The following is a 52,039-nucleotide window of genomic DNA, read 5'->3' as shown; positions in this document are numbered from 1 at the left end:
AAAAGAAACCCATCCCACCCACCCGATGCCTCGCGCATCACGGAGCACGCAAAGGAGGCGCGGCCATGGCAGCGGGCGCCCCCCGGATCTTCGTCTCGCACCTGTCCGGCGTCGCCGCCTTCGACCCCAACGGCGACCAAGTGGGGCGCGTGCGCGATCTGGTCGTCATGCTGCGCGTCGGGCGCCGGCCGCCGCGGCTGCTCGGGCTGGTCGTCGAACTGCCCACCCGCCGCCGCATCTTCCTGCCCATGACCCGGGTGACCAGCATCGAGTCCGGCCAGGTCCTCACCACCGGCGTGCTCAACGTCCGGCGCTTCGAGCAGCGGCCCACCGAACGGCTGGTCTTCGGCGAACTGCTGGACCGGCGGGTGAAGCTGGTGGAGACCGGCGAGGAGGTGACGGTGCTGGACCTGTCGGTGCAGCAGCTGCCCGCCCGCCGGGACTGGGAGGTCGACCGGGTCTTCGTCCGCAAGGGCCGCAAGGGCGGCGCCTTCCGGCGCGGCAGGGGGGAGACGCTGACGGTGGAGTGGTCCGCGGTCACCGGGTTCTCCCTGGAGGAGCACGGGCAGGGCGCGGAGACCCTGCTCGCCACCTTCGAGCAGCTGCGCCCCGCCGACCTGGCCAACGTGCTGCACCATCTGTCCGCCAAGCGGCGCGCGGAGGTCGCCGCCGCCCTGGACGACGACCGGCTCGCCGACGTCCTCGAAGAGCTTCCGGAGGACGACCAGATCGAGATCCTCGGCAAGCTCCAGGAGGAACGCGCCGCCGACGTGCTGGAGGCGATGGACCCCGACGACGCGGCCGACCTGCTGGGCGAGCTGCCCGTGGAGGAACGGGAGCGGCTGCTGGGCCTGATGCAGCCCGGCGACGCGGCCGACATGCGCCGGCTGATGTCGTACGAGGAGCACACCGCGGGCGGTCTGATGACGACCGAACCGATCGTGCTGCGCCCGGACGCCACCGTCGCCGACGCGCTCGCCCGGGTCCGCAACCCCGACCTGTCCCCCGCGCTGGCCGCCCAGGTCTACGTCTGCCGCCCGCCCGACGAGACCCCCACCGGCAAGTACCTCGGCACGGTCCACTTCCAGCGGCTGCTGCGCGACCCGCCCTACAGCCTGGTCAGCGCCCTCGTCGACGACGACCTGCAACCGCTCGCGCCCGACGCGGCGCTGCCGGTCGTCGCCGGGTTCTTCGCCACCTACGACATGGTGGCCGCACCCGTCGTGGACGAGGCCGGCTCGCTGCTGGGCGTCATCACCGTGGACGACGTCCTGGACCACATGCTGCCGGAGGACTGGCGGGAGACCGAGTACCACCTGGACGAGGGGGCGGCTTCCCATGGCGGCTGAACGCGACGCCGCCCGCGAGCGGCACCCGGCGGGCGCCACCGCCACCGGCCGGCCCCGGGGCAGCCGGCTGGACCAGCCGCGCCCGCCCCGGCGCCGGCTGCTGCCCGAGTGGGACCCGGACGCCTTCGGCCGGATGTCGGAGCGCATCGCCCGCTTCATCGGCACCGGGCGGTTCCTGGTCTGGATGACGGTGGTGATCCTGGTGTGGGTGGTGTGGAACGTCGCCGCCCCCCGCCACCTGCGCTTCGACGAGTACCCGTTCATCTTCCTGACGCTGGCGCTGTCCCTGCAGGCGTCCTACGCCGCCCCGCTGATCCTGCTGGCGCAGAACCGGCAGGACGACCGGGACCGGGTCAACCTCGAACAGGACCGCAAGCAGAACGAGCGGTCCATCGCCGACACCGAGTACCTCACCCGGGAGATCGCCGCGCTGCGCATGGGCCTGGGCGAGGTGGCCACCCGCGACTGGATCCGCTCCGAGCTGCAGGACCTCGTCAAGGAACTGGAGGAACTCCGGGCCGACGGCGACGGGCAGCACCGGCAGCACCAGGAGAGCCGGCAGGGCGTATTCCCGGCCATCCCGGCAGAACACCCCGGCGGACGTGACGTGGACGACCGCTGACAGGGGTCCCGGGGCCGCCGCCGCGCGCCGTACCATCGTCGGTATGGCTACGGAAGACGCGGTGCGCGAAGCACTGGCGACGGTGAACGACCCCGAGATCAACCGACCCATCACCGACCTCGGGATGGTCAAATCGGTTCAGATCGGCGCCGACGGCGCCGTCGCGGTCACCGTGTACCTGACGGTCTCCGGCTGCCCGATGCGCGAGACGATCACCCAGCGCGTCACCGAGGCGGTCTCGCGCGTCGAGGGCGTCACCCGGGTGGACGTCACACTGGACGTGATGAGCGACGAGCAGCGCCGGGAGCTGGCGGCGGCTCTGCGCGGCGGCCAGGCCGAGCGCGAGGTGCCCTTCGCCAAGCCCGGCAACCTCACCCGGGTCTACGCGGTCGCCTCCGGCAAGGGCGGCGTCGGCAAGTCCTCGGTGACGGTGAACCTGGCGGCGGCGATGGCCGCCGACGGCCTGAAGGTCGGTGTCGTGGACGCCGACATCTACGGCCACTCGGTGCCGCGCATGCTGGGCGCCGACGGCCGTCCCACCCAGGTCGAGAACATGATCATGCCGCCGTCGGCGAACGGCGTGAAGGTCATCTCCATCGGCATGTTCACCCCGGGCAACGCGCCGGTGGTCTGGCGCGGCCCGATGCTGCACCGCGCGCTGCAGCAGTTCCTGGCGGACGTGTACTGGGGCGACCTGGACGTGCTGCTCCTCGACCTGCCGCCCGGCACCGGCGACATCGCCATCTCCGTGGCCCAGCTGATCCCGAACGCCGAGATCCTGGTCGTGACGACCCCTCAGCAGGCCGCCGCCGAGGTGGCCGAGCGGGCCGGGTCCATCGCCGTGCAGACCCACCAGAAGATCGTCGGCGTGGTCGAGAACATGTCCGGCCTGCCCTGCCCGCACTGCGGCGAGATGGTCGACGTCTTCGGCACGGGCGGCGGCCAGCTGGTCGCGGACGGCCTGACCCGTACGACGGGCACATCGGTACCGGTCCTCGGGTCCATCCCGATCGACGTGCGGCTGCGCGAGGGCGGCGACGAGGGCAAGCCGGTCGTGCTGAGCGACCCCGACTCCCCCGCGGGCGCCGCGCTGCGCGCCATCGCGGGCAAGCTCGGCGGCCGTCAGCGGGGCCTGGCGGGCCTGTCGCTGGGCATCACCCCGAAGAACAAGTTCTAGCGGCCCTGCGGCCCGCACAGGGCCGCCTGCGACGAGGTGACGAGCAAGGGCGCCGTCCCGCCGGGGCGGCGCCCTTCGCCGTCGGCCCGGGGGCGGCTCACGCGTAGGCGGTGATGTCCTTCACCACGGAGAATCCCAGGCCGTACGCGCTCATTCCCCTGCCGTACGCCCCCAGGTGCACGCCCTGCGAGGTCGTGCCGGCGAGCACCCAGCCGAACTCGGACTCGCGGTAGTGGAAGGGGGACGGGACGCCGTCCACGGGCAGCGAGAGCGTCGTCCAGTCCGGCCCGTCCAGGTCGTCGGCGAGCACCCACGCCGTCTCGGTCTGCTGTTCCAGCCAGTCGTCGCGCAGGGCGTGGTCCATCTGCAGCGGCCAGGTGAACGACAGCAGCCCCACCCCGGCCAGCCAGGCCGCCGAGGAGACGGAGGTCGCCTCCAGCTGGCCGGTGCCGTCGGACAGCCGGCGCTCGGGATGGGCGGCGACGGTGACGACGACCGCGAACTTCTCCCTGGGCTCCTCCGGGGAGCCGGAGACGAACTCGTTGCGCACCGACGGCGCGTCGCCGTGCCCGAGTGAACCGTGTTCCACGGAGTCGTCGGCCGAGGTGCCGACCTGCATCAGCCAGCGCGGACCCGTGAACGCCTCGTCGAGGCCGTACCACGGGAAGGGCGCCAGCAGGTAGTCGTCGACCGTGCGCCGCCCGGAGGGGAGTTGTGGTCCGTCCTCCGCGGCCGGTGCCTGCGCGACCGCCCTACTCGTCGTCTCCATCTGCCCGGACGCCTCCTCGCTCTCGTCGGACCGCGGCGGCCCGCCCCCCTTCGGGCGTACTCCTGCGGTCCGCACAACAACTCGGCAGCATATCGAGCCCGCCTCGGGCAGCCGGGAAAGCGCCCGGCGCGTGGGTCGCCGGGAGGGGGTACGCGGGGCCTTCAGGGCCCGGCGTCCGCCTTCCGGCGGGCGGGCGCCGGGGTGCCGCCGTACGGGTCAGGTGGCGTCGGCGTCGAAGGGCGGGCGGTCGTCGCGGCCCGGGGAGGCGGGCTTCTTGGTCATGTCCACCCGGCCGCCCGGCGCGGCGGACGACGAGCCGGAGGCGGAGGGCAGGGCCGACGGCGCGGGGTCGGTGTCGTAGCTGTGCACGGCGTCCGCGACCTCGGCCATCTCCTTCTTCAGGTCGAAGCCGTTGCGGATCTCCTTCAGCCCCAGGTCGTCGTTCTCCAGCTGCTTGCGCAGGAACGTCTTGGGGTTGAGGTCCTCGAACTCGAAGTCCTTGAACTCCGGGCCCAGCTCCTTGCGGATGTCCTGCTTGGCGCTCTCCGAGAACTCACGGATCTTCCGGATCGTGCGCATCACGTCCTGGATGACCTTCGGGAGCTTGTCCGGACCGAACACGAGCATGCCGAGGACGATGATCGCCGCCAGCTCGGGCAGTCCTATGTCGTTGAACACCTGAAGCTCCTTGCGATGTCCGTGGTCCTCGGGCCTCCGGTGGTCCGGTGTGTGCGGGTCTTTCCGTGGTCCGGGCCGGATCCACGGTACCCGGCCCAGGTGTCCCACGGGTACCGTCCCGCAGTGTCGGAGTGCGTGTACACGACCAGTTTTCCCGGTTGTTCGCCTTGCGGACGACGTGCGTTGTCCCGTGTCGCGGTGCGCGCCGGGCGTGCCTGTGATGTTGGCTGCAGTCGCCGGAGGGGCCGGCCCCCGCGCGGGCGGGCGGCCGGCGCCGGTCAGTGGGTCGCGGGCGAGCCGGGGGACGGGGTGGCCGAAGAGGCCGTGGACGTCGGGCCCGGGGCGGGCGCCGTCAGGAGCCCGTCCGCGGTGAGATGCGGGTCGGCGGACCAGGCGGTCAGGGAGATCGGCGGCCGGGCGAGCAGCGGGCGCATCAGCGGGGACATCACCGCGGCGCCGGCGAGCACCGGCGGCGGGGGGGGCAGGGGCCGTATCGCCCCCTGGGGGCGCCCGGCGGCCTGCGCGGGAATGCCGGGGAGCAGCGGCGCGGACAGCGAGGTGGGCGCCGCGGCCTGCGCACCGGAGGAGGTCGGCCGGCCCTGCGCCGGCGGCGGCCCCGCCGGCCGGCGCGACCGCGTCGCCTCCTGGCCCGTCGCCGCCGCCGCGCCGGCCGGGCGCGCCGGGGTCACATTGCTGCCGGCCCCCGAACCGCCGCGTGCCTCGGCGGCGGTGCCGGCCATCGTGCCCGTGGTCACTCCGCCCAGCGCGAGCGCGGCCAGCGACACCGCCCCGGCGGCGACGAAGGCGAACCTCAGACCGCGCAGGGCCGAACGCTCGCCCTCGGGCCGGCCGACGGGGTGGACGCGAAAGCCGCCGGAGCGCTGCGGTGCGGGCTCGGACAGATGCGGGCGGGCGGGGACGTAGCCGAACTCGAACGGCTCGCCGCGCTTGACGCCGAACACGCCCAAGGCCCCGGACCGTCCCGGTCCGGGGAGCGCGCCCGGCGGTCCTCCCCCGCCCGGCGGCGGGCCGCCGCCCTCGGGGTCGCCTCCCCAGGGCAGCCCCTGCAGGCGGGCCAGGAAGCTCTCGGAAGGAGGCGGGGGGGCCGCCTCGGCGAAGACGTTCTTCAGCCGGCGCTGTGCGTCGACCTCCGCCTTGCACTTCGGGCAGGTGGCGACGTGCGCCAGCACGCGCTCGCGCGCGTCCGGACCGAGTTCTCCGTCCACCAGGGCGGAGAGCCGGTCTCCCAGGTGCTGCTCGGCGAGCCCGCTCGCGGCGGGGTTGGGTCGTGATCCACTCACGCGGTCGCGCCCCCTCCCCCCAGTGCGGGAACACGGGGCACGAAGCGGCGGCGCTCGGCGCGGGCCTCGGGCGAGCGGTGCGCGAGGGCCTTGCGCAGCTGGGAGCGGCCGCGGTGGATGCGGGAGCGCACGGTGCCGAGCTTGACGCCCAGGGTCGCGGCGATCTCCTCGTAGGACAGGCCCTCGATGTCGCACAGGACGACCGCGGCGCGGAACTCCGGCGCCAGGGTGTCCAGGGCCTGCTGGATGTCCGCGTCGAAGTGGGCGTCGTTGAACAGCTGCTGGGGGGTGGGTTCCTTGCTGGCCAGCCGCTCGGCCGCGTCCTCGCCGAGCGCGTCGAAGCGGATGCGCTGCTTGCGGCGGACCATGTCGAGGAAGAGGTTGGTGGTGATGCGGTGCAGCCAGCCCTCGAAGGTGCCCGGGGTGTAGGTCGACAGCGAGCGGAAGACGCGGACGAAGACCTCCTGGGTGAGGTCCTCGGCGTCGTGCTGGTTGCCGGTGAGGCGGTAGGCGAGGCGGTACACGCGGCCGCTGTGGGTGCTGACGATCTCCTCCCAGGTGGGCGGAGTCCACGCCTGCCCGTCCGCGTCGCTGGAGAAGGTCGCGGTCTGGGCGCAGCGCTCGGCGTGGCTCGCGTCAGCAGCGGTGTCGTTCACGGATTTCGGCCTGCCCGCCGATCCGAGAAAGCGCCGCAGCACTCCTCCCCGATCCACAGGCACGGCCGCACCTCCCCTGTCGGCTCTGGTGGTGTCCAGTGGAGCCCCTACCATAGCCACCTCGTCCGTTAGCTCCGGATAAGCGGTTTTACGAGAATTTGACACGGGCTGCCACGGCTCGTGCTGCTGCGTCGGCACTTGCTCACCGTCCCGTTCCATCCCCTGCCCCCCGTCGGGCCCCGGACGTCTTCCGCGGCCGCCTTCCCACCCCTTCGAACGACCGGTCCCATCTGCGGGTTCCCGGCCCAGCGGATACAGTCACGCCCAGGCACACACGGGGACAGGAGAGGGTCATTACCGGCAACCGGCAGGCGAGCTGGGCGTTCGCCGACGCCTATGTCGCCGAGGACGACGCACTGCGCTGGGCCCGCGACCGGGCCCGCGAGGCGGGCCTGCGCTCGGTGTCGCCCAGCGCGGGCGCGGCGCTGCGCCTGCTCGCCGCCACCGTGGACGCCAAGGCGGTCGCGGAGATCGGCACCGGTACCGGGGTCTCCGGCATCCACCTGCTGCACGGCATGCGCCCGGACGGCGTGCTGACCACCGTGGACACCGAGCCGGAGCACCAGCAGTCCGCCCGGCAGGCGTTCCGCGCCGCCGGCTTCGCCGGCAACCGCGCCCGCTTCATCCCCGGCCGCGCCCTGGAGGTGCTGCCGCGGCTCGCGGACGCCGGTTACGACCTGGTGTTCTGCGACGGCGACCGGCTGGAGTTCCCGGAGTACCTGACCGAATCGATGCGGCTGCTGCGGCCGGGCGGCCTGGTGGTCTTCGAGGGGGTCTTCGCGCACGGGCGCACGGTGGACTCCGGGCCCCAGCCCACGGAAGTGCTGCGGCTGCGGGAGCTGCTGCGCACGGTGCGCGAGAGCGACGAGCTGATGCCGTCGCTGCTGCCGGTGGGCGACGGCCTGCTGTGCGCGGTCAAACGCTGACCGCCGCGCGGGGCGCACGCCGTGGGCACCCGGCGGAAGCGGAGCCGTTCGGGACACCCGCAGCGCAGCCGTTCGCGCGGGTCCGGGAAAAGGCTCGCGGGGCCAGGGTAAAGGGTCGTGGGCTCCGCGGAGACGTTTCCGGGCCCCGGGAAAAACAGCCGCCCCGGCACCGCGTACGATGCCGGGGCGACTGAAAACGGTATGGTCGCTTGCGCGTCAGCCGACGACCTTCTTCAGGGCGTCGCCGAGCGCGTCGGCCTCGTCAGGGGTCAGCTCGACGACGAGCCGACCGCCGCCTTCGAGCGGAACGCGCATGACGATGCCCCGCCCCTCCTTGGTCACCTCGAGCGGGCCATCGCCCGTCCGCGGCTTCATGGCCGCCATGCTCGTTCCCCTTCCTGAAACCCAGCTCATCGTCTAAGCCGACAGCCCATCGAAGGGCACGCGCGCGGTCCTCGCCCGCAACGGCCCCGGACACGCGACACCGGCATCGAACACATTGCTTCCCAGCCATTATCCCGCATCCCAGGACCCGATGACCAACATCAGTCCGCATCGCTTGGGCAACGCACGCGAGCAAAACCACTCAATTCGGGGATGTGGCTGCGATACTTCGCGCCGGCCCGCACACCCCGCGTCCGCCCGCGTGCCGGATTTCTTTGACGCAGGTCACACGAGCGCGCCGCGCCGGGACCGGTGATCTCCGTCATGCTGTCCTTCGAACCCAGGACGTACCGAGCGGTACGTCCCAGCCGTGACACCGGAGGGGATGCCCCATGGCCGACACCGTGCTCTACGAGGTCAGCGACGGACTGGCGACGATCACGCTGAACCGCCCGGAGGCGATGAACGCGCTGAACATCGCGACGAAGGCCGCCCTGCGGGACGCGGCCGAGGCCGCCGCGGCCGACGGCGCGGTGCGCGCGATCCTGCTGACCGCCGCCGGGGACCGGGCGTTCTGCGTCGGCCAGGACCTCAAGGAGCACATCGGACTGCTGCACAGCGACCGGCAGACCGGGTCGGGGCAGACGATGAGCACGGTGAAGGAGCACTACAACCCGATCGTGCGGGCGCTGGCCGGGGCGCCCAAGCCGGTCGTCGCCGCGGTCAACGGCGTGGCCGCCGGGGCGGGCTTCGGCTTCGCGCTCGCCGCCGACCACCGGATCGTCGCGGACACGGCGTCCTTCACCACCTCCTTCGCGGGCGTGGCGCTCACCGCCGACTCCGGCGTCTCCTGGACGCTGCCGCGGGTGGTCGGCCCGAGCCGCGCCACCGACCTGCTGCTCTTCCCGCGCAGCATCACCGCCCAGGAGGCGTACGAGCTGGGCATCGCCAACCGGGTCGTACCGGCGGCCGAGCTGCGCGCCGAGGCCGAGAGGACGGCGCGTGCCCTGGCCCAGGGTCCGACGCTGGCGTACGCGGCGCTGAAGGAGTCGGTGGCCTACGGGCTGACGCACTCCCTGACCGAGACGCTGGAGAAGGAGGACGAACTGCAGACGCGGGCCGGGCAGTCCGAGGACCACGCGATCGCCGTGCAGGCGTTCGTGAACAAGGAGAAGCCGACGTACCTGGGCCGCTGAGGCCGGGACGGGCCGCGCCGCCGCCGCCCCGGACCGCCGGTCAGGGGCGGCGGGCCACGCAGTCGGCGAGGTGGTCGTCGACCAGTCCGCAGGCCTGCATCAGCGCGTACGCCGTCGTCGGGCCGACGAAGCGCAGGCCGCGCTTCTTCAGCGCCTTGGACAGGGCCGTGGACTCGGGGGTGACCGCGGGGACGTCCGCGAGGGTCCGCGGCGCCGGGCGGCCGGTCGGGTCGGGGGCGTGGGACCAGATGAGGGCGTCCAGCTCGCCGGGGGACCACTCGGCGAGCACCCGGGCGTTGGCGAGGGTGGCGTCGATCTTCGCGCGGTTGCGGATGATGCCGGTGTCGGCGAGCAGCCGCTCCCGGTCGGCGTCCGTGAACCGCGCCACCGCGGCGATCTCGAACCCGGCGAAGGCGGCGCGGAAGCCCGGCCGGCGGCGCAGGATCGTGATCCACGACAGGCCGGACTGGAACGCCTCCAGGCTGAGCCGCTCGTAGAGGGCGTCGTCGCCGTGGACGGGCCGGCCCCACTCCTCGTCGTGGTACGCCACGTACTCGGGCGCGGACAGCGCCCAGGGGCAGCGCGGGGCGCCGTCCGGACCGGCGACCGGCCCGGCCCCGCCCGGCACGGGGGCCTCCGCCGCCGGTCCCCGCGCCTCGTCGGCCGCCTCGGTCGCGTCCGTCACCGCTCCTCCTGCGCTCACTGCTGCTCCTGTGCATCGGGCTTGTCCGCGCGGGCCTGCGACACGGCGGCCCGGGCGCCCGCCAGCGCGGACTCCAGGTCGGCGATCCGGGCCTCGCGTTCGGCGAGTTCGGCGCCCAGCCGGCTCAGCGCGTCGTCGACGTCCGCCATGCGGTAGCCGCGGACGGCGAGCGGGAAGCGGAGGTTCTCCACGTCCGCGCGGCCCACCGGGCGATCCGGGGGCAGCGGGTCGTGCAGCCGCTCGGGCGCCGCCTCGGGCAGCGGGCCGCTTCCCTCGCCCCCGCCGACCACGGCGAGCGTGACCGCGGCGACCACGACGGCGAGCGCGACGACCAGGAACAAGAACATAACCATCGCTTCGGTCCCCACGGAGTCTGTCGAACGGGTCGGGTGTGCCAGGGTCCGATCGTGCCATGCGAGGCTGACGGTTAGGGTCGCAGGCGGCCGAAGAGGCGGCCCGCACGGGCGGGCCACAGGTATCGCGGGAGAAGAGGTCACAGGGGATGCTCAGGCTGGGCAGGCGTGAATTCGGCGCGCACGAGCCGGTGATCATGGCGATCGTCAACCGGACCCCGGACTCCTTCTACGACCAGGGTGCGACGTTCCGCGACGAGCCGGCCCTGGCCCGCGTGGAGCAGGCGGTCGCCCAGGGCGCGGCGATCATCGACATCGGCGGGGGGGAGGCGGGCCCCGGCGAGGAGGTCACGGCCGAGGAGGAGGCCCGGCGCACGGTGGGCTTCGTGGCCGAGGTGCGGCGGCGGTTCCCCGACGTGGTGATCAGCGTGGACACCTGGCGCGCGGAGGTCGGCGAGGCGGTCTGCGAGGCGGGGGCGGACCTGCTCAACGACGCGTGGGGCGGCGTGGACCCGCGGCTGGCCGAGGTCGCGGCGCGGTACAAGGTGGGGCTGGTGTGCACCCACGCGGGCGGCGCCCAGCCGCGCACCCGGCCGCACCGGGTGACGTACGACGACGTCATGGCCGACATCCTGAAGGTCACCCTGGGCCTGGCCGAGCGGGCGGTGGCCCTCGGCGTGCCCCGGGAGTCGGTGCTGATCGACCCCGGGCACGACTTCGGCAAGAACACGCGGCACAGCCTGGAGGCCACGCGCCGGCTGGACGAGATGGTGGCCACCGGCTGGCCGGTGCTGGTGTCCCTGTCCAACAAGGACTTCGTGGGCGAGACGCTGGACAAGCCGGTCAAGGAGCGGGTGCTGGGCACGCTGGCGACGACGGCCGTCTCGGCGTGGCTGGGGGCGCAGGTCTACCGGGTGCACGAGGTCGCCGAGACCCGGCAGGTGCTGGACATGGTGGCGTCGATCGCGGGCCACCGCCCGCCCGCCGTGGCCCGGCGGGGGCTGGCGTAGGACGTTCGGCCCCCGCCGCCTCGGACACGGGTTCCGCCGCCGGCCGGGCGTTCCGCCCCCCCCGTCCCGGGCGGGGGGTCTCCGCCTGCGCCGTCCCGGACGCAGGGTTCCACCTCGCCGTCCCGGGCGGAGGGTTCCACCTCGCCGTCCCGGACGGAGGGTTCCCCCTCGCCGTCCCGGGCGGAGGGTTCCACCTCGCCGTCCCGGGCGGAGGGTTCCGCCTCGCCGTCCCGGGCGGAGGGTTCCGCCTGCGCCGTCCCGGACGGGCTTTCCGGTCGCCGCCGTCTCGGACAGGGGTCCCCCCGCCGTCCCGGGCCGGCTCCCTACCGGCCGGCCTCCTTGGACACCAGCGCCACCGCCTCGTCCACCTCGTCCGTCACGTGGAACAGGGTCAGGTCCGCCTTGGACGCCTTGCCCTCGGCGATGAGGGTGTGGGTGAGCCAGTCCACCAGGCCGCCCCAGTACGCGCTGCCGAACAGCACGATCGGGAAGCGGGTGACCTTCTGCGTCTGGACGAGGGTGAGCGCCTCGAAGAGTTCGTCGAGCGTGCCCAGGCCGCCGGGCAGGACCACGAAGCCCTGGGCGTACTTGACGAACATCATCTTGCGGACGAAGAAGTAGCGGAAGTTCAGCCCGATGTCGACATAGGGGTTCAGGCCCTGCTCGAAGGGCAGCTCGATGCCCAGGCCCACCGAGATGCCGCCGGCCTCGCACGCGCCCTTGTTCGCGGCCTCCATGGCGCCCGGTCCGCCGCCGGTGATCACCGCGAAGCCCGCCTCGACCAGGCCGCGGCCCAGCCGCACGCCCGCCTCGTACTCCGCGGAGTCCACCGGCGTGCGGGCGGAGCCGAAGACGCTGATCGCGGGCGGGAGTTCGGCCAGCGTGCCGAAGCCCTCGATGAACTCCGACTGGATGCGCAGCACCCGCCAGGGGTCGGTGTGCACCCAGTCGGTCGGGGCGCGCTCGTCCAGCAGCCGCTGGTCGGTGGTGCTCGCCTGGACCTGTCCGCGCCGCCGGAGGACCGGTCCCAGGCGCTGCTCCTCCGGTGGCCGCTTCTTGCCCTCGGGGTTGCCTGTAGCCATGTGCGCTCCCTCCGTGTGCGGTCTTTCCACCTCAGCGTAGATCTACGCGGGTTACGGGAGGGGGACCTCGGCATGTCCGGCGCGCAGCGCCCCGGGGTGCCCCGGCGCGGCCCGGTCCGCAGCGCTCCGTGGTGCCCCGCGGTGCCCCGGGGCGCCTGTCACCGCCACCCGGCCGTCGCCGCCGTCAGTCGGTCAGCCAGGCCCGCAGCCGCTCCTCGCCCGCGAGGATCTTGGCGGTGTCCACGCGCTCGTCCCGCTTGTGCGCCAAGTGCGGGTTGCCGGGGCCGTAGTTGACGGCCGGGATGCCGAGCGCGGAGAAGCGGGAGACGTCCGTCCAGCCGTACTTGGGCTGCGGGGTGCCGCCGACGGCCTCGACGAAGGCCGCCGCGGCCGGGTGGTTCAGGCCCGGCAGGGCACCGGGGCTGTGGTCGTCGACGACGAACTCCTCCACGCCGCAGTCCGCGAACACCTCGCGGACGTGGGCGATCGCCTCCTCCTCGGTGCGGTCCGGCGCGTAGCGGAAGTTGACGGTGACCACGCACTCGTCGGGGATCACGTTGCCCGCCACGCCGCCGGAGATGCCCACGGCGTTCAGGCCCTCGCGGTACTCCAGGCCGTCGATGACCGGATACCGCGGCTGGTACTGCGCGAGCCGGGCCAGGATCGGCGCGGCGGCGTGGATGGCGTTGGAGCCCATCCAGCCGCGCGCGGAGTGCGCCCGCTCGCCCTTGGTCTTCAGCAGCACCCGCAGCGTGCCCTGGCAGCCGCCCTCGACCTGGCCGTCGGAGGGTTCCAGCAGCACCGCGAAGTCGCCCGCCAGCCACTCCGGGTGCGCCTCGGCGACGTGCCTGAGGCCGTTCAGCTCCGCGGCGACCTCCTCGTTGTCGTAGAAGACGAAGGTCAGGTCGCGGTTGGGGGCGGGGACGGTGGCCGCGATCCGCAGCTGCACGGCGACGCCGGACTTCATGTCGCAGGTGCCGCAGCCCCACAGCACCCCGTCCTCGTCCAGCCGGGAGGGCACGTTGCCGGCGATGGGAACGGTGTCGATGTGACCGGCCAGGATCACCCGCTCGGAACGGCCCAGCCGCGTGCGGGCGACGACGTTGTTGCCCAGGCGGTCGACCGTCAGGTGCGGCAGGGTGCGCAGCGCGGCCTCGATCGCGTCGGCCAGCGGCTTCTCGGTGCCGCTCTCCGAGGGGAAGTCGACGAGCTGCGCGGTCAGCCGCGCGGCGTCCAGCGTCAGGTCAAGCGGGGTATCGGCCATGGCCTCGACCCTAACCCGCCGGGCGGTCCGTGCTCGACAGGCGAAGGGTTCGTCGACGTCCGGTGAACGGCCGCCGGCCCCCGGGTGACGAAGCGCCCCGGGGCAGAAGCGCGTTGACGCCCGGACACCCCCCGCCACCTGGCTCAACACCCCCTGCGTCTCCAGTACCTTGTAGGCGTGCCAGAGCCGTCCCCCACTTCGAAGCGTCGTGGCCGCCTCCTCAGGATCGGGGCGGCCGTTGCCGTCCTGCTCGCGCTCGCGGGTTACCTCACGGTGCAGTACCTGACGGGTGGCGCGGCCCCGGGCTGCAAGGTCGTCTCCGCGGGCGGCGGCGGCACGTCGTACGAGTTCACGCCGGAGCAGGCGGTGAACGCGGCGACGATCGCCGCCGTCGGCACCGGGCGGGGCATGCCCGAGCGGGCCGTGACCATCGCGCTGGCGACCGCCCTGCAGGAGTCGGGCCTGCGCAACCTCCGGCACGGCGACCGGGACTCCCTCGGCCTGTTCCAGCAGCGGCCGTCGCAGGGCTGGGGCACCCCGAAGGAGATCATGGACCCGACGTACGCGGCGGGCGTCTTCTACGAGCACCTCGCCGAGGTCCCCGACTACACCCGGCTGCCGCTGACCGTGGCCGCGCAGCGGGTGCAGCGCAGCGGCTTCCCGGAGGCGTACGCCAAGCACGAGCCGGACGCCACGCTGCTCGCGGCCGCCCTGACCGGGCAGGCCGCGGCCACGCTGACCTGCCAGGGCCGCCCCGCAGCCACCACCGCCACCGGCCCGAACGCGGTGCGGGCCGCGCTGGTGCGCGACTTCGGGCGGGACGTGCTGCAGGAGACCGGCGCGGTGGTGGCCGACCGCGGAGCCACGCCGACGCCCGCGCCGCGGCACGCCTCGGTCACCGACGGCCGGACCGTGACGCTGCCGGTGCGCGGCGGCGCCGAGGACGGGCGCAGCGCGCGGCAGCGCGGCTGGCAGCTGGCGCACTGGGCGGTGGCGAACGCCTCCGCGCTGCACATCGAGCGGGTCGCGTACGCCGGCCGGGAGTGGACCGCCGGTCTCACCGACGGCCAGTGGCACACGACGGACGCGAAGAACGGCGACCGGTCGGACACGGCGGACGCGGGCGCGGTACGCATCACGACCGGCGGCTAGGAACCACCGGCGGCCGGAAACGGCCGGCGGCCAGGAACCACCGGCGGCCACGGCAGATCTCCGGCTCCCCGCTCGGAACAGACCCTCCGGCCCCCGCCCGGACCCGGCCAGTGGCTCCCCGCTCGAACCGGACCTCCGACCCGCCGGGAACAGACCTCCGGCTCGTCACCCTCCCGGGTGGTGCGCGCCCGCCCGGGAGGGCCGTGGGCGCAGGCGTGCGCGCCGTCACTCCTCCCCCGGCCGGAACACCTGGAAACAGCGAGGCGGAAGGATTCAGCAGACGTCCCGGCGTTCTGCCTTTCGTCCGTTTTTGTGCGCAGCCGATAATGCGACGCATTGCCAACTCTTTACGTCGGCCCGCCGCAACCTTCGTCGGCTTCGAGCGGTAGTCACTGCGTCTTCACCGTTCTCTCCGTCGAAGGAGCAACATGTCCCTCCCCCTGACCCGCCGGATCGCCCGTGCCGCGCTGCTCGTCGCTGCGGGAGCGGCTGCCGGGGTCGGTGCGGCCGGCTCCGCCAGCGCTGCCCCCGAGCTGCCGGCCACCCCGAACATCGGCGGCCTGACCGCCCTGGACGGGGCGCACGTCGGCAACACCGTGGACGGCGCGGCGCAGCACCTCACCGGGGTCGCGGGTGACACCGGCAGCAAGGCGCTCAAGCAGACGGTGCCGGCCGCGGGCAAGACGGGGGGCAAGCTCGTGAAGCAGGCCACCCCGGTGGCGCAGAAGGCGGCCGGCGACGCCGCCGGGTCCGCGGCCGGAGTGGTCGCCGACACCGCCAGGACGGCGACGAAGGGCGGCCTGCCGACGCAGTCCCTGCCCTCGACCGGCCTGCCCCTGGGCGGCTGAGCGACGCGCGCACCGGCCGTAGGACTTCTCGGCACGGACACGGCGGCGCCGTAGGCACGCGACGGGGCCCGGGGACGTCTCCCCGGGCCCCGTCGCCTTCGTGTGCGCGGGCCGGCGCTCGAACCGGGCGCCTACCGCGCCAGGCGCGCCGCCGCCGCCTCGATCCGCTCGTCCGTGGCCGTCAGGGCCACGCGCACGAACCTCTCACCGGCCGGCCCGTAGAAGTCGCCCGGGGCGACCAGGATGCCGCGCTCGGCCAGGTGGGCGACCGTGTCCCAGCAGGACTCCTCCCGCGTGGCCCACAGGTAGAGGCTGGCCTCGCTGTGCTCGATGCGGAAGCCGTGCTCCAGCAGCGCCCGGCGCAGGACGGTGCGGCGGGCGGCGTAGCGCTCGCGCTGTTCGCGGACGTGGGCGTCGTCGCCGAGGGCCGCCACGACCGCGGCCTGGGTGGGCGCCGGCGTCATCATGCCGCCGTGCTTGCGGATCTCCAGCAGCGGGCCGAGGACCGCCGGGTCGCCGGCCAGGAAGGCGGCCCGGTACCCGGCGAGGTTGGACCGCTTGGACAGGGAGTGCACGGCGACGATGCCGTCGAAGGAGCCGCCGTTGACGTCCGGGTGCAGGACCGAGACGGGGTCGGCCTCCCAGCCCAGTTCCAGGTAGCACTCGTCGGAGAAGACCAGCACGCCGTGCTCCCGGGCCCAGGCGACGATCCGCGTCAGCTCCTCCTTGCCCAGCACCCGGCCGGTGGGGTTGGACGGCGAGTTGAGCCACAGCAGCTTCAGGTGCGCCGGGTCCAGGGCGGTGGGGTCGTCGTAGGCCTCGTGGTCCGCGCGGGCCAGGCGGGCACCGACCTCGTAGGTGGGGTAGGCCAGGCGCGGGTAGGCGACCTTGTCGCCGGGGCCGAGGCCCAGCTGCGTGGGCAGCCAGGCGACCAGTTCCTTGGAGCCGACGACCGGCAGGACGTGGCGGTGGGTGACCCCGCGCGCGCCCAGGCGGCGCTCCACCCAGCCGGTGATCGCGTCGCGCAGCTCGGGCGTGCCCCACACGGTGGGATAGCCCGGGGAGTCGGCCGCCGCGACCAGCGCCTTCTGGATCAGCTCGGGGACCGGGTCGACCGGGGTGCCGACCGACAGGTCGACGATGCCGCCGGGGTGGGCCGCGGCCGTCTTCTTGTACGGCTCCAGCTTGTCCCAGGGGAAGGTGGGAAGCCGGTCGGAGACTGCGGACACGGGGATCAGGCTCACTTTCTCGTCCGGCGCGGGCGGCGCCTGCGCCTGCGTACGCCCGGCACGGTGAGACGCCTCGGTCCCGTACGGCGACCGACCGCCGGGGGCGATCAGGCCGTACGGGACCGGGGCGGCACGGTGTGCGGGCCGCTCGGGGTTACTCGCCCTGCGGCGGCAGTGCGGCCACGAAGGGGTGGTCGCGCTCGATCAGCCCCAGCTTGCTGGCGCCGCCGGGAGAGCCCAGCTCGTCGAAGAACTCGACGTTGGCCTTGTAGTAGTCCTTCCACTCCTCCGGCACGTCGTCCTCGTAGAAGATCGCCTCGACCGGGCAGACCGGCTCACAGGCTCCGCAGTCGACGCATTCGTCCGGGTGGATGTACAAGGACCGCTGGCCCTCGTAGATGCAGTCGACCGGGCACTCCTCGATGCACGCCTTGTCCTTGACGTCGACACAAGGCTGCGCGATGACGTAGGTCACGCTGTCGTTCCTCCTCGATAGGGCGCTGGCGGGCCTCCTCAGGCTCCGCCGCCTGGCGCGCGGGAGCGCGGCGTCGTCGATGCCCGCCCCTAGTATCTCCGTTCCGGGGCATGATCCGAACAGGAGGGGTGAACTGACCTGTGGAAATTCCGGCGACAGGACGCTTCGAGGTCCGTATCACCGCTGCTGACGTGGGCAAACGGGTCTCCGTCCGGCGTTTGAGCGTACCCGGGGGGACGGGCGAGAAGTTCACCGACACGGTGGGCGTTCTCACATCATGGGACGACGGTGTGCTGCTGATCACACGGAAGGGCGGGGAGAGCGTCCGGATCGCGGAGAACGACCTGGTCGCCGGAAAGGTCGTTCCCGCGGCCCCCGCGCGCCGGCGCGGACCGGCCGCGTCGTACGAGGAACTCGCCCGGGTCACCGCGCGCGCCTGGCAGCCGGTGGAGAGCGAGCGGCTCGGCGGGTGGGAGCTGCGGGCCGCCGGCGGGTTCACCCGGCGGGCGAACTCCGTGCTGCCGCTCGGCGACCCCGGCCTTCCGCTCGACGCGGCGCTGGCCGCCGTACGACGCTGGTATGGCGAGCGCGGCCTGCCCGCGTACATCCAGACCGCCACCGGCGCCGAGGGCACCCAGGAGGTGCTCGCCGCCGGGCTGGAGCGGCGCGGCTGGGTGCGCGAGGTGACCGCCGAGCTGTGGATCGGGGCGCTCGCACCGGTCGCGGACCGGGCCGAGGGCTCCGGGGTCGTGCTGTCCCGCACGGCCGACGAGGCGTGGCGTGCGCGCTACCGGCGCAAGGGGCTGAGCGAGGTGGCGGTGAAGGTCCTGGAGGCGGGGCCGTCGGTGTGGTTCGCGGCGGTGCCCGGTGCGGCGGCGGGCGACCCGCCGGCCGCGATCGGCCGCTGCGTCGTGGACGGGCGGTGGGCCACCTTCAGCGCCGTCGAGGTGGACCCGGACCAGCGGCGGCGCGGCCTGGCCACGACCGTGATGGCCGCGCTCGCCCGGCGGGCCCTCGACGAGGGCGCCTCGGCGGCCTGCCTGCAGGTCGAGACGGACAACACCGGCGCGCAGGCGCTGTACGCCGGTCTCGGCTTCGCCCCGCACCACGCCTACCACCACCACCGCGCGCCGGAGCCGACGGCGGGGGACACCGCCGGTTCGGGCGGGTCGTGAAAGGGGCACGAACCAGCCATGCCTCCGCCCCCGTCTCTTCTACCCACCGGTCACGGCGGCCGGGCAGGGCCCGGCTACAACCAGCCCTTCTCCCGTGCGATGCGCACCGCCTCCGTGCGGTTGCGGACCGCGAGTTTCTGGATGGCCGTGGACAGGTAGTTGCGGACAGTGCCCTGGGACAGGTGCAGGGCCTTGGCCAGTTCGGCGTTGGTGGAGCCGTCGGCGGCGGCGCGCAGCACCTCGCGTTCGCGGTCGGTGAGCGGGTTGGCGCCCTCGGCGAGCGCGGCGGCGGCCAGCGTGGGGTCGATGACCCGCTCGCCGGCCAGCACCTTGCGCACCGCCTCGGCCAGTTGCGCGGCGGGCGCGTCCTTGACCAGGAACGCGTCGGCGCCCGCCTCCATGGCGCTGCGCAGATAGCCGGGGCGGCCGAAGGTGGTCAGGACGACCAGTTTGACGGCGGGCAGCTCGCGGTGGAGCCGGGCGGCGGCCTCGATGCCGGTGCAGCCGGGCATCTCGATGTCGAGCAGGGCCACGTCGACGGCGTGGGCGCGGGCGGCGGCCAGGACCTCGTCGCCGCGCGCCACCTGGGCGACGACCTCGATGTCCGCCTCCAGCCCGAGCAGGGCGGCCAGCGCCTCGCGGACCATCGACTGGTCCTCGGCGAGGAGGACCTTGATCGTGCTGCTCATGCCGGGGATCCTACGGTGCCGCCGGCGGCCAGCGGCACCCGGGCGACCAGCCGGAAGCCGCGCTTGACGCGGCCCGCCTCCAGCGTGCCGCGGGCCTTGTGCAGGCGCTCGGCCGGGCCGGTCAGGCCGTTGCCCGGGTCCTTGCCGGGGCCGCCCGAGCCGTTGTCCTCCACGGTGAGTTCGAGGAAGGCGCCGTCCAGGGTCTGGCGGCGCAGCACCTCCACCGTGCAGCGGCCGGCGCCGCTGTGCCGGACGACGTTGGTGACCGCCTCGCGCAACGCCCAGGCGAGCGCGGACTCGCTCTCCTCGGGCACGCCGTCCAGCGGGGGCTCGGCGGGCAGTTCGGCGCTGACTCCGGCGGCGGTCAGGGCGACCCGGGCGCCGGCGAGTTCGGCGGCCAGGCGGGGGCGCCGGTAGCCGGTGACGGCCTCGCGGACGTCGACCAGGGCCTGCCGGCTGACCTGTTCGATGTCGGCGACCTGCTGGGCCGCCTTGTCCGGGTGGGCGGGGAGCATGCGGCCGGCCAGCTCGCTCTTGAGCGTGATCAGGGACAGCGAGTGGCCGAGCAGGTCGTGCAGGTCGCGGGCCAGGCGCAGGCGTTCTTCGTTGGCGGCGAGCTGGGCGACGGTGGCGCGGGCCTGGCGCAGCTCGATCGTGGTGCGCACCAGCTGCCGTACGCCGGTCATGGCGAAGCCGATGAGCAGCACCAGCAGCAGGAAGGTCGCCATGTCGTTCTCGCCGTTGGACAGGCCGGTGAGCAGCATCGCCAGGGTGGTCAGCGGGACGGTCCAGTACGCGGTCTTCGGGGGGAAGGTCGCGCCGCAGGCGACGGAGACGTACACGAACAGGCCGACCCACTGCCCGCCCAGGGTGACGTTCAGCACGACGGCGAGCGTGCCGAGCGCGGCGACGAAACAGGCGACCACCGGGCCCGGGAACGGCCGGCCCATGTTCCGGAAGACCAGCGTGAGATAGGTGGCGGTGAAGGCCATCAGACCCACCCAGCCGGCCGCCGTCGCGGCGGTCGTGTGGGGTCCGGAGACCAGATCCTTCACCGGCGAGCCGAGGAAGATGAGCCAGGGCAGGATCCACACCAACTTGCGCACCACGTCGGCCCGGTCGCGCGGTGGCAGGCCGAGGGGCACCTGCCGCAGCGTGCTCGCCTCGTCGGGCCGCTGGTCGTGCGTCGTCATGGCGCTCACGCCTTCAGCGTGTCCTTCCGGTACAGCCAGGCGGCACCGCCCGCGAACAGGGCGAAGAAGACGACGAGGAGCGTGACGTCCTTCAGGTGCGGGGCCTGGCTTCGTTCGATGGCCTGTCCGAGAGCAGCGTACGCGTGCGTCGGCAGCCAGTCGGCGATGTTCTGCAACCACCGCGGGAAGGTGGTCGCCGGCATCCACAGGCCGCCGAGCAGCGACAGGCCGAAGTAGACGATCATCGTGATCGGCCGGACGGCGTCGCCGGTGGCGAGGTAGCCGATGGCCACGCCGAGCGCGGCGAAGACGAGGCTGCCGGCCCAGATCGCGCCGGTCAGGGCGCACCACTGCCAGGCGTCGAGCCGGACCTGCTTGACGGCGGCGGCCACCACGAACACGACGACGATGGACGGCAGGCTCACCACGGCGGCGCTCGCGGTCTTGGCGAGGACGTACCCGTGGCCGGGCAGCGGGGTCAGCCGCAGCTGGCGCACCCAGCCGCTCTCGCGCTCCTTGGCGATGCGCTCGCTGTTGCCCATCAGCACGGCGGTCAGGGCACCGAAGGAGGCCATGGAGACCATCATGTAGGTCGGCAGGGTCAGCCCGGTGCCGTCGATGCGCGCCGTGCCGTCGGACTGCCCGGCGATGATCAGGAACAGGATCGACGGGTAGAGCACCGAGAAGAACAGGAACTTCCGGTTGCGCAGGGCGCGGGCGAGTTCCAGCTTGATCAGGCTGCGTGAGGCGAAGGTGTTCACGACTGCTTGGCCTCCTCGGCCTCGGTGATGGCGACGAACGCCTGCTCGAGCCCGAGCCCGGCGACTTCGAGGTTGCGGGGGTAGAGGCCGAGCCCGTACAGGGCGTGGACGGTGGCGTCGGCGTCGGACGACTGGATCCGGACGGTGTGGCCGCTGACGTCGAGGGCGGTGAGGAACGGCAGTCGGCGCAGGGCCGCCTCGTCGATCGGCCCGTGCAGGTCGAAGCGGACGCGGCGGGCACCGGCCTTCGCCTTGATCTCGGCGGCCGTGCCGTCGGCCAGCAGCCTGCCCCGGTGCAGCACCAGCACCCGGTCGGCTACGGCGTCGGCCTCCTCCAGGTAGTGGGTGGCGAACAGCACCGTACGGCCCTGGTCGGCCTGCTCGCGCAGGGTGGCCCAGAAGGCCTGGCGGGCGGAGACGTCCATGCCGGTGGTCGGCTCGTCCAGCACGATCAGGTCGCTGTCGCCGGCGGTGGCCAGCGCGAACCGCACCCGCTGGGCCTGGCCGCCGGAGAGTTTGTTGACCTTGCGGTCGGCGATCTCGGAGATCCCGGCCCGGGCCAGCACGTCGTGCACCCGGTACCGCCTGGGGTGCAGGTCGCAGGCGAGCCGGACCAGTTCGGCGACGGTGACGTCCTCCATCAGGCCGCCGCTCTGCAGCATCGCGCCGACCCGGCCGGCCACGATCGCCTCGCGCGGGCCGGTGCCGAAAAGGGTGACCGAGCCGCTGTCGGCGTTCTTCAGGCCGAGCAGCAGGTCCAGGGTGGTGGACTTGCCGGCGCCGTTCGGGCCGAGCAGGGCCACGGTCTCCCCCGGGCGCAGGGCGAGGCTCAGCCCGTCCACGGCCCGTACGTCGCCGTAGCTCTTGGTCACCCGGTCGAACACCACGACCGCGGTCGCGGCGGCGGCGTCCGCGGCCGTCCCTGTCGTCGTACCTGTCGTCGTCATGCCCCCATGCTGTCCGCCGGGCCGGGGCGGGCGGCAGTGTCGGGGGTCCTGACTGCCGCATGACAGATGTCATGCGGCACGGGTGACGGCGGACAGGCCCTAGCTGGGGTCGGTGTCGATGACGCCGACCCGGTTGGTCTTGCTCATCAGGGCCGGGCGCATGGCGCTGATCACGTCCTGCACGGTGACGGGCGTCTTCTGACCCGTGCCGCGGGTGATCAGCACGCCGTCGAAGGCGCCGCCGTAGAGCTGCTTGAGCGCCGTCTCGTCGTAGGAGTCCACCAGCTTGCCGCCCACGGCCTTGACGCGCAGGAACTTCCACAGCGACTTCTGCGGGCTGAACACCACCGAGTGCGCCGGGTCCGTCATGACGGTCACCCTGCCGGACATCGCCGGCTCGGCGAACTGCTTCATCATCCGGTCGACCTCGGCGTTCGAGACCGTCGGGCGACGCGTGGTGGTGGGCACCCGCACGGGGGTGGTGGTCCCGGTCTCCACCTGGGTGCGGTACGCCTGCTCGACCGCCTGGACGGAGCGGGCCGCGTCGATGCTCTTGCCGGTCCTGCCGTACACGGCCACGGCCTTGCCCGGCTCGAACGTGATGGTGCCGTCGGCCGCCGACCCGGCGCCGCCCGCGGCCGTGCGCAGCGCGGCCTGCAACTTCTCCTCGTCGATGGGCATCTGCGGCTGGACCACGCGGTGGTTGCCGAACAGGGAGCCGATCACGGAGACCGGGTTGTAGTCGCTCTTCGCCGCCGCGCTGGCGGTGGCCTGGGTGTCGAACTGGAGCCCGGCCTGATCCGGTTTCAGCGACACGGTCTTTCCCTCCACCGACAGCTTCAGCGGCGCGTTCACCCGCTTGCCGAAGGCGTCGTCGAGCTTCTTGACCGCGTCGTCGCGGGTGCCGCCGCCGATGTCGACGCCGAGCACGGTGGTGCCCTTGGGCACGTCGGAGTGGTTCATCAGCAGCCCGGCGCCGTAGGCGACACCGGCCACGACGACCACGCCGCCGCCGAGCAGCGCCAGCTTGCTGCGGCCCTTCTTCTTGGCCTGCTTGCCGGACTTGGCGGAGGTGCCCTGCGGGGCCGGCGCGGACGGCTGCGCAGCGGACCGGGCCGCGGGCCCGGTGCCGCCGGCGCCACCCCGCAGCGGCGAGGCGCCGGGCTGGACGACGGGCATGCCGCTGGTGACGGTGTCCCCGGAGACGTTGTCCGGCCGGGGGGCGAAACCCGGGGCGGCGCCGGAGCCGGGGACCGGCCGCTGCGGGGTGAGGATCGCGGTGTCGTCGCTCAGCCCGCCGCCGGGACGCGCGGTGTGCGCGCCGGCCGCGCTCGCGCCCGCGTCGAGCCTGGCGTCACCGGTGACCGGACCGCCGGTGGGGCCGGCGGGGCCCCGCCGGCCCCCCCCCCGCCCCCCGCGGCCGCCGCGGGCGGCCGCCCCCCCCCGGGCGCGGCGGGCGCGTGGGGCCGGGCGGCACGGGGGGCGGGCCCGGCGGGGGGGCCGGGGGGTCCCTGCGGGCCGCCCCCCGGCCGGCCGGGGCCGCCGGGGACGCCCGCCCCACCCGGGCCGCTGGAGCCGCTGGAGGTGGGGGAGCCGGTGGACGCGCCGTCGTGGCCGCGCGCGCCGCCCGGGTCGCCGGCACCGCCGCCGCTGTGCCCGTTCTCGGCGAAGAACGGCAGGTCGTCGCGGCGCGGCTCGCCGGGGCCGCCGGGGCGGGAGCCGCCGAGCGGGCCGGCCGCCAGCGCCTCGGTCACGTCGAAGGAGCCGGTGCCGCCGCCGTGGCCCGGGGCGACGGGGCCGCCGGTGGCCCCGGGCAGCCCGGTGCCCTTGCCGTTGCGGGACGGCGCGCCGCCGCGGGCACCGCCGGGTACGTTCATGGAGCCGACGACGCCGCCGGGGCGCCCACCGCCTGCGGGACGCCCGCCGGCGCCCGGACGCGCGCCGCCCGGCGCGGTCGTGTCGGCGGAACCAGGACCGCCGGACGCCGCGGCCCCGTCGGCGGTGGTGGCCGCCCCGCCGCCGAACGCACCGGCACCGCCCTGACCGCTCTTGCCGCCCTGACCGCCCTTGTTCACCGGGGGCTTGCGGGGCGCGAACCAGTCGCTGGTCGCCTTCTCCTCGGCCGGGGCCGCCTGTTCGGCGCGTGCGGCCTCGGCCGTGCCCGAGGACGCCGCGGTGCCGTCCGGGATGCCCGCGTCACGGCCGTTGTCCGCGCCACCGCCGCCGAGAGCGCCGGAACCGAAGGGCTCCTGCTTGCCCCTGCCGGGCGCGCCGGGGGACTTCGCCCCGTCGGCGGCCCCGTCCGCCTCGGCGCCGGCCCCGGCGACGGGCTTGCGCACGACCACGGGCGGGATCGGCCGCGACCCAGGAATGTTGATCTTGATGCGGGTCGTCAGCGTGGTCTCGGTCTTGCGTTCCTCCGGCTGCGCGGCACCGCGGTCCGCGCCCGCGCCGTCGCCGGACGCCGCCGGGATGCCGTACGGCGGGGTCCCCGAGGGGTAGGCGGCTCCCCCGCGCCCGTGGGGCCCGGAGGACGGAGTGTCAGTTTCACGACTCAAGGCAGGTTCTCCCGGTTGGCTCCGCCGCCCGTTACGACCTGAGAGTGGGGGCGGCTCGGCGGCGCGCACCACCATACTGGCCACGTCGGGCCCGCATCCCTGGGCCATTGGGGAAACCCACACCGGACCCGCACGGGGGCCGGGGGAAGAAGCGGTACGTCATTTCCCAAGTCGGACGTCACGGCCATCCGGTTGCCGCGCCCGGCCGAGGGTGGCGCAGATCACAGCGACGGCCATGCCGCCGAGCAGGAAGAGATAGGAGCCGATGCCCGCCGCGAAGAGGAAGTCGCCCTCGGGGCGGCTGGCGGTGAGCAGCATGACGACGATCAGCCAGCCGGCCGCGCCCGCGCCCGCCCCGCCACGGCTGCGCAGGGCCTGCGCCCCGCCCAGGAAGAGCCCGGCGGCGCCCGCGAGGGCGAGCAGCAGCCCGCCGGGGAACCAGGCGGCCTGGAGCAGTGCCCCGGCGACGCCGACCACCGCGCCGAGCACGAACAGCCCCAGGTAGGCGGCGGCCCGCCCCGGGGAGGGCGGCTTGAGGGGCTGCGCCAGCAGGGAACCCGGCGCGGGCTCCCGGGCGGGCCCCCGCCCTGCCGGGCTCATGCGACCCCCTCGATTCCGGCGAACAGATCGGTCAGGTCCGCCTCGGCGCCCGGTCCGCGCACCACCTCGTAGTACTCGGTGGTGAACAGCGGCTGGGCGAGTTCGTTGGAGAGCGCGAAGCAGGGCTCGGCCACCTCGATCTGGGTGGCGTGCGCGCGCATCGCGGCGGCCTTGGCGGCGGCGGTGCGGCGATCGCCCTCGATCCGGACCGTGATCCGCTCGTCGGCGACGACGCCGGGGACGTCGTCCACGGTGGCGGACTTGGCGAAGGGCAGGCCGGGCAGGTCCTCGCGCAGCCGCGCGAAGGCGGCCTCGGCGACGGAGCGCGGCACCCGGTTCCAGCAGACCCGGGGGACGTCCCAGGGCGCGCCGAGGTCGGGGCGCACGGCGGGGTCGGCGGCGAGGTCCACGGCGCGCATGGCGATGCGGTGGGCCTTGATGTGGTCGGGGTGCCCGTAGCCGCCGTTGTCGTCGTAGGTCACGAGGACCTGGGGCCGCACCTCGCGGATGACGGCGACGAGGTGCCCGGCGGCCTCGTCGAGGTCGGCCTGCCACAGGCAGTCCGGGTCGTCGTTGTCGGCCAGCCCCATCATCCCGGAGTCCTGGTACCGTCCGGCGCCGCCGAGCAGCCGGGCGTCCTCGACTCCCAGCTCGCGCATCGCCGCAGCGAGTTCCTGCCGGCGGTGGGCGCCCAGCGCGGCCCCGCCCACATGCCGCAACTCGGGCGGAATCACCTCGCCCCGCTCCCCGAGTGTGCAGGTCACCAGGGTCACCAGGGCGCCTTCGGCCGCGTACCGGGCCATGGTCACGCCGTTGTTGATGGACTCGTCGTCGGGGTGCGCGTGCACCAGCAGCAGACGTCGAGCAGGCAGTTCCGTCATGGGTACCAGCCTACGAGGCCCGGCCCCGACGCCCGCGCGCCCCGGTCATCCGGTCGGGGCGCGGCGGACCGGGCGGGTCCGGGTCGGGACGCGGCGGGCCGGGCGGGGCCGCGCTCAGAACTTGATGCTGCCGATCATCCCCGCGATGTTCGTGGTGAGTTCGCTGATCGTGGGGGCGACCGTCGAGGAGGCGAGGTAGAAGCCCAGCAGCATGCACACGATCGCGTGACCGGCTTTCAGACCGGACTTCTTGATCAGCAGGAAGACGATGATCGCCAGCAGCACCACCGCCGAAATCGAGAGTGCCACGGCGGCTCACCTCCAAAGATCCCAGGACGCGGGGGGTGTCGGGGGTCGGGGTCTTGGTCGGACGGACTGGAAGACGGACGGGCAGCAGATAAATCCACACAACGGGCAGTGCGTTCATACCCACTATGCGCTAGTGATCATAACTATCCGCACCTGCGCGCAGGCCCGCGCACAGCCGCACAAGGGGGCGCATGGCCAATATGGTCGGGGCATGACGACCGAGCCTGTCTCCTTCCCCCGACGGCACGCGCGCACCCAGCGGTTCACGCTCGGCGCGCCCCGCGCGTTCACCGTGGCTCCCGACGCCTCGCGCGTCGTGTTCCTGCGCTCCGGCTCCGGCACGGACCGCGCGCACGCGCTGTGGACCCTGGACCTGGACGACCGCACCGAGCGCCTGGCCGCGGACCCGCGCGCCCTCCTCGGCGGCGCCGCGGAGGACCTCTCGCCCGAGGAGCGCGCACGCCGTGAGCGCAGCCGCGAGGGCGGCGCCGGGATCGTCGGCTACGCCACCGACGCAGCCGTCGAGTTGGCCTCCTTCGCGCTCTCCGGGCGGCTCTTCACGGCCGAACTGCGGGCCGGCACCACGCGTGAACTGCGCGTGCCCGGGCCGGTGATCGACCCGCGCCCGTCCCCGGACGGGCGGCACATCGCCTACGTCACCGGCGGCGCCCTGCGCGTGGTGGGCGCCGAGGGCGACGGCGACCGGGCGCTCGCCGAGCCGGAGGAGCAGTCCGTGACGTACGGACTCGCCGAGTTCGTCGCGGCGGAGGAGATGGGCCGCGCACGGGGCTTCTGGTGGGCGCCGGAGTCGGACCGGCTGCTGGTGGCGCGGGCGGACGACGCGCCGGTGGGGCAGTGGTGGATCTCCGATCCCGCGCAGCCCGGACGTGAGCCGGCTCACGTCCGCTACCCGGCCGCCGGCACCGCCAACGCGGACGTGCGGCTGTTCGTGATCGGCCTCGACGGGGCGCGCACGGAGGTCGTCTGGGACCGGGAGCGCTACCCGTATCTCGCCCGTGTGCACTGGTCACAGGCGGGGGCGCCGCTGCTGCTCGTGCAGGCGCGGGACCAGCGCAGCCAGCTGTACCTGGCCGTGGACCCGGACGCGGGGACGACCCGCATGGTGCACGCCGACGAAGATCCAACTTGGCTTGATCTTTTCCCCGGTGTGCCGTGCTGGAGCCCGTCCGGTCAGCTGGTGCGGATCGCGGACGAAGGCGGCGCGCGGGTGCTGGCGGTCGGTGAACGGCCGCTGACCGGGCCGCAGTTGCACGTCCGCGCGGTGCTGGACGTGTCGGACGACGACGTGCTGGTCTCCGCCTCGGCGGGCGCGGAGGCGGCCGAGGCGGAGATCGGCGAGGTGCACGTCTACCGCGTCAACGAGCTGGGCGTGGAGCGGGTGAGCCAGGAGGCGGGCGTGCACTCCGCGGTGCGCGCCGGGGGCGTGACCGTCCTGGTGTCCGCCACCCCGGACCGGCCGGGTGCGCGGGTGAGGGTGCTGCAGGGCGGCAAGCAGACGGCGATCATCGCCTCCCGGGCGGAAGATCCCGGTCTGACCCCGCGGGTGACCCTCACCCAGGGGGGCGCACGGAAAATCCCGTGCGCCGTGCTTATGCCTACGGACTACCCCCATGACACCTCCACTGCCCTGCCCGTCCTCCTCGACCCCTACGGCGGCCCGCACGGCCCCCGGGTGCTCGCCGCGCACAACGCGCACCTGACCTCCCAGTGGTTCGCCGACCAGGGCTTCGCGGTGGTCGTCGCCGACGGACGCGGCACCCCCGGCCGCTCCCCCGCCTGGGAGAAGGCCGTCCACCACGACTTCACGGTCACCCTGGAAGACCAGATCGAGGCCCTGCACGACCTCGCGAAGACCTATCCGCTCGACCTGGACCGGGTGGCCGTCCGCGGCTGGTCCTACGGCGGCTACCTCGCCGCGCTGGCCGTGCTGCGCCGCCCCGACGTCTTCCACGCGGGCATCGCGGGCGCCCCGGTCACCGACTGGCGCCTGTACGACACCCACTACACCGAGCGGTACCTGGGCGACCCGGCCGCGCACCCGGAGACGTACGCGAAGAACTCCCTCGTCACCGACACCGGTCTGTCCGCGCCCGCCGAGCCGCACCGGCCGCTGATGATCGTGCACGGCCTCGCCGACGACAACGTGGTCGTCGCCCACGCCCTGAGGCTGTCCTCCGCCCTGCTCGCCGCCGGTCGCCCGCACGAGGTGCTGCCGCTGTCCGGGGTCACCCACATGACCCCGCAGGAGCAGGTCGCGGAGAACCTGCTGCTGCTCCAGGTCGACTTCCTCAAGCGGTCCCTGGGCCTGGCGTAGCGGTGCGGCCCGAGGCGTGACGGCCACGGACGGGTGGCCGGCGGACACGACGGGCCGGGGCGGCATGGCGCGCCCCGGCCCGTCCACGGCACCCGCACGGCCGTACGTCCTCCAGTGTGCCGCGTGCACATATCGGCGCCGCTTCCATCAAGTTGCCCGCGCGTTAACGGACACGGCGGCCCTACGAGGCGTTCGTGGCGTTGTGCCCGTCGGCGTCGCGCGGCTCGGGCCGCCCCGCCTCCTCGCGCCCCTCGGGCTCCCTCGCCCCCTTGTGCTCCCCCGCCTGCTCGCGCCCCTTCGGCCGCACCGCCTGCCGCTCCGCCGCGAAGTGGCACGCCGAGTCGTGGGCGGCCGGGCCGCCGGTGTGCCGGAACTCCTCGGGCACCGCCAGCAGCGGGACCTCCACCGCGCAGCGCTCCTGCGCCTTGAAGCAGCGGGTGCGGAAGCGGCAGCCGGAGGGGATGTCGGCCGGGGAGGGCACGTCACCGCTCAGGACGATCCGCTCGCGCCGCTCGCGCGCCTGCGGGTCGGGCCCCGGCACCGCCGACAGCAGCGCCTGGGTGTAGGGGTGGGTGGCGTGCTCGTAGATCTGCTCGTCGGTGCCGGTCTCCACGATCCGCCCCAGGTACATCACCGCCACCCGGTCGGAGATGTGCCGGACGACGGACAGGTCGTGCGCGATGAAGACGTAGGACAGGTCGAACTCCGCCTGCAGCCGCTCCATGAGGTTGATCACCTGCGCCTGCACCGACACGTCCAGCGCCGAGACCGGCTCGTCCGCGACGATGATCTCCGGGCGCAGGGCCAGCCCGCGCGCGATGCCGATGCGCTGGCGCTGACCGCCGGAGAACTGGTGCGGGTAGCGGTTGACGTACTCCGGATTGAGGCCGACGACGTCCAGCAGTTCCTGGACCCTCCTGCGCCTGTCGCCCTTGGGCGCCACCTCGGAGTGGATCTCGTACGGCTCGCCGATGATGTCGCCCACCGTCATACGCGGGTTGAGCGAGGTGTACGGGTCCTGGAACACCATCTGGATGTTGCGGCGCACCGCCTTCAGGGCCTTGCCGGACAGCTTGGTGATGTCCTCGCCCCGGTAGCGGATCTCGCCCGCCGTCGGCTGCTCCAGGTGGCACAGCAGCCGGGCGACGGTGGACTTGCCGCAGCCGGACTCGCCGACGATGCCCAGCGTCTCGCCCCGGCCGAGGACGAAGTCGACGCCGTCGACGGCCTTCACCGCGCCGATCTGCTTGCGGAACACCACGCCCCGGGTGAGCGGATAGTGCTTGACCAGTCCGCGGACCTCGAGGATCGGCTCAGGCGCGGGCGCGGTCGGGGCCGTCGACGGCGTGGCCATCCAGGCACTCCCTCCAGAAGTGGCAGGCGCTGCCCCGCGTCGGCGAGACCTCGTACAGCGGCGGCACGTCCGTGCGGCACACCTCGCGGGCCATCGGGCAGCGCGGGTGGAAGGCGCAGCCGGGCGGGATGCGGGTGAGGCTGGGCGGCAGCCCCTTGATCGCGTACAGCTCCCGGCCCTTGTGGTCCAGGCGCGGGATGGACTCCAGCAGGCCGCGGGTGTAGGGGTGGGCGGGGCGCCGGTACAGCTCGTGCACGGGCGCCTGCTCCACGATCCGGCCCGCGTACATCACCGCGATCTTGTCCGCGACGTCCGCGACCACCCCCAGGTCGTGGGTGATCAGGATCAGGCCCATGTCGTACTCGCGGCGGAGTTCCGCCAGCAGGTCCATCACCTGGGCCTGGACGGTCACGTCCAGGGCCGTGGTCGGCTCGTCGGCGATGATCAGGTCCGGCTCCAGCGCCAGCGCCATGGCGATCATGATGCGCTGGCGCATCCCGCCGGAGAACTGGTGCGGGTAGTCGCGCACGCGCTGGGCGGCGGCCGGGATGCGCACCCGCTCCATCAGCTCCACCGCCCGCGCCCGCGCCGCGCGCCGGGAGGCGCCCCGGTGCACGACGAACATCTCGCCGAGCTGGTCGCCGACGGTCATCACCGGGTTCAGCGCGGACAGCGCGTCCTGGAAGATCATGGCCAGGCCCGCGCCCCGGATCCGCCGCCGCTCCTCCTCCTTGAGCGTGAGCAGGTCCCGGCCCCGGAAGAGCACCCGGCCGCCGGTGATGCGGCCCGGCGGCATGTCGAGGATGCCCATGATCGCCTGGGCGGTGACGGACTTGCCGGAGCCGGACTCGCCGAGCACGGCGAGCGTCTGGCCGGCGTCGACGGCGTAGCTGACCCCGTTGACGGCGTGGGCGACGCCGTCCCGGGTGCGGAACTCCACGTGCAGGTCGCTGACTTCGAGCAGCACGCCGTGCGTCACCTCAGCTTCGGGTCCAGGGCGTCGCGCACCGCGTCGCCGAGCATGATGAACGCCAGCACGGTGACCGCCAGGGCCCCGGCGGGCCACAGCAGCGCGTGCGGGGCGTTGCGGACGTAGGGCGAGGCGGCGGAGATCTCGATGCCCCAGGACACGCTGGGCGGTTTCAGTCCGACGCCGAGGAAGGACAAGGTGGCCTCCAGCGCGATGTACGTGCCCAGCGCGATGGTGGCGACGACGATCACCGGGGCGACCGCGTTGGGCGCGATGTGGCGCAGCAGGATCCGGGTGTTGGAGGCGCCCAGGGCGCGGGCGGCCTGCACGTAGTCGTGCTGCTTGGCGGTGATGACCGCGCCGCGCGCGATGCGGGAGATCTGCGGCCAGCCCAGCAGCACGATGAACCCGACGACCGGCCAGACGGTGCTGCTGGTGATGACGGACAGCAGGACCAGTCCGCCGAGGACGACCGGGATGGCGAAGAAGATGTCGGTGATCCGGGACAGGACGGCGTCCCACGCCCCGCCGAAGAACCCGGCGAGGCCGCCGAGGACGGAGCCGAGGACGGCGACCCCGAGGGTGGCGCACACGCCCACCGTGACGGAGGCGCGGGCGCCGTGCACGGTGCGGGTGTACACGTCGCAGCCCTGGCCGTCGTAGCCGAAGGGGTGGCCGGGGCGCGGGCCGTCCTGGGCGCGGGCCAGGTCGCACTGCAGGGGGTTGCCGGGGGCGATCAGCGACGGCCACAGCGCGATCAGGATGAGGAAGCAGATCACCAGGGCGGAGAGCAGGAAGACGGGGTTGCGGCGCAGGTCGTGCCAGGCGTCGGACCACAGCGAGCGGGGGCGGCCGGCCGGTCCGCCGGGGGCGGGGCCGCCCGGGTCCGGCGCCAGGCCGGCCGCCTCGCTCGCCGCGAGGTCCATGGCGCCGCCCGTGCCGGTGCCGGCGACCGGGCCTCGGGGCTCGCCGGGCTGCTCGAAGGGCTGCTGGTCAGGCATAGCGGATCCGGGGGTCGAGGACGGCGTACAGCAGGTCCACGAGCAGGTTGGCGACCAGGAAGACCAGCACGAGGACGGTGACGAAGCCGACGACGGTCTGGGTGTTCTGGCGCAGGATGCCCTGGTAGAGCTGGTAGCCGACGCCGTGGATGTTGAAGATGCGCTCGGTGACGATGGCGCCGCCCATCAGCGCGCCGATGTCGGTGCCGATGAAGGTGACCACGGGGATGAGCGAGTTGCGCAGCAGGTGCCGGACGACCACGCGGCGGCGGGGCAGGCCCTTGGCGACGGCGGTGCGCACGTAGTCGGCGCGCCGGTTCTCCGCCAGCGAGGTCCGGGTCAGGCGGGTGACGTAGGCCAGCGAGACGGAGGCGAGAACCAGGCCGGGCAGGATGAGCTGGTCGAGGGTGGCCTGCGGCGGCACCGACGGTCTGACCCAGCCCCACTTCACGCCGAGCAGCAGTTGCAGCAGCAGCCCGGTGACGAAGGTGGGCACGGCGATGACGACGAGGGTGGCCAGCAGCACGGCGGTGTCGACGGGCCGGCCCCGGCGCAGCCCGGTCACCACGCCCAGGGCGACGCCGACGACGACTTCGAGGACGATGGCGACGAGCGTGAGCCGGATGGTGACCGGGAACGCCGTGGACATCAGCTCCAGGACGGGCTGGCCGTTGAACGCGGTGCCGAAGTCGCCGGTGAAGACGTTGCCCATGTAGGTCGCGTACTGCTGCCACACCGGCTTGTCGAGGCCGAACTCCCGCTTGAGCTGGGCGGCGGTGGCGGTGTCGCAGGCGCGTTCCCCGCACAGGCCGGCCACCGGGTCGCCCATGACGTTGACCATCAGGAAGATCAGCAGGGTGGCGCCGACGAACACCGGGATCATCTGCAGCAGCCGCCGCGCGACGTAGCGTCCCATGGCGGCTCAGCCGACCCTGATCTCGTCGTAGACGGGGACGCTGAAGGGGTTGAGCGCCACGTCGTGCAGCCGGTCGGTGTAGCCGGCGCTGCCGTTCTGGTACCACAGCGGGATGGCGGCCATGTTGTCCCTGACGACGCGCTCGGCCTGCTGGAACAGCCGGATCGCCGTGGTGTGGTCGGTTTCGGCGTTGGCCCGGTCGACCAGGCGGTCGAACTGCGGGTTCGACCACTTGCCGTCGTTGGAGGAGGCGTTCGTGTAGTAGAGCGGCTGGAGGAAGTTCTGGATGAGCGGGTAGTCCATCTGCCAGCCGGCCCGGAACGGGCCCTTCAGGCGGTGCCGGGCGATCTGGTTGCGGAAGTCGGCGAAGGTGCCGACCGGGTTGCCGACGCAGGCGTGGTCGTCGCCGAGCGCGTTGTTGATGGAGTTGCACACCGCGTCCACCCACTCCTTGTGCGAGCCGGTGTCGGCGTTGTACGTGATGCGCACCTGGCCGCCGGGCAGCCCGCCGCCCTCCCGGACGAGCCGTCTGGCCTCGGCCGGGTGGTACTCGCAGGCCCGGCCGCACAGCCCGGCCTGGTAGCCGCCGTCCGTGCCGAGGACGGGTGAGGTCCAGTCGGTGGCCGGGGTGCGGGTGCCCCGGAAGAGGGTCCGGGTGATCTGCGCCCGGTCGATGGCCATGGACAGGCCGGTGCGCACCTTGCGGGCGCCGTCGGTGTTCCACGCCTTGTCGTAGAACGGGAACGCGAGGGTCTGCAGGATGCCGGCGGGGCTGTTGATGTACCGGCCGCTCAGGTCGGACCGGACGTTCTTCAGCTGGGTGGCGGGGATGTCGTCGACCAGGTCGAGGTTGCCGGCCAGCACGTCGGTGTAGGCGGTGTTGCTGTCGGTGTACACCATCAGCGTGACGCCGTCGTTGCGCGCCTTGTCGGGCCCGGGGTAGGCGTCCCACTTCTTCAGGTACATCTGGGCGCCCTTGGTGTACGACGCGATGGTGTACGGGCCGTTCCCGATCGGCTTGTCCAGCCAGTCCTTGTGGTGGGTGAAGAACGCCCGGGGCAGCGGGGCGAAGGCGGCGTAGCCGAGGGTGTCGGGGAAGGAGGAGAACGCCTGGGAGAGCCGGACGGTGAAGGTCCGCGGACCGGTGACCTTCAGCCCGGAGAGGGTGTCGGCGCTCTGGGTGCCGCTTGCGGGGTGGACCTTGTCGTAGCCCTCGATGTAGCCGAAGAAGTAGGCGTTCTTCTGGTTGTTGCGCAGGCTCGCGCCGTAGTTCCAGGCGTCCACGAAGGAGCGGGCGGTGACGGGTTCGCCGTTGCTGAAGCGCCAGCCGGGCTTGACGGTGATGGTGTAGGTGCGCGAGTCGGTGGTCTCGATCTTCTCGGCGAGCATGTTCTCGGCCTTGGCGGTGCGCGGGTTGTACCGCTTGAGCCCGCGGAAGATCATGTCGAGCACCTTGCCGCCCTGCACCTCGTTGGTGTTGGCCGGCTCCAGCGGGTTCTGCGGGTCGCCCCAGGAGGAGCTGAGCACGCTCCCGCCCGCCGGCCCCGCCCCGCTCCCGCAGGCGGCAAGCGCCAGCACGGCCGCCACCGCACCGGCGGCCCACGCGGCGCGCGCAGCTGCCCGCATGGGCGCCTCCTCGGGTGGTGCGGTGTGCCTCGGCGCGCCCGGCCCGGGTCCTGACGACGCGACCCGGGCCGGGCCGGCCTGCACACATATCAGCAGACAAGCCGCATGTCGCACCGCCGCCGCACCGGGCGCGCCGGGACTCCAGCCGTTCGGCCGAACGGCTCCACCGGTGCGGTACCGCGGCCGGCCCCGGCGATGCGGCCCTGCGGCCCGGCCCCGTGGTCCGGCCCCGTGGTCCGTCCAGCGCGCCCGCCCGGCCCTGCCTGGTGACGACCGCTCACCCGCTCGTACGATGCCGGCATGGACGGCGCAGTGAACTCCGCCCCTCCGGCTCCCGCCGCGGTGCTGCGTGCCGCCTACGACGCCCTCGCGGCCGTCGTGGCCCGCCTCGACGACGAGGCGTCCTGGCAGCCCACCGACTGTCTCGGCTGGGCGGTGCGCGACCTCGTCTTCCACTGCCTCGCGGATGCCCAGCGGGGGCTGGTGGCCCTGCACACTCCGGCCTCCGGACCGGTGACGCGCGATGCCGTCACGTACTGGCAGGACTGGCAGCCCGGTACCGTGGGCGCCGCCCACGGCCGCCGCTGGGCCCGGGTCGGCGCGAGCATGTTCCTGGAGTTCTCCCAGTTGCAGGAGCTGTACCTGGAGACCGCGGCGGCCGCGGTGGTGGCCGCTGAGGCGGCCGATGCCGGGCGCCGTGTGACCACGCAGGGCCAGGTCCTCACGGCCGGGGACCTGATGACGACCCTCGCCGTCGAGGCGACCTTGCACCACCTCGACATGCTCGCGGGGCTCCCCACCGCCCCGGCGCCGTCGAAGGCCGGACTCGCGGCGGTCCGGGACACGCTCGACGGCCTCCTCGGCCATCCCGTGGCGGCGGACTGGAGCGACGAGCACTACGCCCGGGTCGCCACCGGACGCGTGCCGCTGACGGAGTCCGAACGCACGGTGCTGGGGGCCGACGCCGACCGCCTCCCGCTCTTCGGGTGACGCGGCGGGTCGTAACGGCAGACGTGTGAGAGGCACCCGCCCTCTGCACGGGCGGGTGCCTCTCCTGCGCGGGGTGACACGAGGGTCAGGCCGCGTGCACGACGTCCTTCTCCTCGGCGAAGTGGCACGCCGACTCGTGCGCCGCGGGCGAGTCCGAGCCCTGGAAGCGCTCCGGGATCGCCAGCAGCGGGACCTCCTCGGCGCACTTGTCCTGGGCCTTCCAGCAGCGGGTGCGGAAGCGGCAGCCCGAGGGCGGGTTGGCCGGGGAGGGCACGTCACCGGTGAGGATGATCCGCTCGCGGTGCTCGCGGGCGTCGGGGTCGGGCACTGGGACCGCCGACAGCAGCGCCTGGGTGTAGGGGTGCGTCGGGTGGTCGTAGATCTGCTCGTCGGTGCCGATCTCGGCGATCTGGCCCAGGTACATCACGCCCACGCGGTCGGAGATGTGCCGGACGATCGACAGGTCGTGCGCGATGAAGAGGTAGGACAGGTTGAACTCGTCCTGCAGCCGCTCCATCAGGTTGACGACCTGCGCCTGCACCGACACGTCCAGCGCGGACACCGGCTCGTCGCAGATGATGATCTCGGGGTTGAGCGCCAGGCCGCGCGCGATGCCGATGCGCTGGCGCTGGCCGCCGGAGAACTGGTGCGGGTAGCGGTTGATGTGCTCGGGGTTCAGGCCGACCACGTCCAGCAGCTCCTGCACCTTGCGCCGCCGGTCGCCCTTCGGGGCCACCTCCGGGTGGATCTCGAAGGGCTCGCCGACGATGTCGCCCACCGTCATCCGGGGATTGAGCGAGGTGTACGGGTCCTGGAACACCATCTGGATGTTCCGGCGCACCGCCTTCAGCGCGCGCCCGGACAGCTTGGTGATGTCCTGGCCCTTGTAGAAAATCTCGCCCGCGGTCACCCGCTCCAGGTTCATCAGCAGCTTGGCGACGGTCGACTTGCCGCAGCCCGACTCGCCCACGATGCCCAGGGTCTCGCCCTGGTACAGGTCGAAGGAGATGCCGTCGACGGCCTTGACCGCACCGACCTGACGTTTGATCAGGATGCCCTGGGTGAGCGGGAAGTGCTTCACCAGGTTGCGCACCTGCAGGATCGGCTCGCCGCGCTCCGCGGGTGCCTCGATGGCGTCGACCGCCTCGTCCTCGGTGCGGGCCTCGACGACGTCCACCTCGGAGACGTTCGGCGTGGCGTCCTGCTGCTCGTCGTTCTTGCTGAGCTCAGCCATGGATCGTCTCCTTCCAGAAGTGGCACGCCGAGGCGCGGCCGGGCAGTTCCCCGCCGTCGCGCTCGGTGACCGGCATCAGGTCCGGGACCTGCTCGCGGCAGATGTCCTGGGCCTTGGGGCAGCGCGGGTTGAAGGCGCAGCCGGTCGGGATGCGCAGCAGGTTGGGCGGCAGGCCCTTGATGGCGTACAGCTCCTGGCCCTTCTGGTCCAGGCGCGGGATGGAGTCCAGCAGACCCCGTGTGTACGGGTGGGCCGGGCGCTTGTACAGCTCGTGCACCGGCGCCTGCTCCACGATCCGGCCCGCGTACATCACCGCGATCTTGTCCGCCACGTCCGCGACCACGCCCAGGTCGTGGGTGATCAGGATCAGGCCCATGTTGAACTCGCGCTGCAGTTCCGCGAGCAGATCCATCACCTGCGCCTGGACGGTGACGTCCAGGGCCGTCGTCGGCTCGTCGGCGATGATCAGGTCCGGCTCCAGCGCCAGCGCCATCGCGATCATGATGCGCTGGCGCATACCGCCGGAGAACTGGTGCGGATAGTCGTTGACCCGGGCCGCGGCGGCCGGGATCTTCACCCGGTCCATCAGCTCGATGGCCTTGGCCTTGGCCTCCTTGCGGGACATGCCCAGGTGCACCCGGAACATCTCGCCGAGCTGGTAGCCGACGGTCAGCACCGGGTTGAGCGAGGAGAGGGCGTCCTGGAAGATCATCGCGATCCTGGCGCCGCGGAGCTTGCGGCGCTCCTCGCCGGACATCTTCAGCATGTCCTGCCCGCGGAAGAGGATCTCGCCCTTCGGGATCCGGGCCGGCGGCATGTCCAGGATGCCCATGATCGCTTGCGCGGTGACCGACTTGCCGGAGCCGGACTCGCCGAGCACGGCGAGCGTCTCGCCCGCGCGGACGGTGTAGTTGACGCCGTTGACCGCCTTGGCCACGCCCTCCCGGGTGTGGAACTCGACGTGCAGGTCGCGGACCTCCAGCAGCGGTGTGCGCTCGTCGTCGGTGTGCCGGGTGGCGGGGACGGCGTCCTCGATGATGGTCATGGTTACGCCCTCCTCAGCGCAGCTTGGGGTCGAAGGCGTCGCGGACCACGTCGCCGAGCATGATGAACGCGAGCACCGTCAGGCTGAGCGCGCCGGCCGGGAAGAGCAGGGCGTGCGGCGAGGTCAGCCAGCGGTCCTGCGCGTCGCTGATCATCAGACCCCAGGAGATGGCCGGGGACTGGACACCGATGCCCAGGTAGGACAGCGACGCCTCGGCGGCGATGTAGACGCCCAGGTTCATCGTGGAGACGACCACGATCGGGGCGAGCGTGTTGGGCAGGATGTGCCGGAAGGCGATGCGCATCGGGCTCGCGCCGAGCGCCCGGGCCGCGGCCACGTAGTCGTTGTACTTGTTGCCGATGACCTCACCGCGCATGATCCGGTAGACCTGCGGCCAGCCGAGAATGGACAGGACGAAGGAGACGGTCCACACGTTGCTGCTGCCCACCATCGACATGATCAGCAGACCGCCGATGAGGATCGGCAGCGCGTAGAAGATCTCCGAGACGCGGGAGATCACCGAGTCCGCCCAGCCGCCCCACAGGCCGGCCAGCATGCCGATGACGCCGCCGAGCGCCGTGGTCAGGATGGTGGAGACCACGCCGACGATGATCGAGTTGCGGGTGCCCCACACCGTCCTGGTGTAGATGTCGCAGCCCTGGACGTCGTAGCCGAACAGGTGGCCGCTGGTCGGGCCGTCCATCGAGTGCTGCAGGTCGCAGAAGCCGTCGCTGAACGGGGAGCGCGCGGTGAACAGGCCGGGCGCGATGGCCAGCACCAGCAGGCACAGGATGACGAAGCCCGAGATGAGGAACATCGGCCGCTTGCGCAGGTCGCGCCAGCCGTCGCGCCACAGGCTCGCGACGCGCTCCGGTTTGCCGTCCGGTTCCGGCGCCTTGGCCGTGGGGCCGTCGGCGGGCACGGGCCGTTCGATGATCTGTTCACTCATAGCGGATCCTCGGGTCGAGCACGGCGTAGAGGACGTCGACGACGAGGTTGGCCACCAGGTAGATCAGGATGAGCAGGGTGACCAGGCCCACGACGACGGGCCCCTCGCGCAGGGAGACGGACTGGGCCAACTGACCGCCGATGCCGGGGAGGTTGAAGACCCGCTCCGTGATGATCGCGCCACCCATCAGCGAACCGAGGTCCATGCCGAGGAAGGTGACGACGGGGATGAGGGAGTTGCGCAGCGCGTGGATGCCGATGACGCGGCGCCGCGGCAGGCCCTTGGCGATGGCGGTGCGGACGTAGTCGGAGCGCACCGACTCGATCATGCTGGTCCGGGTCAGCCGGGCGATGTACGCCATCGACATCGCGGCCAGCACCAGTCCCGGCAGGACGTAGCTGGTGGGCCAGCCGTCCTCGATGCCCGCGACCGGCGTCAGCTTCCACTTCACGCCCAGTTCGAGCTGCAGGACGTTGCCGAGCACGAACACCGGGATGGAGATCAGGAACAGCGTGGCGACGAAGACCACGTTGTCCGCGAACTTCCCGCGCTTCAGCGCCGAGAGGATGCCGGCCAGGATGCCGATGACCGCCTCGAAGGCGAACGCCGTCAGCGCCAGCTTCAGCGTCACCGGGAAGCGCTGGGCGACGATGTCACTGATCGACCGGCCGGTGTAGGTGGTGCCCAGGTCGCCCTGGAACACGCCGCTGATGTAGTGCCAGTACTGCACCACCAGCGGGTCGTCGAGGTGGTACCGCGCGCGCAGCACCAAGGCCAGGTGGGGGTCCTGCTTCTCGCCCATCAGGGCCCTGATCGGGTCGCCCGGCAGCAGGAAGACCAGGCAGTAGATGAGGAACGTGACGCCTATGAGTACAGGGATCGCCTGCAGCACACGGCGCACGACGAATCGGCCCATTGGTTCTCCAAGGAATGCTGGCCCGACCGGCGCCCGGGGGGAAGGCGCTCGCCGGTCGGGCCCAACGGCGAAGAGGGTGGGCGCGGGGGAGCCGTCCGCTGCGGCGGTTCCCCCTGCCCACCCCTTGGCCCGCTACTTCAGTCGCGGACTCGGGTCTTCTGCTTCGCTCAGCTGAGCTTGACGGTGTCCCAGTCGATCTGGTGAGCGGTGATGTTCATCGAGGTGATCTTGTCGCTGAAGCCCGTGTTCAGCCGGTAGAAGTACACCGGGATGTACGGCATGTCCTTCAGCAGGACGTCGTCCGCCTCCTGGTACGTCTTGATCGCGTCGGCCGGGCTCGTCGCCTGGTCGCCGTCGCTCAGCAGCTTCTCGAACTGCGGGTTGGAGTAGCCCGCGTAGTTGGAGCCGTTCTCGATGGCGTCCTTGGAGAACACCGGACGGAGGAAGTCCTCCATGTTCGGGTAGTCCATCTGCCAGCCCATGCGGAAGGCGCCCTGGTACTTCTTGGCGTCCAGGTCGTTCAGGATGGTCTGGAACTGCTCGAACGGCTTGGGCGTCACCTTGACGCCGAGGGCCTTCTGGATCTGGTTGGCCACGGCCTCGACCCAGGTCTTGTGGTCGCCGTCCGCGTTGTAGCCGATCTCCAGGGTGTTGCCGGGCAGACCGCCGGCCTCCTGGTAGAGCTGCTTGGCCTTGGTCGGGTTGTAGGTGCAGGCATCGCCGCAGGCGCCCTTGCGGTAGCCCTCGATCAGCGGCGGGATGTAGTCGTCGGCCGCGGAACGGGCGCCCAGGAACACCTTCTTGGCGATGGTGTCCCGGTCGATGGACATGGAGATGGCCTGGCGGATCTTCGGGTTCTCGAAGGCCTTGTTGTACTTCAGCGGGAAGCCGATGTAGCCGATCGCGCCCTCGGGGACGTCGATGTTGTGGTCCGGCAGGTCCTTCTTGTACGTGGCCAGACCCGAGGTGGGGATCACCGGCAGGATGTCGAGGTTGCCCGCGACCAGGTCCTTATAGGCGGTGTCCTGGTTCGAGTAGACCTTGAAGTTGATGCCCTTGACCTGGTACTTGGAGGCGTCCGGGTACTTGGCGTACTTGGTCAGCTGGATACCCTCGTTGTCGACGAAGGACGTCTTCGCCTCGTAGGGGCCGTTGCCGATCGGCTTCTTGCCGAACGCCTTGGGGTCCTTGAAGAACGCCTTCGGCAGCGGCACGAAACCGCTGAACGACAGCTGGGTCGGGAACGCCGAGAACGGCGCGGTCAGGGTGACCTGCAGCGTGTTGTCGTCGACCGCCTTCAGGCCGGACATCTTGTGGACCGTGACCGTCTTCTTCGGTCCGGGGTTGAGGTCCGTGTAGCCCTGGATGTGGCTGAAGAGGGCGTTGGTCTGCTGCGCGTTCGTCTGGTCGGCGCCGTAGTTCCAGGCGTCGACGTAGGACTGGGCGGTGACCGGCTCGCCGTTGTGGAAGGTGTAGCCCGGCTTCAGCTTGATCGTCCAGACCTTGTTGTCCTTCGTGGTGATGGACTGGGCCTCGTCGTTGACGATCTTGTTGCTCGCGTCGATCTTGGTGAGACCGGTGAACAGGGCGTGGATGACCTGGCCGCCCTCGGTCTCGTAGGTGTTCGACGGAACGAGCGTGTTCTGCGGCTGGCCGATCTCGACCGACACCACGCCGTTGCTGCTACCGCCGGCATTGCCGTTGCCAGTGTGCCCACCGCCACCACAGGCGGTCGCGCCCATGGCCACGACTATCGCGACCGCGGCCCACCTGGCGCCCTTGGCACCACGCATGGGGCTCCTCCTCATGAGTCCATTGGTTCACCGCATGGAGGGGCACAGGACCATCACCGTCAACCGGTGCCTGAAAAGGTCAGGTGCCCCCGCGCTCGTGAGTCGGCGCCGCCAACGGCGTGACCCTTTGATCCGAGCTCTACGCGCCTAACTATCTGCCATGCGAACCGGACCGAACCACACCTTCGAGGTCTCGGTTCGATCACACCTGCCGCGTACTTCTTCCAAAATCCGGACAAAGGGTTTGGTGAAAGATCCCTGCGAAACGGACTTGTTACACAACTATCGGGTTGCCCTGTCCGGATAGCGGACAGAAGGGGAAGAAAAACCGGTTGCGCGGGGCCGCTCGATGGGCATACCGAACGCCCCCGGCGGCCTGCGGTACTCCGGTTCATGACGGAACGTGAGCGCGTGGGACAGACCGGCACGCACGACCGACAAGCCGCAGATTCCGGTCACTCTAACAACGGCGCACCCCCGCCTCCTTCTCCGCGGGGCACCTGACGGGCTGTTGTAGGGAAAACCCTTGACGGCCCTGACCGCCCGCGGGGCCTCCCGCACCGGGTCCCGGCGCCGTTCCCCGATGCGCGCGAGGGCCTGCCCGGCGGCTGCCGGACAGGCCCTCGTGCCTGACTGTGTGTGCGTCAGTTGCTGTGCTTGGCCCTGCTGGCCGCGCGGGCGCGCTCACGCTGGTCCAGGACGACCTTGCGGATGCGGACCGCCTCCGGGGTCACCTCGACGCACTCGTCGTCCCGGCAGAACTCCAGGGACTGCTCCAGGGAGAGCTTGCGCGGCGGGACGATCGACTCGGTCACATCGGCGGTCGAGGACCGCATGTTGGTGAGCTTCTTCTCCTTGGTGATGTTGACGTCCATGTCGTCGGAGCGGGAGTTCTCGCCGACGATCATGCCCTCGTACACCTCGGTGCCCGGCTCCACGAACAGCACGCCGCGCTCCTGGAGGTTCGTCATCGCGAACGCGGTGACGGCGCCGGCGCGGTCGGCGACCAGGGAGCCGTTGTTGCGGGTCTGCAGCGGGCCGGCCCACGGCTCGAAGCCCTCGTGGATGGAGTGGGCGATGCCCGTGCCGCGGGTCTGGGTGAGGAACTCGGTGCGGAAGCCGATCAGGCCGCGGGAGGGCACGACCCACTCCATGCGGACCCAGCCGGAGCCGTGGTTGGACATGTTGTCCATCCGGCCCTTGCGCACGCCCATGAGCTGGGTGACCGCGCCCATGTGCTCCTCGGGCACGTCGATGGTCATGCGCTCCATCGGCTCGTACGTCTTGCCGTCGATCTGCTTGGTGACGACCTGCGGCTTGCCGACGGTCAGCTCGTAGCCCTCCCGGCGCATGGTCTCGACCAGGATCGCCAGCGCCAGCTCGCCGCGGCCCTGCACCTCCCAGGCGTCGGGGCGCTCGGTGTCGAGCACCCGCAGGGAGACGTTGCCGATCAGCTCGCGGTCCAGGCGGTCCTTGACCTGGCGGGCGGTGACCTTGCGGTCCTTGACGGCCGCCTTCTTGTCGGCGCCCTTGCCGGTGGCGCCGCGGCCGACCAGCGGGGAGGTGTTGGTGCCGATCACCATGGAGATCGCCGGCTCGTCCACCTTGATCAGCGGCAGCGCGACCGGGGTCTCCGGGTCGGCCAGCGTCTCGCCGATCATGATGTCCGGGATGCCGGCGACGGCGCAGATGTCGCCCGGGCCGGCCTTCTCGGCGGGCTTGCGGGTGAGCGCCTCGGTCATCATCAGCTCGGAGATCCGCACGTTCTGCACGGTGCCGTCGCGCTTGATCCACGCGACCGTCTGGCCCTTGCGCAGCTCGCCCTGCTCCACGCGCAGCAGCGCGATACGGCCGAGGAAGTTGTCCGCGTCGAGGTTGGTGACGTGCGCCTGCAGCGGGGCGTCCTCGTCGTAGGTCGGGGCGGGGATGTGCTCCAGGATGGTGGAGAAGAACGGCTCCAGGCTGTCGGAGTCCGCCGGGACCGTGCCGTTCTCCGGCTTGGTCAGCGAGGCCACGCCGTCACGGCCGCAGGCGTAGACGATCGGGAACTCGATCTGCTCCTCGTCGGCGTCCAGGTCCAGGAACAGGTCGTAGGTCTCGTTGACGACCTCGTCGATCCGGGCGTCGGGGCGGTCCGTCTTGTTGATGCACAGGATGACGGGCAGCCGGGCCTGCAGGGCCTTGCGCAGCACGAAACGGGTCTGCGGCAGCGGGCCCTCGGAGGCGTCCACCAGCAGCACCACGCCGTCGACCATCGACAGGCCGCGCTCGACCTCGCCGCCGAAGTCGGCGTGGCCGGGGGTGTCGATGATGTTGATCGTGATCGGGTCCCCGCCGTCCTTGGGGTGGTACTTCACCGCCGTGTTCTTGGCGAGGATCGTGATGCCCTTCTCACGCTCCAGGTCGTTGGAGTCCATGACCCGGTCGTCGACCTGGTCCAGCTGGTGCGCGGCGAAGGCACCGGCCTGCTTCAGCATGCCGTCGACGATGGTGGTCTTGCCGTGGTCGACGTGGGCGACGATGGCGACGTTTCGAATGTCGTGGCGCGTGGCCATAGAAGGCGTACTCCCGGGGTGTGCGGACGGCTGCGCGTACGTCCTCGGTACGCGCGCCCTGCCGGGCTGAACACGCCACGGCCTCACCCCATGGTACGGGGCCGCGGCCGCAGGGACGGGGCGGGTGGCGTCCGCGCAGCTCAACAGCGGTCGCAGGGGTGCCGCGACCGCTGCTGGGGCCCGCCCTCCCGGGCGGACGACGCTCCTTTCGAAACACGCCCTAGGAGGACGCCCCCGGCGTCGGCTTCGCGCCCTTCTTCAGGAAGCCCATGTCCTCGTAGACCGGCGTGCCGAAGCCGAAGGCGCCCACGTTGGCGAGGGTGCTGCGGGTGGCCACCAGCTGGGGGCGCTGGTAGAGGGGGATGGAGCCGGCGACGGCCCAGATCCGGGCGTCGGCCTTGCGGATCAGCTCCCGCTCCTCGCCCTCGTCCAGGGTGGCAAGGGCCTGGTCGAAGAGCTGGTCGACCTGGTCGGTGCCGACCCGGGTGTAGTTCTGCTGGACGCTGAGCGAGCCGTCGGCGGCCGGGACGGGCTTGGCGTAGACGGGGCGGGCGTCGGTGGCCGGGTAGGCGGAGGACGGCCAGGAGTACAGCGCCAGGTCGTACTGGCCGGCGGCGATGTGGTCCCGGAAGTAGCTCTCGTCGGGCACCTTGGTGATCTGCGTGCCGATGCCGACCTGGTCGAGCATGGCCGTGACGCGGTCGGCGACCTTCTGCAACGTCTGCGCGCCGGGGCCGGAGGGCAGCACGAACCGCAGCGTGAGCGGCTTTCCGTCCTTGGCCAGCGGCCCGGAGACGGTGCCGGCCGGCGCGGCGGTGCCCTTGGGGGCGTACGCGCCGGGCGCGCCGCCCTGCGGGAGGTGCTCCTGGGTGTAGCTCCGGCCGTCCTGGGCGAGCTGCTGGGGCCCGCGGCCGTCGCGGTGCCCCTCCTCGCCCTGCCGCCCGTCCTGGCCGCTCGCGGCCGCCCGGTCGTCGTGGCGGGAGTGCCCCTTGCCGTCGCCGTTGTGCTCCACGTCGTCGTTCTCGCCCACGATGTAGGTGCCGTCGCCGCCCGGGCTCGGCGTCGCCCGGTGGCCCTCGGAGCCGGCGGCCTTGTCCCCCTTCTTCTGCTGGGCGACCGGCCCGCGCACCCAGCCGGCGTCCGAGAGCAGCGCCCGCGCCTGCGCGGCGTCCTGCTCGCCGAGGGCGTCGCTGTTGTCGGCGTAGGCGTCCTGGCCGGACAGGGCCAGGTGGCTGCCGACCGGCTGCGCGGGCAGGCCGAGCGGTTTCAGGACGGTCTCGGCCAGTTCCTTGCGGTTGAGCGCGTGGGCGACGGCGTGCCGGACGCGCTCGTCGGCGAGGGGGCCGTTCGCGCCGTTGAGGGCGAGCTGGGTGTAGGCGGGCTCCAGGGACTTGCGCAGGGTGAAGCCGCGCAGGGTCTGCTGCTGCTTCAGGTAGGTGGTGAGGGCGCCGCGCCCCTCCTGCACCGCCTGCCGTTCGGCGGCGGCGGCCTGCTGGTCGGAGCCGTGCAGGACCGCCCAGGAGCGCAGCGCCTGGGCGGCGGTACGGCCGCGGGACGGGCCCGGCAGCGCGCGGCTGCCCTGGGGTCCCGCGGTGAGGGTGATCTTCTCGGCGTCGGCGGGGTCGAGGTCGGCCACGTCCACCGTGCCGTCGGCGAGCGCGGCGGCCCGCTGGTCGGGCCGTACCTCGTGCAGCACGATCTCGTCCAGCTTGGCGCGGTGGCCCCACCAGCGCGGGTTGCGGGCGAGGACGACGTTCTTGTCCTTGGTGTCGATCTTCTGCACGGTGAACGGGCCGGCGCTGACCTTGAGCTTCTTGCGGGCGCCGTCGTTGAAGGCGGAGGCGGTGCCCGTGACGTCCTTGGGGTACAGCGGGGAGAACAGCGACTTCCAGTCGGCGTAGGGGCGGGCGAAGGTGACCCGGACCTCCTGGTCGTTCTTGCCGCGCTCGACCTTCTCGATGCGGTCGTAGCCGGCGTTGCGGGCGGTCCAGTAGGCGGCGTCCTTGCCGGACAGGGCGCGCCACTGGGCGGCGAAGTCGTCGGCGCCGATGGCGCGGCCGTCGCTCCAGGTGGCCTGCTGGTTGAGCCGGTAGACGACGACCTGCTTGGGTTCGGTGTCCACCACCTTGGCGGAGTCGAGGTAGTCGGCGTCGCGCTGCGGCCGGCCGCTCGCGTCCATGCGGAACATGGCGGGCAGCACGGCCTGGGCGATACGGGTGGTGCCCGCGTCGGCGTCGGCCTGGAAGGTGTTCAGGGTCTGCGGCAGGGCGTCCACGGCCCAGCGCAGCGTGCCCCCGTCGGCGACCTGGGCACGGCCGGCCGCCGCGATGTCCTGCGGGGCCAGCGGCTTGCTGCCCTCGTCGTCGGAGCCGCAGCCGGCCAGCCAGGGCACCGCGAGGACGCCCGCGGTCAGGAAGGCGACCGAGCGCATGACCGCGCGCGGCCCGACACCGTCGTACGACATCTGTGCTACCTCCGAGGAGCCGGTCCCGCCGGTGGGCAGAGGCCGGCGACGCGGGCAGGGACTTACGTGGGATTTGTTCACATTCGGCGGTATTTTGGAGCTGATCAGATCTGAGGCCCACTGAAGAGGAAAGGGTTCGCCGGCCGGAGGCGACACGGCGGCGCGGGCCGCGAGAGTCACCCGTGTGGAGCAATGCGCCCCCGGCGCACACAGAGCGCATGCGGGCGTGCGCGCAGGGGCGCGATCCGCCGATCGGGGCACGACCCTTCCCACCGCACGGTGTGACGCGCGACACTCGCAGGCGCATGCACGTTGCCGCCCAGGGCCCGTGAGGCCCATGGAAGTGAGGTCACGTCATGTCCGTGCACGACGACCTGACGTCCGTACATCGCGCGCTGGACGATCTGCTGCGGTCGGTGACCCGGCTGGAGCAACAGATCGGCGGCGGGCTGGAGATACGCCGCGTGCGCACCGACGCCGAGCACCTGCGCGAGAGCCTGGGCCTGCTGCGCGAGGCCGCGCAGGGCCCCTCCCCCGCTCAGCGCCGACCGCTCGTGACGATCTCCGACACGCCGTACGACATCTCCCTGTGGACGGACTCGGACGACGAGGGTCTCGGCGCCCGCGACCGCCACGCTCCCTGACCCGAGCGGAGTCCTCCCTTGGCGACTGGCACGGAACCACCCGGCACAGCCCCCCACGCCTCGCGCGGCGGCGTCCGGTCGCCGGCGCGCGCCGCGATCGCCGCACCGCACCTGCGGACCGACCGCTGGTGGCTGGCGCCCGCCGTCACCGCGGCCGGCCTGCTGGCCTTCGTCGTGTACTCCACGTGGCGGGCCTTCGCGAACGCCGACTACTACGCGGCCCCGTACGTCTCGCCGTTCTACTCGCCCTGCCTGGCGTCGAACTGCCGGACCATGCACCTGGGCCCCAACGCCGACGTCTTCGGCAGCTGGTGGGCGATCTCCCCGGCGATCATCATCCTGATCTTCCCGCTGGGCTTCCGCCTGACCTGCTACTACTACCGCAAGGCGTACTACCGCAGCTTCTGGGCGTCCCCGCCGGCCTGCGCGGTGGCCGAGCCGCACCGCGCGTACACCGGCGAGACCCGCTTCCCGCTGATCCTGCAGAACGTCCACCGGTACTTCTTCTACGCGGCGCTGCTGGTGGCGGGCGTGCTGACCTACGACACGGTGCTGGCCTTCCGCGACACCCACTACCGCTGGGGCCACATGGGCCTGGGCACCCTGGTGTTCCTGGTCAACATCGCGCTGATCTGGGCCTACACGCTCTCCTGCCACTCCTGCCGGCACATCGTCGGCGGAAAGCTCAGACACTTCTCCAAGCATCCCGTGCGCTACCGGGCCTGGCAGGTCGTCGGCCGGCTCAACGCCCGGCACATGCAGCTGGCCTGGGCATCGCTGCTCAGCGTCGCGCTCGCCGACTTCTACGTCTTTCTCGTCGCCTCCGGGGTGTTCGCCGATCCCCGCTTCTTCTAGTGAGCGCGTCGTGCGGTGCGTGCCGCGCTCGTTTCCTGATCTACGAGTGAGGACTGATGTCCGTGGTCGACCGGCAGGAGTGGGACGTCGTCGTGGTGGGCGCGGGCGGCGCCGGGCTGCGCGCCGCGATCGAGGCCCGCGAGCGGGGCGCGCGTACGGCGGTGATCTGCAAGTCGCTGTTCGGCAAGGCGCACACCGTGATGGCCGAGGGCGGCATCGCGGCGGCGATGGGCAACGTCAACCCGCACGACAGCTGGCAGGTGCACTTCCGCGACACCCTGCGCGGCGGGAAGTTCCTCAACCAGTGGCGGATGGCCGAGCTGCACGCCCGGGAGGCCCCGGAGCGGGTGTGGGAGCTGGAGACCTGGGGCGCGCTGTTCGACCGGACCAAGGACGGGAAGATCTCCCAGCGCAACTTCGGCGGCCACGAGTACCCGCGCCTGGCGCACGTCGGCGACCGCACCGGCCTGGAGCTGATCCGCACGCTCCAGCAGAAGATCGTCTCGCTCCAGCAGGAGGACCACCGGGCCACCGGGGACTACGAGGCCCGGCTGAAGGTCTTCCAGGAGTGCACGGTCACCCGCGTCCTCAAGGACGGCGAGCGGGTCAGCGGTGTCTTCGCCTACGAGCGCGAGACCGGCCGTTTCTTCGTCCTTCAGGCGCCCGCGGTGGTGATCGCCACCGGCGGCATCGGCAAGTCCTTCAAGGTGACGTCCAACTCCTGGGAGTACACCGGCGACGGGCACGCGCTGGCGCTGCTGGCCGGGGCACCGCTGGTCAACATGGAGTTCGTGCAGTTCCACCCCACCGGCATGATCTGGCCGCCGTCGGTGAAGGGCATCCTCGTCACCGAGTCGGTCCGCGGCGACGGCGGGGTGCTGCGCAACCGCGAGGGCAAGCGGTTCATGTTCGACTACATCCCCGACGTGTTCAAGGAGAAGTACGCCGAGTCGGAGGACGAGGCCGACCGCTGGTACGACGACCCGGACCACAACCGGCGCCCGCCGGAGCTGCTGCCCCGCGACGAGGTGGCCCGCGCGATCAACTCCGAGGTGAAGGCGGGCCGCGGCTCCCCGCACGGCGGTGTCTTCCTGGACGTCTCCACCCGCATGCCAGCCGAGGTCGTCCGGCGCCGGCTGCCCTCCATGTACCACCAGTTCAAGGAGCTGGCGGACGTGGACATCACCGCCGAGCCGATGGAGGTCGGCCCGACCTGCCACTACGTGATGGGCGGCGTCGCGGTCGACTCCGACACGGCCGCGGCCCGCGGGGTGCCCGGCCTGTTCGCGGCCGGCGAGGTCGCGGGCGGCATGCACGGCTCCAACCGCCTGGGCGGCAACTCCCTGTCCGACCTGCTGGTCTTCGGCCGCCGGGCCGGCCGGTACGCCGCCGAGTACGCCCAGGGGTCGGCCTACGACCGCCCCTCGGTGCCCGAGGACCAGGTGGACGCGGCGGCGGCGGAGGCGCTGCGGCCGTTCTCCGCCGAGGCCCAGGACGCGGCCGACGGACCCACGGAGAACCCGTACACCCTCCACCAGGAACTCCAGCAGACCATGAACGACCTGGTCGGCATCATCCGCCGCGAGGCCGAGATGGAGCAGGCGCTGCACAAGCTCGCCGAGCTGCGCGTGCGCGCCCGCCGGGCCGGCGTGGAGGGCCACCGGCAGTACAACCCCGGCTGGCACCTGGCCCTGGACCTGCGGAACATGCTGCTGGTCAGCGAGTGCGTGGCCCGGGCGGCGCTGGAGCGCACCGAGTCGCGCGGCGGGCACACCCGCGAGGACTACCCGTCGATGGACCGCGCCTGGCGGCGGACCGCCCTGCTGTGCCGGCTCAGCGACCCCACGGGGGGCCTGGCGGCCACCGACCCGGTCCGCGGCCGGATCACGCTGACCCGGGAGACCACCGACCCCATCCGCCCCGACCTGCTCGCCCTGTTCGAGAAGGAGGAGCTGGTCAAGTACCTCACCGAAGAGGAGCTGTGCGAATGAGCGGCTACCAGGCCCGCTTCAAGGTGTGGCGGGGTGACGCGAGCGGGGGCGGTCTGGAGGACTTCACGGTCGAGGTCAACGACGGCGAGGTGGTCCTCGACATCATCCACCGCCTCCAGGCCACGCAGGTGCCCGACCTGGCGGTGCGCTGGAACTGCAAGGCGGGCAAGTGCGGTTCGTGCTCGGCGGAGATCAACGGCCGCCCGCGGCTGATGTGCATGACCCGCATGTCCGCCTTCGGCCGGGAGGAGACCGTCACGGTCACACCCCTGCGCGCCTTCCCGGTGATCCGGGACCTGGTCACCGACGTCGGCTTCAACTACGCCAAGGCGCGCGAGGTCCCCGCCTTCGTGCCGCCCGCCGGCCTCGCCCCGGGCGAGTACCGGATGATGCAGCAGGACGTGGACCGCCCGCAGGAGTTCCGCAAGTGCATCGAGTGCTTCCTGTGCCAGGACGTGTGCCACGTGGTGCGCGACCACGAGGACAACAAGCGGGCGTACGCCGGCCCGCGCTTCCTGATGCGGATCGCCGAACTCGACATGCACCCGCTGGACGCGGCGGCCGAGACGGGCCTGGACCGCAAGCGCGCGGCCCAGGACGACCACGGCCTGGGCTACTGCAACATCACCAAGTGCTGCACGGAGGTCTGCCCCGAGGGCATCAAGATCACCGACAACGCGCTCATCCCGCTCAAGGAGCGGGCGGTGGACCGCAAGTACGACCCGCTGGTGTGGCTGGGCTCGAAGATCAGGAGGCGCTCGTCGTGAGGCGCCTCGGTCAGGCGGCGCTTGCGTGAGGCGCCGAGAACAGGTCGCGCTCGGCGTCAGGCGCCTTGATCAGGAGGGCCGGACCCAGCCGTCGCGGTACGCCGCCCAGTCGTCCTCCGTCGCGGCGAAGTCCACGTAGAGGGCGACCCCGAAGCGGGCGCGGTCCCGGTCCGTGCGCGACAGCCCGAGCCGCACGCCGCGCACGGCGGCCGGGACCGTCTCGGCGTGCGCCCAGTGGCCGAACCGGTTCTCGTGGAAGAAGGGCAGCCCCATCAGCAGGTCGGTGCCGGCCGGGGTGACCTCCAGGGCGAGCGAGGTCTGCTGGGCGACGTAGCCGCCGTACAGGCTGGGCAGCGGCTGCATGGTGTCGTACGACATCACCGCGATTTGGTCCACCCGGCGGGCGACCTCGCCGAAGTACGCCTGCGACCACCACTTGGGGTGGTTCGTGAGCGCTCCCCACACGGAGTGGAACCCCGGAAGCGGGTCGATCTGGTGCGCGGCGACCGACAGGGGCGCGTGGTGCGCGCGGGTGACGGCGCGCAGGTCGTCCAGGAGGCCGAGGTAGTTCCGGTCGCCGGAGTGCAGCGGCTCCAGGTCGAAGTGGACGCCGTCGAACCCGGCGGCCAGCACCGCGCGGGTGGAGGCGACCACCGCGGCACGCGTCGCCGCCCGCTCCAGCCGCAGCCCGTCGGGGCTCTCGGTGGCCAGCACGTCACCGAGCCAGGCCTGCACCCGCACCCCGGGCAGCGCCCGGTGCACGGCCCCGACCAGCCAGGGGGCGTTGCGGTACGCGGAGGGCGGCAGGGTGCCGTCGTGTTCGAGCGGGCCGGCGTGCACGTACAGGTCGCGGACACCGGTGCCGCGCAGCCGCCGGGCGAGGGCGGCGACATCGGCGTCGGTCTTCCGCCCGTCCACCCAGGCATGCCCGAGCCAGAGGGCGTCCCGGCCCCTGGTGGACGTCCCGTCGGCGGTCTCGCCCGCGTAGTTCACCCGCAGGGCGGCCTCGGCGGCGAGGAGGGGCAGGAGGAGGACGAGGACGAGGGCGAGGACGGTGCGGCGGACGAGGCGTGAGGGGCGGCGTGGGGGTGGTGTCTGTCGATCGGGGTCATCGTCGGTCGGGCGGTCATCGTGGGCCGGGCGGTCATCGTGGGCCGGGCGGTCGCCGTCGGTCGGGCGGCCATCGTCGTCAGCCGGGCGGCCGTCGTCCGTCGGGCGGCCATCGTCGTCAGCCGGGCGGCCGTCGTCGTCCGGCCGCCCGCCCGCAGTCGGCGGTGGCTGCTGCTC

46 protein-coding genes and 1 pseudogene are annotated in these 52,039 nt (G+C 72.5%); 15 read left to right on the top strand and 32 right to left on the bottom strand.

What is annotated here, in order from left to right:
• Window positions 1-65 precede the first annotated feature (65 nt).
• The 3 genes from GV126_RS21305 to GV126_RS21295 are packed head-to-tail and all read left to right on the top strand — an operon-like array spanning window position 66 to window position 3,148.
• A complete protein-coding gene (locus GV126_RS21305) occupies window positions 66-1,349 on the top strand; it encodes a magnesium transporter MgtE N-terminal domain-containing protein (RefSeq protein ID WP_159669253.1) in 1,284 nt (427 codons plus the stop codon).
• Window positions 1,339-1,971, top strand: a complete 633-nt coding sequence (locus GV126_RS21300; RefSeq protein WP_159669250.1) for a DUF1003 domain-containing protein — start codon at window positions 1,339-1,341, stop codon at window positions 1,969-1,971. The genes GV126_RS21305 and GV126_RS21300 overlap by 11 nt, the downstream gene beginning before the upstream one ends.
• Window positions 1,972-2,014: 43 nt before the next feature.
• Window positions 2,015-3,148: an Mrp/NBP35 family ATP-binding protein gene (locus tag GV126_RS21295; protein ID WP_159669247.1), complete on the top strand. Its 1,134-nt coding sequence runs from the start codon at window positions 2,015-2,017 to the stop codon at window positions 3,146-3,148.
• A 97-nt stretch (window positions 3,149-3,245) separates the two neighbouring features.
• On the opposite strand, the gene GV126_RS21290 is transcribed toward GV126_RS21295, so the two are convergent.
• From GV126_RS21290 to sigE, 4 genes are all read right to left on the bottom strand, one after another.
• The gene (locus tag GV126_RS21290; RefSeq protein ID WP_202036141.1) at window positions 3,246-3,917 is read right to left on the bottom strand and encodes a hypothetical protein; all 672 of its coding nucleotides are present in this window, start codon (window positions 3,915-3,917) and stop codon (window positions 3,246-3,248) included.
• A gap of 216 nt (window positions 3,918-4,133) precedes the next feature.
• Window positions 4,134-4,595 (bottom strand): sec-independent translocase, encoded by a 462-nt coding sequence (locus GV126_RS21285; protein ID WP_159669241.1) that lies wholly within the window; start codon window positions 4,593-4,595, stop codon window positions 4,134-4,136.
• A gap of 278 nt (window positions 4,596-4,873) precedes the next feature.
• Complete coding sequence (locus GV126_RS21280; protein WP_159669238.1) at window positions 4,874-5,896, bottom strand: anti-sigma factor family protein; 1,023 nt, start codon at window positions 5,894-5,896, stop codon at window positions 4,874-4,876.
• On the bottom strand, window positions 5,893-6,594 hold the full coding sequence (gene sigE, locus GV126_RS21275; protein WP_159673945.1) for an RNA polymerase sigma factor SigE: 702 nt from the start codon (window positions 6,592-6,594) through the stop codon (window positions 5,893-5,895). The genes GV126_RS21280 and sigE overlap by 4 nt, the downstream gene beginning before the upstream one ends.
• Before the next feature lie 248 nt (window positions 6,595-6,842).
• On the opposite strand from sigE, the gene GV126_RS21270 reads away from it, so the two are divergent.
• Entirely contained in the window at window positions 6,843-7,538 is a 696-nt protein-coding gene (locus GV126_RS21270; RefSeq protein WP_159673943.1) for an O-methyltransferase, read from the top strand.
• A 216-nt stretch (window positions 7,539-7,754) separates the two neighbouring features.
• On the opposite strand, the gene GV126_RS21265 is transcribed toward GV126_RS21270, so the two are convergent.
• On the bottom strand, window positions 7,755-7,922 hold the full coding sequence (locus GV126_RS21265) for a DUF3117 domain-containing protein (protein ID WP_003966491.1): 168 nt from the start codon (window positions 7,920-7,922) through the stop codon (window positions 7,755-7,757).
• A gap of 392 nt (window positions 7,923-8,314) precedes the next feature.
• Between GV126_RS21265 and chcB the strand changes: the two genes are divergently transcribed.
• Window positions 8,315-9,118 (top strand): 2-cyclohexenylcarbonyl CoA isomerase, encoded by an 804-nt coding sequence (gene chcB, locus GV126_RS21260; protein WP_159669235.1) that lies wholly within the window; start codon window positions 8,315-8,317, stop codon window positions 9,116-9,118.
• A gap of 40 nt (window positions 9,119-9,158) precedes the next feature.
• Here the strand turns inward: chcB and GV126_RS21255 are convergent, their stop codons facing one another.
• Window positions 9,159-9,746 carry a DNA-3-methyladenine glycosylase I gene (locus GV126_RS21255; protein WP_159673941.1) on the bottom strand — a complete coding sequence of 196 codons (588 nt, stop codon included), beginning with the start codon at window positions 9,744-9,746 and terminating at the stop codon, window positions 9,159-9,161.
• Window positions 9,747-9,817: 71 nt separating this feature from the next.
• Window positions 9,818-10,174: a DivIVA domain-containing protein gene (locus tag GV126_RS21250; RefSeq protein ID WP_159669233.1), complete on the bottom strand. Its 357-nt coding sequence runs from the start codon at window positions 10,172-10,174 to the stop codon at window positions 9,818-9,820.
• Window positions 10,175-10,323: 149 nt separating this feature from the next.
• Here GV126_RS21250 and folP point away from each other — a divergent pair, with 149 nt between their 5' ends.
• The gene (gene folP / locus GV126_RS21245) at window positions 10,324-11,184 is read left to right on the top strand and encodes a dihydropteroate synthase (RefSeq protein WP_159669230.1); all 861 of its coding nucleotides are present in this window, start codon (window positions 10,324-10,326) and stop codon (window positions 11,182-11,184) included.
• Between the two features lie 323 nt (window positions 11,185-11,507).
• Here folP and GV126_RS21240 read toward each other — a convergent pair whose 3' ends face one another.
• Both GV126_RS21240 and dapE read right to left on the bottom strand, forming a co-directional pair.
• Window positions 11,508-12,266 carry an LOG family protein gene (locus GV126_RS21240; protein ID WP_159669227.1) on the bottom strand — a complete coding sequence of 253 codons (759 nt, stop codon included), beginning with the start codon at window positions 12,264-12,266 and terminating at the stop codon, window positions 11,508-11,510.
• A 184-nt stretch (window positions 12,267-12,450) separates the two neighbouring features.
• Window positions 12,451-13,530, bottom strand: a complete 1,080-nt coding sequence (gene dapE / locus GV126_RS21235) for a succinyl-diaminopimelate desuccinylase (RefSeq protein ID WP_159669224.1) — start codon at window positions 13,528-13,530, stop codon at window positions 12,451-12,453.
• 177 nt (window positions 13,531-13,707) lie between these two features.
• On the opposite strand from dapE, the gene GV126_RS21230 reads away from it, so the two are divergent.
• Both GV126_RS21230 and GV126_RS21225 read left to right on the top strand, forming a co-directional pair.
• On the top strand, window positions 13,708-14,682 hold the full coding sequence (locus tag GV126_RS21230; protein WP_159669221.1) for a VldE C-terminal domain-containing protein: 975 nt from the start codon (window positions 13,708-13,710) through the stop codon (window positions 14,680-14,682).
• A gap of 428 nt (window positions 14,683-15,110) precedes the next feature.
• Complete coding sequence (locus tag GV126_RS21225) at window positions 15,111-15,530, top strand: ATP-binding protein (RefSeq protein WP_159669218.1); 420 nt, start codon at window positions 15,111-15,113, stop codon at window positions 15,528-15,530.
• A gap of 131 nt (window positions 15,531-15,661) precedes the next feature.
• On the opposite strand, the gene GV126_RS21220 is transcribed toward GV126_RS21225, so the two are convergent.
• The gene (locus GV126_RS21220; RefSeq protein WP_159669215.1) at window positions 15,662-16,759 is read right to left on the bottom strand and encodes a bifunctional succinyldiaminopimelate transaminase/glutamate-prephenate aminotransferase; all 1,098 of its coding nucleotides are present in this window, start codon (window positions 16,757-16,759) and stop codon (window positions 15,662-15,664) included.
• Between the two features lie 154 nt (window positions 16,760-16,913).
• Window positions 16,914-17,234 (bottom strand): ferredoxin, encoded by a 321-nt coding sequence (gene fdxA / locus GV126_RS21215; protein WP_014674796.1) that lies wholly within the window; start codon window positions 17,232-17,234, stop codon window positions 16,914-16,916.
• A 140-nt stretch (window positions 17,235-17,374) separates the two neighbouring features.
• Here fdxA and GV126_RS21210 point away from each other — a divergent pair, with 140 nt between their 5' ends.
• On the top strand, window positions 17,375-18,409 hold the full coding sequence (locus GV126_RS21210; RefSeq protein WP_159669212.1) for a GNAT family N-acetyltransferase: 1,035 nt from the start codon (window positions 17,375-17,377) through the stop codon (window positions 18,407-18,409).
• Between the two features lie 74 nt (window positions 18,410-18,483).
• On the opposite strand, the gene GV126_RS21205 is transcribed toward GV126_RS21210, so the two are convergent.
• The 8 genes and pseudogenes from GV126_RS21205 to GV126_RS21170 form a co-directional block, all read right to left on the bottom strand.
• The gene (locus GV126_RS21205) at window positions 18,484-19,098 is read right to left on the bottom strand and encodes a response regulator transcription factor (protein ID WP_159669209.1); all 615 of its coding nucleotides are present in this window, start codon (window positions 19,096-19,098) and stop codon (window positions 18,484-18,486) included.
• Complete coding sequence (locus tag GV126_RS21200) at window positions 19,095-20,291, bottom strand: sensor histidine kinase (protein WP_159673939.1); 1,197 nt, start codon at window positions 20,289-20,291, stop codon at window positions 19,095-19,097. The genes GV126_RS21205 and GV126_RS21200 overlap by 4 nt, the downstream gene beginning before the upstream one ends.
• Before the next feature lie 5 nt (window positions 20,292-20,296).
• A complete protein-coding gene (locus tag GV126_RS21195) occupies window positions 20,297-21,052 on the bottom strand; it encodes an ABC transporter permease (protein ID WP_159669206.1) in 756 nt (251 codons plus the stop codon).
• Window positions 21,049-21,999, bottom strand: a complete 951-nt coding sequence (locus GV126_RS21190; RefSeq protein WP_159669203.1) for an ABC transporter ATP-binding protein — start codon at window positions 21,997-21,999, stop codon at window positions 21,049-21,051. Before GV126_RS21190 ends, GV126_RS21195 begins: the two co-directional genes overlap by 4 nt.
• 99 nt (window positions 22,000-22,098) lie before the next feature.
• Window positions 22,099-24,557, bottom strand: a pseudogene (locus tag GV126_RS37710) (hypothetical protein).
• A gap of 159 nt (window positions 24,558-24,716) precedes the next feature.
• Complete coding sequence (locus tag GV126_RS21180; protein ID WP_159669200.1) at window positions 24,717-25,157, bottom strand: DUF6113 family protein; 441 nt, start codon at window positions 25,155-25,157, stop codon at window positions 24,717-24,719.
• Complete coding sequence (gene mshB, locus GV126_RS21175) at window positions 25,154-26,038, bottom strand: N-acetyl-1-D-myo-inositol-2-amino-2-deoxy-alpha-D-glucopyranoside deacetylase (RefSeq protein WP_159669197.1); 885 nt, start codon at window positions 26,036-26,038, stop codon at window positions 25,154-25,156. The genes GV126_RS21180 and mshB overlap by 4 nt, the downstream gene beginning before the upstream one ends.
• Window positions 26,039-26,152: 114 nt before the next feature.
• Window positions 26,153-26,347, bottom strand: a complete 195-nt coding sequence (locus tag GV126_RS21170) for a hypothetical protein (protein WP_003992731.1) — start codon at window positions 26,345-26,347, stop codon at window positions 26,153-26,155.
• Window positions 26,348-26,558: 211 nt separating this feature from the next.
• Between GV126_RS21170 and GV126_RS21165 the strand changes: the two genes are divergently transcribed.
• Window positions 26,559-28,682 (top strand): S9 family peptidase, encoded by a 2,124-nt coding sequence (locus GV126_RS21165; RefSeq protein WP_159669194.1) that lies wholly within the window; start codon window positions 26,559-26,561, stop codon window positions 28,680-28,682.
• Between the two features lie 181 nt (window positions 28,683-28,863).
• On the opposite strand, the gene GV126_RS21160 is transcribed toward GV126_RS21165, so the two are convergent.
• Genes GV126_RS21160 through GV126_RS21140 form a run of 5 tightly spaced genes read right to left on the bottom strand, consistent with a single transcriptional unit; the run spans window position 28,864 to window position 34,549 of the window.
• Complete coding sequence (locus GV126_RS21160; protein ID WP_159669191.1) at window positions 28,864-30,036, bottom strand: ABC transporter ATP-binding protein; 1,173 nt, start codon at window positions 30,034-30,036, stop codon at window positions 28,864-28,866.
• Window positions 29,996-31,003 carry an ABC transporter ATP-binding protein gene (locus GV126_RS21155; RefSeq protein ID WP_159669188.1) on the bottom strand — a complete coding sequence of 336 codons (1,008 nt, stop codon included), beginning with the start codon at window positions 31,001-31,003 and terminating at the stop codon, window positions 29,996-29,998. The genes GV126_RS21160 and GV126_RS21155 overlap by 41 nt, the downstream gene beginning before the upstream one ends.
• 8 nt (window positions 31,004-31,011) lie before the next feature.
• Complete coding sequence (locus GV126_RS21150) at window positions 31,012-32,007, bottom strand: ABC transporter permease (protein ID WP_159669185.1); 996 nt, start codon at window positions 32,005-32,007, stop codon at window positions 31,012-31,014.
• A complete protein-coding gene (locus tag GV126_RS21145; protein ID WP_159669182.1) occupies window positions 32,000-32,923 on the bottom strand; it encodes an ABC transporter permease in 924 nt (307 codons plus the stop codon). Before GV126_RS21145 ends, GV126_RS21150 begins: the two co-directional genes overlap by 8 nt.
• Window positions 32,924-32,929: 6 nt before the next feature.
• A complete protein-coding gene (locus GV126_RS21140; RefSeq protein ID WP_159669179.1) occupies window positions 32,930-34,549 on the bottom strand; it encodes a peptide ABC transporter substrate-binding protein in 1,620 nt (539 codons plus the stop codon).
• A 300-nt stretch (window positions 34,550-34,849) separates the two neighbouring features.
• On the opposite strand from GV126_RS21140, the gene GV126_RS21135 reads away from it, so the two are divergent.
• Window positions 34,850-35,539, top strand: a complete 690-nt coding sequence (locus GV126_RS21135; protein WP_159669176.1) for a maleylpyruvate isomerase N-terminal domain-containing protein — start codon at window positions 34,850-34,852, stop codon at window positions 35,537-35,539.
• Between the two features lie 85 nt (window positions 35,540-35,624).
• On the opposite strand, the gene GV126_RS21130 is transcribed toward GV126_RS21135, so the two are convergent.
• From GV126_RS21130 to GV126_RS21100, 7 genes are all read right to left on the bottom strand, one after another.
• Complete coding sequence (locus GV126_RS21130; protein ID WP_159669173.1) at window positions 35,625-36,773, bottom strand: ABC transporter ATP-binding protein; 1,149 nt, start codon at window positions 36,771-36,773, stop codon at window positions 35,625-35,627.
• Window positions 36,766-37,818, bottom strand: a complete 1,053-nt coding sequence (locus GV126_RS21125; protein WP_159669170.1) for an ABC transporter ATP-binding protein — start codon at window positions 37,816-37,818, stop codon at window positions 36,766-36,768. The genes GV126_RS21130 and GV126_RS21125 overlap by 8 nt, the downstream gene beginning before the upstream one ends.
• A 13-nt stretch (window positions 37,819-37,831) precedes the next feature.
• The gene (locus tag GV126_RS21120; protein ID WP_159669167.1) at window positions 37,832-38,767 is read right to left on the bottom strand and encodes an ABC transporter permease; all 936 of its coding nucleotides are present in this window, start codon (window positions 38,765-38,767) and stop codon (window positions 37,832-37,834) included.
• On the bottom strand, window positions 38,760-39,683 hold the full coding sequence (locus GV126_RS21115) for an ABC transporter permease (RefSeq protein WP_159669164.1): 924 nt from the start codon (window positions 39,681-39,683) through the stop codon (window positions 38,760-38,762). Before GV126_RS21115 ends, GV126_RS21120 begins: the two co-directional genes overlap by 8 nt.
• Window positions 39,684-39,850: 167 nt before the next feature.
• Complete coding sequence (locus tag GV126_RS21110; protein WP_159669161.1) at window positions 39,851-41,476, bottom strand: peptide ABC transporter substrate-binding protein; 1,626 nt, start codon at window positions 41,474-41,476, stop codon at window positions 39,851-39,853.
• Between the two features lie 644 nt (window positions 41,477-42,120).
• Window positions 42,121-44,031 (bottom strand): translational GTPase TypA, encoded by a 1,911-nt coding sequence (gene typA / locus GV126_RS21105; protein ID WP_159669159.1) that lies wholly within the window; start codon window positions 44,029-44,031, stop codon window positions 42,121-42,123.
• Window positions 44,032-44,251: 220 nt separating this feature from the next.
• Entirely contained in the window at window positions 44,252-46,495 is a 2,244-nt protein-coding gene (locus GV126_RS21100; protein WP_159669156.1) for an ABC transporter family substrate-binding protein, read from the bottom strand.
• A gap of 356 nt (window positions 46,496-46,851) precedes the next feature.
• Between GV126_RS21100 and GV126_RS21095 the strand changes: the two genes are divergently transcribed.
• From GV126_RS21095 to GV126_RS21080, 4 genes are read left to right on the top strand one after another with little or no spacing between them, the layout of a single operon-like run.
• Window positions 46,852-47,139, top strand: a complete 288-nt coding sequence (locus GV126_RS21095; RefSeq protein ID WP_159669153.1) for an Rv0250c family protein — start codon at window positions 46,852-46,854, stop codon at window positions 47,137-47,139.
• An 18-nt stretch (window positions 47,140-47,157) separates the two neighbouring features.
• Window positions 47,158-47,994: a succinate dehydrogenase subunit SdhC gene (gene sdhC, locus GV126_RS21090; RefSeq protein WP_159669150.1), complete on the top strand. Its 837-nt coding sequence runs from the start codon at window positions 47,158-47,160 to the stop codon at window positions 47,992-47,994.
• Window positions 47,995-48,050: 56 nt separating this feature from the next.
• Entirely contained in the window at window positions 48,051-49,985 is a 1,935-nt protein-coding gene (locus GV126_RS21085; RefSeq protein WP_159669147.1) for a fumarate reductase/succinate dehydrogenase flavoprotein subunit, read from the top strand.
• A complete protein-coding gene (locus tag GV126_RS21080; protein ID WP_159669144.1) occupies window positions 49,982-50,752 on the top strand; it encodes a succinate dehydrogenase/fumarate reductase iron-sulfur subunit in 771 nt (256 codons plus the stop codon). Before GV126_RS21085 ends, GV126_RS21080 begins: the two co-directional genes overlap by 4 nt.
• A gap of 69 nt (window positions 50,753-50,821) precedes the next feature.
• On the opposite strand, the gene GV126_RS21075 is transcribed toward GV126_RS21080, so the two are convergent.
• A partial coding sequence (locus GV126_RS21075) for a glycoside hydrolase family 18 protein (RefSeq protein WP_438947858.1) occupies window positions 50,822-52,039 on the bottom strand: 1,218 nt, incomplete at its 5' end.

Origin of the sequence: Streptomyces mexicanus (assembly GCF_902506575.1) — a bacterium.
Lineage (GTDB): Bacteria > Actinomycetota > Actinomycetes > Streptomycetales > Streptomycetaceae > Streptomyces > Streptomyces mexicanus.
Note: the sequence above shows the minus strand (reverse complement) of the source record. Positions and strands in the feature narration are given on the sequence as shown.

Coding starts and splice junctions, on each gene's coding strand:
- GV126_RS21305 (WP_159669253.1), top strand. CDS start 66: ATGGCAGCGGGCGCCCCCCGGATCTTCGTCTCGCACCTGTCCGGCGTC.
- GV126_RS21300 (WP_159669250.1), top strand. CDS start 1,339: ATGGCGGCTGAACGCGACGCCGCCCGCGAGCGGCACCCGGCGGGCGCC.
- GV126_RS21295 (WP_159669247.1), top strand. CDS start 2,015: ATGGCTACGGAAGACGCGGTGCGCGAAGCACTGGCGACGGTGAACGAC.
- GV126_RS21290 (WP_202036141.1), bottom strand. CDS start 3,917: ATGGAGACGACGAGTAGGGCGGTCGCGCAGGCACCGGCCGCGGAGGAC.
- GV126_RS21265 (WP_003966491.1), bottom strand. CDS start 7,922: ATGGCGGCCATGAAGCCGCGGACGGGCGATGGCCCGCTCGAGGTGACC.
- chcB (WP_159669235.1), top strand. CDS start 8,315: ATGGCCGACACCGTGCTCTACGAGGTCAGCGACGGACTGGCGACGATC.
- GV126_RS21250 (WP_159669233.1), bottom strand. CDS start 10,174: ATGGTTATGTTCTTGTTCCTGGTCGTCGCGCTCGCCGTCGTGGTCGCC.
- folP (WP_159669230.1), top strand. CDS start 10,324: ATGCTCAGGCTGGGCAGGCGTGAATTCGGCGCGCACGAGCCGGTGATC.
- GV126_RS21240 (WP_159669227.1), bottom strand. CDS start 12,266: ATGGCTACAGGCAACCCCGAGGGCAAGAAGCGGCCACCGGAGGAGCAG.
- dapE (WP_159669224.1), bottom strand. CDS start 13,530: ATGGCCGATACCCCGCTTGACCTGACGCTGGACGCCGCGCGGCTGACC.
- GV126_RS21225 (WP_159669218.1), top strand. CDS start 15,111: ATGTCCCTCCCCCTGACCCGCCGGATCGCCCGTGCCGCGCTGCTCGTC.
- GV126_RS21205 (WP_159669209.1), bottom strand. CDS start 19,098: ATGAGCAGCACGATCAAGGTCCTCCTCGCCGAGGACCAGTCGATGGTC.
- GV126_RS21200 (WP_159673939.1), bottom strand. CDS start 20,291: ATGACGACGCACGACCAGCGGCCCGACGAGGCGAGCACGCTGCGGCAG.
- GV126_RS21190 (WP_159669203.1), bottom strand. CDS start 21,999: ATGACGACGACAGGTACGACGACAGGGACGGCCGCGGACGCCGCCGCC.
- GV126_RS21180 (WP_159669200.1), bottom strand. CDS start 25,157: ATGAGCCCGGCAGGGCGGGGGCCCGCCCGGGAGCCCGCGCCGGGTTCC.
- mshB (WP_159669197.1), bottom strand. CDS start 26,038: ATGACGGAACTGCCTGCTCGACGTCTGCTGCTGGTGCACGCGCACCCC.
- GV126_RS21165 (WP_159669194.1), top strand. CDS start 26,559: ATGACGACCGAGCCTGTCTCCTTCCCCCGACGGCACGCGCGCACCCAG.
- GV126_RS21160 (WP_159669191.1), bottom strand. CDS start 30,036: ATGGCCACGCCGTCGACGGCCCCGACCGCGCCCGCGCCTGAGCCGATC.
- GV126_RS21150 (WP_159669185.1), bottom strand. CDS start 32,007: ATGCCTGACCAGCAGCCCTTCGAGCAGCCCGGCGAGCCCCGAGGCCCG.
- GV126_RS21145 (WP_159669182.1), bottom strand. CDS start 32,923: ATGGGACGCTACGTCGCGCGGCGGCTGCTGCAGATGATCCCGGTGTTC.
- GV126_RS21140 (WP_159669179.1), bottom strand. CDS start 34,549: ATGCGGGCAGCTGCGCGCGCCGCGTGGGCCGCCGGTGCGGTGGCGGCC.
- GV126_RS21135 (WP_159669176.1), top strand. CDS start 34,850: ATGGACGGCGCAGTGAACTCCGCCCCTCCGGCTCCCGCCGCGGTGCTG.
- GV126_RS21130 (WP_159669173.1), bottom strand. CDS start 36,773: ATGGCTGAGCTCAGCAAGAACGACGAGCAGCAGGACGCCACGCCGAAC.
- GV126_RS21125 (WP_159669170.1), bottom strand. CDS start 37,818: ATGACCATCATCGAGGACGCCGTCCCCGCCACCCGGCACACCGACGAC.
- GV126_RS21120 (WP_159669167.1), bottom strand. CDS start 38,767: ATGAGTGAACAGATCATCGAACGGCCCGTGCCCGCCGACGGCCCCACG.
- GV126_RS21115 (WP_159669164.1), bottom strand. CDS start 39,683: ATGGGCCGATTCGTCGTGCGCCGTGTGCTGCAGGCGATCCCTGTACTC.
- GV126_RS21110 (WP_159669161.1), bottom strand. CDS start 41,476: ATGCGTGGTGCCAAGGGCGCCAGGTGGGCCGCGGTCGCGATAGTCGTG.
- typA (WP_159669159.1), bottom strand. CDS start 44,031: ATGGCCACGCGCCACGACATTCGAAACGTCGCCATCGTCGCCCACGTC.
- GV126_RS21100 (WP_159669156.1), bottom strand. CDS start 46,495: ATGTCGTACGACGGTGTCGGGCCGCGCGCGGTCATGCGCTCGGTCGCC.
- GV126_RS21095 (WP_159669153.1), top strand. CDS start 46,852: ATGTCCGTGCACGACGACCTGACGTCCGTACATCGCGCGCTGGACGAT.
- GV126_RS21085 (WP_159669147.1), top strand. CDS start 48,051: ATGTCCGTGGTCGACCGGCAGGAGTGGGACGTCGTCGTGGTGGGCGCG.
- GV126_RS21080 (WP_159669144.1), top strand. CDS start 49,982: ATGAGCGGCTACCAGGCCCGCTTCAAGGTGTGGCGGGGTGACGCGAGC.